55 protein-coding genes and 3 tRNA genes (2 of these 58 cut by a window edge) are annotated in these 57,671 nt (G+C 33.1%); 40 read left to right on the top strand and 18 right to left on the bottom strand.

What is annotated here, in order from left to right; translation table 11 throughout:
- Positions 1-716, bottom strand: the 5' end (the start) of a protein-coding gene (locus ACHRVZ_RS20245; RefSeq protein WP_395424791.1) for a DUF5916 domain-containing protein. The gene continues 1,714 nt to the left of window position 1, outside the view; only the first 716 of its 2,430 coding nucleotides appear in the window; it begins with the start codon at positions 714-716; its stop codon lies beyond the left edge, outside the window.
- A gap of 297 nt (positions 717-1,013) precedes the next feature.
- On the opposite strand from ACHRVZ_RS20245, the gene ACHRVZ_RS20240 reads away from it, so the two are divergent.
- Positions 1,014-1,736, top strand: coding sequence for a murein L,D-transpeptidase catalytic domain family protein (locus ACHRVZ_RS20240; protein WP_395424788.1), 723 nt, complete (start codon positions 1,014-1,016; stop codon positions 1,734-1,736).
- On the opposite strand, the gene ACHRVZ_RS20235 is transcribed toward ACHRVZ_RS20240, so the two are convergent.
- Positions 1,725-3,308: a murein L,D-transpeptidase gene (locus ACHRVZ_RS20235; protein WP_395424786.1), complete on the bottom strand. Its 1,584-nt coding sequence runs from the start codon at positions 3,306-3,308 to the stop codon at positions 1,725-1,727. The genes ACHRVZ_RS20240 and ACHRVZ_RS20235 overlap by 12 nt on opposite strands.
- A gap of 569 nt (positions 3,309-3,877) precedes the next feature.
- Between ACHRVZ_RS20235 and ACHRVZ_RS20230 the strand changes: the two genes are divergently transcribed.
- Together ACHRVZ_RS20230 and ACHRVZ_RS20225 are read left to right on the top strand one after the other, a co-directional pair.
- A tRNA-Gly gene (locus ACHRVZ_RS20230) sits at positions 3,878-3,950 on the top strand.
- A 107-nt stretch (positions 3,951-4,057) separates the two neighbouring features.
- Positions 4,058-4,130, top strand: a tRNA-Gly gene (locus ACHRVZ_RS20225).
- 345 nt (positions 4,131-4,475) lie between these two features.
- On the opposite strand, the gene pepE is transcribed toward ACHRVZ_RS20225, so the two are convergent.
- Positions 4,476-5,183, bottom strand: a complete 708-nt coding sequence (gene pepE / locus ACHRVZ_RS20220) for a dipeptidase PepE (protein ID WP_395424784.1) — start codon at positions 5,181-5,183, stop codon at positions 4,476-4,478.
- A 164-nt stretch (positions 5,184-5,347) separates the two neighbouring features.
- Between pepE and ACHRVZ_RS20215 the strand changes: the two genes are divergently transcribed.
- The 7 genes from ACHRVZ_RS20215 (at position 5,348) to ACHRVZ_RS20185 (ending at position 11,399) form a co-directional block, all read left to right on the top strand.
- Positions 5,348-6,106: a carboxypeptidase-like regulatory domain-containing protein gene (locus ACHRVZ_RS20215; RefSeq protein ID WP_395424782.1), complete on the top strand. Its 759-nt coding sequence runs from the start codon at positions 5,348-5,350 to the stop codon at positions 6,104-6,106.
- Complete coding sequence (locus tag ACHRVZ_RS20210; protein ID WP_395424781.1) at positions 6,093-6,824, top strand: carboxypeptidase-like regulatory domain-containing protein; 732 nt, start codon at positions 6,093-6,095, stop codon at positions 6,822-6,824. Before ACHRVZ_RS20215 ends, ACHRVZ_RS20210 begins: the two co-directional genes overlap by 14 nt.
- The gene (locus ACHRVZ_RS20205; RefSeq protein ID WP_395424779.1) at positions 6,814-7,575 is read left to right on the top strand and encodes a hypothetical protein; all 762 of its coding nucleotides are present in this window, start codon (positions 6,814-6,816) and stop codon (positions 7,573-7,575) included. The genes ACHRVZ_RS20210 and ACHRVZ_RS20205 overlap by 11 nt, the downstream gene beginning before the upstream one ends.
- The gene (locus ACHRVZ_RS20200; protein ID WP_395424778.1) at positions 7,572-8,078 is read left to right on the top strand and encodes a DUF6702 family protein; all 507 of its coding nucleotides are present in this window, start codon (positions 7,572-7,574) and stop codon (positions 8,076-8,078) included. The genes ACHRVZ_RS20205 and ACHRVZ_RS20200 overlap by 4 nt, the downstream gene beginning before the upstream one ends.
- A gap of 66 nt (positions 8,079-8,144) precedes the next feature.
- On the top strand, positions 8,145-10,382 hold the full coding sequence (locus ACHRVZ_RS20195) for a M1 family metallopeptidase (protein ID WP_395424776.1): 2,238 nt from the start codon (positions 8,145-8,147) through the stop codon (positions 10,380-10,382).
- Positions 10,383-10,486: 104 nt separating this feature from the next.
- Positions 10,487-10,834, top strand: a complete 348-nt coding sequence (locus tag ACHRVZ_RS20190) for a twin-arginine translocase TatA/TatE family subunit (RefSeq protein ID WP_395424775.1) — start codon at positions 10,487-10,489, stop codon at positions 10,832-10,834.
- Between the two features lies 1 nt (position 10,835).
- On the top strand, positions 10,836-11,399 hold the full coding sequence (locus ACHRVZ_RS20185) for a phosphatase PAP2 family protein (protein ID WP_395424773.1): 564 nt from the start codon (positions 10,836-10,838) through the stop codon (positions 11,397-11,399).
- Between the two features lie 109 nt (positions 11,400-11,508).
- Here ACHRVZ_RS20185 and ACHRVZ_RS20180 read toward each other — a convergent pair whose 3' ends face one another.
- From ACHRVZ_RS20180 to ACHRVZ_RS20170, 3 genes are all read right to left on the bottom strand, one after another.
- A complete protein-coding gene (locus tag ACHRVZ_RS20180) occupies positions 11,509-12,150 on the bottom strand; it encodes an O-methyltransferase (RefSeq protein ID WP_395424771.1) in 642 nt (213 codons plus the stop codon).
- A gap of 116 nt (positions 12,151-12,266) precedes the next feature.
- Complete coding sequence (locus ACHRVZ_RS20175) at positions 12,267-12,599, bottom strand: hypothetical protein (RefSeq protein ID WP_395424768.1); 333 nt, start codon at positions 12,597-12,599, stop codon at positions 12,267-12,269.
- Between the two features lie 214 nt (positions 12,600-12,813).
- On the bottom strand, positions 12,814-13,407 hold the full coding sequence (locus ACHRVZ_RS20170) for a YceI family protein (protein ID WP_395424766.1): 594 nt from the start codon (positions 13,405-13,407) through the stop codon (positions 12,814-12,816).
- 248 nt (positions 13,408-13,655) lie between these two features.
- On the opposite strand from ACHRVZ_RS20170, the gene rlmN reads away from it, so the two are divergent.
- The gene (rlmN, locus tag ACHRVZ_RS20165) at positions 13,656-14,705 is read left to right on the top strand and encodes a 23S rRNA (adenine(2503)-C(2))-methyltransferase RlmN (RefSeq protein WP_395424763.1); all 1,050 of its coding nucleotides are present in this window, start codon (positions 13,656-13,658) and stop codon (positions 14,703-14,705) included.
- A 116-nt stretch (positions 14,706-14,821) separates the two neighbouring features.
- Here the strand turns inward: rlmN and ACHRVZ_RS20160 are convergent, their stop codons facing one another.
- On the bottom strand, positions 14,822-15,682 hold the full coding sequence (locus ACHRVZ_RS20160; protein WP_395424761.1) for a hypothetical protein: 861 nt from the start codon (positions 15,680-15,682) through the stop codon (positions 14,822-14,824).
- A gap of 160 nt (positions 15,683-15,842) precedes the next feature.
- On the opposite strand from ACHRVZ_RS20160, the gene ACHRVZ_RS20155 reads away from it, so the two are divergent.
- The 7 genes from ACHRVZ_RS20155 (at position 15,843) to dnaG (ending at position 24,340) form a co-directional block, all read left to right on the top strand.
- Complete coding sequence (locus ACHRVZ_RS20155; protein ID WP_395424759.1) at positions 15,843-16,820, top strand: polyprenyl synthetase family protein; 978 nt, start codon at positions 15,843-15,845, stop codon at positions 16,818-16,820.
- Positions 16,821-16,970: 150 nt separating this feature from the next.
- On the top strand, positions 16,971-17,435 hold the full coding sequence (locus ACHRVZ_RS20150) for a LemA family protein (protein ID WP_395424757.1): 465 nt from the start codon (positions 16,971-16,973) through the stop codon (positions 17,433-17,435).
- Between the two features lie 11 nt (positions 17,436-17,446).
- Positions 17,447-19,363: a DUF2207 domain-containing protein gene (locus ACHRVZ_RS20145; RefSeq protein WP_395424755.1), complete on the top strand. Its 1,917-nt coding sequence runs from the start codon at positions 17,447-17,449 to the stop codon at positions 19,361-19,363.
- 309 nt (positions 19,364-19,672) lie between these two features.
- On the top strand, positions 19,673-20,233 hold the full coding sequence (locus ACHRVZ_RS20140; RefSeq protein WP_395424753.1) for an RNA polymerase sigma factor: 561 nt from the start codon (positions 19,673-19,675) through the stop codon (positions 20,231-20,233).
- Positions 20,220-20,954 (top strand): hypothetical protein, encoded by a 735-nt coding sequence (locus ACHRVZ_RS20135; RefSeq protein WP_395424750.1) that lies wholly within the window; start codon positions 20,220-20,222, stop codon positions 20,952-20,954. The genes ACHRVZ_RS20140 and ACHRVZ_RS20135 overlap by 14 nt, the downstream gene beginning before the upstream one ends.
- A gap of 151 nt (positions 20,955-21,105) precedes the next feature.
- Positions 21,106-22,152 (top strand): hypothetical protein, encoded by a 1,047-nt coding sequence (locus ACHRVZ_RS20130; protein ID WP_395424748.1) that lies wholly within the window; start codon positions 21,106-21,108, stop codon positions 22,150-22,152.
- Positions 22,153-22,279: 127 nt separating this feature from the next.
- Complete coding sequence (gene dnaG / locus ACHRVZ_RS20125; protein ID WP_395424745.1) at positions 22,280-24,340, top strand: DNA primase; 2,061 nt, start codon at positions 22,280-22,282, stop codon at positions 24,338-24,340.
- Here dnaG and ACHRVZ_RS20120 read toward each other — a convergent pair.
- A complete protein-coding gene (locus tag ACHRVZ_RS20120; protein WP_026730588.1) occupies positions 24,337-24,966 on the bottom strand; it encodes a response regulator transcription factor in 630 nt (209 codons plus the stop codon). The genes dnaG and ACHRVZ_RS20120 overlap by 4 nt on opposite strands.
- A gap of 93 nt (positions 24,967-25,059) precedes the next feature.
- Entirely contained in the window at positions 25,060-25,866 is an 807-nt protein-coding gene (nadE, locus tag ACHRVZ_RS20115) for an NAD(+) synthase (RefSeq protein WP_395424744.1), read from the bottom strand.
- 99 nt (positions 25,867-25,965) lie between these two features.
- Here nadE and gldB point away from each other — a divergent pair, with 99 nt between their 5' ends.
- Together gldB and gldC are read left to right on the top strand one after the other, a co-directional pair.
- On the top strand, positions 25,966-26,922 hold the full coding sequence (gene gldB, locus ACHRVZ_RS20110; protein WP_395424743.1) for a gliding motility lipoprotein GldB: 957 nt from the start codon (positions 25,966-25,968) through the stop codon (positions 26,920-26,922).
- Positions 26,922-27,257, top strand: coding sequence for a gliding motility protein GldC (gene gldC / locus ACHRVZ_RS20105; protein WP_029273283.1), 336 nt, complete (start codon positions 26,922-26,924; stop codon positions 27,255-27,257). Before gldB ends, gldC begins: the two co-directional genes overlap by 1 nt.
- 939 nt (positions 27,258-28,196) lie before the next feature.
- Here gldC and ACHRVZ_RS20100 read toward each other — a convergent pair.
- The 3 genes from ACHRVZ_RS20100 to ACHRVZ_RS20090 all read right to left on the bottom strand — a co-directional run bounded on the left by ACHRVZ_RS20100 (position 28,197) and on the right by ACHRVZ_RS20090 (position 30,412).
- Complete coding sequence (locus ACHRVZ_RS20100; RefSeq protein WP_395424742.1) at positions 28,197-28,748, bottom strand: hypothetical protein; 552 nt, start codon at positions 28,746-28,748, stop codon at positions 28,197-28,199.
- A gap of 237 nt (positions 28,749-28,985) precedes the next feature.
- On the bottom strand, positions 28,986-29,606 hold the full coding sequence (gene yihA / locus ACHRVZ_RS20095; protein WP_041517523.1) for a ribosome biogenesis GTP-binding protein YihA/YsxC: 621 nt from the start codon (positions 29,604-29,606) through the stop codon (positions 28,986-28,988).
- 41 nt (positions 29,607-29,647) lie between these two features.
- Complete coding sequence (locus ACHRVZ_RS20090; protein WP_041517522.1) at positions 29,648-30,412, bottom strand: alpha/beta fold hydrolase; 765 nt, start codon at positions 30,410-30,412, stop codon at positions 29,648-29,650.
- A gap of 378 nt (positions 30,413-30,790) precedes the next feature.
- Here ACHRVZ_RS20090 and ACHRVZ_RS20085 point away from each other — a divergent pair, with 378 nt between their 5' ends.
- From ACHRVZ_RS20085 to ACHRVZ_RS20015, 15 genes are all read left to right on the top strand, one after another.
- Positions 30,791-31,264 (top strand): division/cell wall cluster transcriptional repressor MraZ, encoded by a 474-nt coding sequence (locus tag ACHRVZ_RS20085; protein WP_029273286.1) that lies wholly within the window; start codon positions 30,791-30,793, stop codon positions 31,262-31,264.
- On the top strand, positions 31,239-32,147 hold the full coding sequence (rsmH, locus tag ACHRVZ_RS20080; protein ID WP_395424740.1) for a 16S rRNA (cytosine(1402)-N(4))-methyltransferase RsmH: 909 nt from the start codon (positions 31,239-31,241) through the stop codon (positions 32,145-32,147). The genes ACHRVZ_RS20085 and rsmH overlap by 26 nt, the downstream gene beginning before the upstream one ends.
- Before the next feature lie 16 nt (positions 32,148-32,163).
- Positions 32,164-32,511 carry an FtsL-like putative cell division protein gene (locus ACHRVZ_RS20075; protein ID WP_395424738.1) on the top strand — a complete coding sequence of 116 codons (348 nt, stop codon included), beginning with the start codon at positions 32,164-32,166 and terminating at the stop codon, positions 32,509-32,511.
- The gene (locus tag ACHRVZ_RS20070) at positions 32,502-34,511 is read left to right on the top strand and encodes a penicillin-binding protein (RefSeq protein ID WP_395424737.1); all 2,010 of its coding nucleotides are present in this window, start codon (positions 32,502-32,504) and stop codon (positions 34,509-34,511) included. Before ACHRVZ_RS20075 ends, ACHRVZ_RS20070 begins: the two co-directional genes overlap by 10 nt.
- Positions 34,508-35,971 (top strand): UDP-N-acetylmuramoyl-L-alanyl-D-glutamate--2,6-diaminopimelate ligase, encoded by a 1,464-nt coding sequence (locus ACHRVZ_RS20065; protein WP_395424736.1) that lies wholly within the window; start codon positions 34,508-34,510, stop codon positions 35,969-35,971. Before ACHRVZ_RS20070 ends, ACHRVZ_RS20065 begins: the two co-directional genes overlap by 4 nt.
- Before the next feature lie 98 nt (positions 35,972-36,069).
- Positions 36,070-37,305 carry a phospho-N-acetylmuramoyl-pentapeptide-transferase gene (gene mraY, locus ACHRVZ_RS20060; protein ID WP_395424733.1) on the top strand — a complete coding sequence of 412 codons (1,236 nt, stop codon included), beginning with the start codon at positions 36,070-36,072 and terminating at the stop codon, positions 37,303-37,305.
- Positions 37,306-38,637 carry a UDP-N-acetylmuramoyl-L-alanine--D-glutamate ligase gene (murD, locus tag ACHRVZ_RS20055; protein WP_395424731.1) on the top strand — a complete coding sequence of 444 codons (1,332 nt, stop codon included), beginning with the start codon at positions 37,306-37,308 and terminating at the stop codon, positions 38,635-38,637.
- Positions 38,638-38,710: 73 nt separating this feature from the next.
- On the top strand, positions 38,711-40,021 hold the full coding sequence (locus ACHRVZ_RS20050) for an FtsW/RodA/SpoVE family cell cycle protein (RefSeq protein WP_395424730.1): 1,311 nt from the start codon (positions 38,711-38,713) through the stop codon (positions 40,019-40,021).
- A 47-nt stretch (positions 40,022-40,068) separates the two neighbouring features.
- Complete coding sequence (gene murG / locus ACHRVZ_RS20045) at positions 40,069-41,157, top strand: undecaprenyldiphospho-muramoylpentapeptide beta-N-acetylglucosaminyltransferase (protein WP_395424728.1); 1,089 nt, start codon at positions 40,069-40,071, stop codon at positions 41,155-41,157.
- A 68-nt stretch (positions 41,158-41,225) separates the two neighbouring features.
- Positions 41,226-42,575: a UDP-N-acetylmuramate--L-alanine ligase gene (gene murC / locus ACHRVZ_RS20040; protein ID WP_395424726.1), complete on the top strand. Its 1,350-nt coding sequence runs from the start codon at positions 41,226-41,228 to the stop codon at positions 42,573-42,575.
- Entirely contained in the window at positions 42,562-43,284 is a 723-nt protein-coding gene (locus tag ACHRVZ_RS20035; protein WP_395424725.1) for a cell division protein FtsQ/DivIB, read from the top strand. Before murC ends, ACHRVZ_RS20035 begins: the two co-directional genes overlap by 14 nt.
- A gap of 6 nt (positions 43,285-43,290) precedes the next feature.
- Positions 43,291-44,712, top strand: coding sequence for a cell division protein FtsA (gene ftsA, locus ACHRVZ_RS20030; protein ID WP_395424723.1), 1,422 nt, complete (start codon positions 43,291-43,293; stop codon positions 44,710-44,712).
- Between the two features lie 84 nt (positions 44,713-44,796).
- Positions 44,797-46,827, top strand: a complete 2,031-nt coding sequence (gene ftsZ, locus ACHRVZ_RS20025) for a cell division protein FtsZ (protein ID WP_395424721.1) — start codon at positions 44,797-44,799, stop codon at positions 46,825-46,827.
- A gap of 199 nt (positions 46,828-47,026) precedes the next feature.
- Positions 47,027-47,476: a GatB/YqeY domain-containing protein gene (locus ACHRVZ_RS20020; protein WP_072975278.1), complete on the top strand. Its 450-nt coding sequence runs from the start codon at positions 47,027-47,029 to the stop codon at positions 47,474-47,476.
- A gap of 62 nt (positions 47,477-47,538) precedes the next feature.
- Positions 47,539-47,612, top strand: a tRNA-Arg gene (locus tag ACHRVZ_RS20015).
- A 111-nt stretch (positions 47,613-47,723) separates the two neighbouring features.
- On the opposite strand, the gene ACHRVZ_RS20010 is transcribed toward ACHRVZ_RS20015, so the two are convergent.
- A complete protein-coding gene (locus ACHRVZ_RS20010; protein WP_395424719.1) occupies positions 47,724-48,188 on the bottom strand; it encodes a DUF962 domain-containing protein in 465 nt (154 codons plus the stop codon).
- Positions 48,189-48,496: 308 nt separating this feature from the next.
- Between ACHRVZ_RS20010 and ACHRVZ_RS20005 the strand changes: the two genes are divergently transcribed.
- On the top strand, positions 48,497-48,733 hold the full coding sequence (locus ACHRVZ_RS20005) for a hypothetical protein (RefSeq protein ID WP_395424718.1): 237 nt from the start codon (positions 48,497-48,499) through the stop codon (positions 48,731-48,733).
- Here the strand turns inward: ACHRVZ_RS20005 and ACHRVZ_RS20000 are convergent.
- On the bottom strand, positions 48,723-49,967 hold the full coding sequence (locus tag ACHRVZ_RS20000) for a DUF3754 domain-containing protein (RefSeq protein ID WP_395424715.1): 1,245 nt from the start codon (positions 49,965-49,967) through the stop codon (positions 48,723-48,725). The two genes, ACHRVZ_RS20005 and ACHRVZ_RS20000, sit on opposite strands and share 11 nt — an antisense overlap.
- A 566-nt stretch (positions 49,968-50,533) precedes the next feature.
- Here ACHRVZ_RS20000 and ACHRVZ_RS19995 point away from each other — a divergent pair.
- Positions 50,534-51,142 carry a YkgJ family cysteine cluster protein gene (locus ACHRVZ_RS19995; RefSeq protein WP_395424713.1) on the top strand — a complete coding sequence of 203 codons (609 nt, stop codon included), beginning with the start codon at positions 50,534-50,536 and terminating at the stop codon, positions 51,140-51,142.
- Position 51,143: 1 nt separating this feature from the next.
- Here the strand turns inward: ACHRVZ_RS19995 and ACHRVZ_RS19990 are convergent, their stop codons facing one another.
- The 3 genes from ACHRVZ_RS19990 to ACHRVZ_RS19980 form a co-directional block, all read right to left on the bottom strand.
- Positions 51,144-51,611 (bottom strand): hypothetical protein, encoded by a 468-nt coding sequence (locus ACHRVZ_RS19990; protein ID WP_395424712.1) that lies wholly within the window; start codon positions 51,609-51,611, stop codon positions 51,144-51,146.
- Between the two features lie 169 nt (positions 51,612-51,780).
- A complete protein-coding gene (locus tag ACHRVZ_RS19985) occupies positions 51,781-52,494 on the bottom strand; it encodes a LytR/AlgR family response regulator transcription factor (protein WP_395424711.1) in 714 nt (237 codons plus the stop codon).
- Positions 52,467-53,084 carry a sensor histidine kinase gene (locus ACHRVZ_RS19980; RefSeq protein WP_395424708.1) on the bottom strand — a complete coding sequence of 206 codons (618 nt, stop codon included), beginning with the start codon at positions 53,082-53,084 and terminating at the stop codon, positions 52,467-52,469. The genes ACHRVZ_RS19985 and ACHRVZ_RS19980 overlap by 28 nt, the downstream gene beginning before the upstream one ends.
- A 562-nt stretch (positions 53,085-53,646) precedes the next feature.
- Here ACHRVZ_RS19980 and ACHRVZ_RS19975 point away from each other — a divergent pair.
- The 3 genes from ACHRVZ_RS19975 (at position 53,647) to ACHRVZ_RS19965 (ending at position 56,524) form a co-directional block, all read left to right on the top strand.
- The gene (locus tag ACHRVZ_RS19975; RefSeq protein WP_395424707.1) at positions 53,647-54,627 is read left to right on the top strand and encodes a hypothetical protein; all 981 of its coding nucleotides are present in this window, start codon (positions 53,647-53,649) and stop codon (positions 54,625-54,627) included.
- Between the two features lie 3 nt (positions 54,628-54,630).
- Positions 54,631-54,882, top strand: coding sequence for a hypothetical protein (locus ACHRVZ_RS19970; protein WP_395424705.1), 252 nt, complete (start codon positions 54,631-54,633; stop codon positions 54,880-54,882).
- Between the two features lie 112 nt (positions 54,883-54,994).
- The gene (locus ACHRVZ_RS19965; RefSeq protein ID WP_395424702.1) at positions 54,995-56,524 is read left to right on the top strand and encodes a SulP family inorganic anion transporter; all 1,530 of its coding nucleotides are present in this window, start codon (positions 54,995-54,997) and stop codon (positions 56,522-56,524) included.
- Positions 56,525-56,589: 65 nt separating this feature from the next.
- On the opposite strand, the gene ACHRVZ_RS19960 is transcribed toward ACHRVZ_RS19965, so the two are convergent.
- Positions 56,590-57,671: the 3' portion of an ectonucleotide pyrophosphatase/phosphodiesterase gene (locus ACHRVZ_RS19960; protein WP_395424700.1), read on the bottom strand. The gene runs 121 nt beyond the window's last position; the window shows 1,082 of its 1,203 coding nt (coding positions 122-1,203); the start codon falls outside the window, past its right edge; it ends in the stop codon at positions 56,590-56,592.

Genomic DNA, 57,671 nt, shown 5'->3' with positions numbered 1-57,671 from the left:
TAAGAAGCGTAAGGCATAAAAAATAATCGGGTAGGAGGTTTGATGTTTTCGATTCCTTCCAGATCTCCATTTTGTTGTGTGAATGTCCCTATTTTAGTATCGATTAAATTCCAGGTATATTTTTTACGCTCTCGTTTTAGATCTCTAAAAAAGTTAATACCCCAAGTTTGTTTGTTTTCTCCTGAAAAACGTAATGCTGCATACGGAATTTTAATTTCTACAACCCAGCCTTTGTCTGTCAAAACAGCTTTGCTGGTCCAGACAGCATCCCAGGAATAATCTTCTCCGTTTGCATCCGTCATAATGCAGTCGCCCTGAACATCGGCGGCCGAAACAAAGAATTCAAAATTTTGCTGACCGTCATTAAAGCCATTTATAAAAACCCCAAAAAGATCGGCGGTTCCAAAATTATCACGCTGCGAAATTTCTTTTAAAATTTTATTAGGTTCATCGTCATACATCATGGCGCCAATATAAATCGCGTCATTATTATATAAAACTTTTACTTCTGTTCTTCTGTTTTCTGGAATTGGTTTTCCGTTATCAGGCTCAAACATGATAAAATTCGAGGCAATTGCTGCGTTTTCCCAAGCTACTTCGTCTAGTTTTCCATCAATAGAAATACTTTGTGAGGTTAATTGTGCCGACAAAACTTTTTTTTGACCATAACTCCAGAAAGTGATAAAAAGAAAAATAAGAAGAACTATTTTTTTCATGCGATTTTAAAATGCGATTTCAGGTGACAATATTAGGCTAATAGACATTAATTTTTTCGAATTGTTACACTTTAATTAAGTTTTTCTTAAGAAGATCATCAGAAATATTTAAATTTTTAGTAGATATAAATATCCTACAAAAATATTTGTTTTTGTTCGAAATTGCTAATTTTTTACTGTGATTCTGTTAAATTTTAAACAAAAAGTACCTGATTTACAGAGTTGTAGTTTGACGGGTATGATTTTTTTATATTTTTGCCTCACCCAAATTATAAATTTCCAACCTAAACGAATTCAATGATTTACAAAATTTATCCATTGCTTGTATTTTTTATGTTGTCTTTTGCTAAAGATTCGAAAAGTACACCCGAAATTAAAAAAGCAACAGTAAAAACTTTTGCGAAAGTTGAGAAACTAGCTGTTGATTCAAAAATTGAGAGTATTTATAATACCTTAAACTCAAATCATTTTTCATTACCGGAACTTAAAACTTTTTCTGAGGCTTTAAAAGGTTTCTATTTATTAAAAGAAAAAGGAGTTATTCAAAAAGATATACTTACGTTAATCGATTTTAGTTTGTCATCAAACACAAAACGTTTGTGGGTTATTGATTTAACAACAAATACCATTTTGTATAATTCTTTAGTTGCTCACGGAAGAAATACCGGAGACGAATTTGCGTCTACCTTTTCAAATTCAAATTCATCATTTAAAAGTAGTTTAGGCTTTTATTCTACCGGCGAAATTTATAGAGGAAAACATGGAGCGTCATTACGTTTAGATGGTTTAGAAAGAGGTGTTAATGATAATGCACGCGAAAGAGCAGTTGTAATGCATGGTGCTGATTATGTTTCGGAATCATTTATTAGAAATAACAAGAGATTAGGTAGAAGTTTAGGATGTCCTGCAATTCCGCTTGAATTGACTGATGAAATAATTGAAACTATTAAAAATAAATCGTGTTTGTATATTTATCATCCATCAAGAAGTTTTGCGATGGAAGAAAAGCTAATTTCTTAATTTAGCATACAAATCCGAATCTAAATTATAAATATCAGCTCTAAATACGAGCTGATTTTTTTTGCTCCAAGCAGTCCAGTACCATTGATACAAAGCATATTTTTTGGTAATCTTTATACTGGTTGTTTTCTTGGTAGCAATAATGGTATCTATTTTTTCTTTAGAAAATCTTTCAGAATCGTCCAAAATGTGTTCTGCTAATTCCAAAGGATTTTCAACACGAACGCAGCCCGAACTTAGTGAGCGATTGCTTCTTCCAAAGTAATTGCGATGATTAGTGTCGTGCAGATAAACACTATGATGGTTTGGAAATAAAATTTTCATTAACCCCAATGAATTATTAGAGCCGGGACTTTGTACATAACGATAATTGCCGGGTCTGTTTTCGTTCCAGGCACTAGGGGCAACCACTTTTCCTGCAGAATCGTATATTGTAATGTTTTTGTTGGCTAAATAATTACGGTTTCGTTTCATTGCCGGAACAACATCCTCTTTTAAAATAGTTGGCGGTACTGTCCAGGTTGGGTTAAAGACAACGGTTTTTAATGTAGACGTAATTATTGGAGTTTTTCTTTTGCTTGTTCCTACCACAATATTTCGAGTCAGGATCGTGTCTTGATTTTCGACCACATGTAAGCTGAAGTCCGGAATGTTTATAATAAAATAGTTTTCGGCCAAATCAGTCGTAAACCATCTCCATCGTTCTAAGTTGGCAATGATTTGTTGTTTTCTTTTTTCTTTAGAATAGTTTAGAGCGCTAATAGTTCCGGGGCCAATAACACCGTCAGAAGCTAATCCGTGTCTTGCTTGAAATTCCTTAATAGATTCGAAAGTCTTTTGATCATAAATCCTGGTCAAACTATCTTTTCCAGTCATATCTTTCCAGTACAAAAGCCTTTTTTTAATATTAATTAAAGCTGAGTTTGTGTCGCGCAAAGTTATTTTGCTTAAAGCTTCAATGTTTTTAATATCATCGTCAGGAAAGGTGTTGATGATTTCAAGTGCTTTCAATAGTTCTTTATAAGTACGTGATTTTGATTGAATGTTTGTTACAATACTGTCCAGTTTGTTTTTATTGAAAGCTTTTATCAAGACATTGTTAACGTCAAATGTTTTTTCTTCAAGATCCCAATCAGTATATAATTTTTTAGGATCTAATTTTCCTTTATATAAGTGGTTTAAATATTTTTCGAAATTGTAAGTCAGCAAAATGTCATATGTGGCTAAGTCAGAATCGCTAAGTGTTGCGATTTTGCTTTCAAATTTTTTCAACTTAGCAACTTTGTAATCTTCTGGATTAAGTCCGAGTTTTTCGGCGTTTTCTAGTTGCGATAAAACAAAACTCCTTTTTTTAAGATCTCCCCAAACAGTTTTGTTTTCAGATGAATTATAAAATTGCTTAAGCGTTTCGCTTTTAAAAGTGCCAATAAGAGCAGTGTCAATGTCTACTTTTCTTTCGTCAGTAAGTATAATCGCTGGTGCGGTTTTTTTTACCACAGGAACAATTTTGGGAGCGTCTTTTTTGCATCCGACAAAAATACATACTACTAAAAAAAAGTAAAGTTTATTCATTCTATAATTCTTTAAACACTAAATAATGTTCGCCAATGTCTTTAATGTTAAATGTCTCGCTTTAGGGGTTGCGGGTCATTTTTTTATAAAAAACCAACTTAATGGTTGTGGCGTTAAGCTAAATCAACGTTGTTTACGTTGCATTGGGTTTTTGCAATGTTCAGCTAAAGTCGTTTCAATTTCTTTCTTTTGGTATGTCTTTAAAACAGCCATCATGAATTTGAGCTTGATTTTGCTCGGCAAATATAGGACTGATTTTATTCAATAATGAAATTATTCCTGTTAAATTTTCATTATCAATTAAACCAAAAGTATGTATTGACTTTAGAACGTCATTATCAAAGATACGATTTTCTGCAGTTTTTTTCTTTTCTTAGAATAGGTTATTGAAGGGTGGAGTTTCATTTGACCGTATTTCCTTGATAATACTCGTAGTTTTTGAAAAATAATTGATTTTATAACTTTTTAATTTTAAATAGGTTATAAGTTATTATCGTTTTTTATTGATTTTTTTTCAAAAAAAGCTTGTTTTGAACTTAACTTATTTTCTATATTTGCACCACAGTAATGCGAAAGTAGCTCAGTTGGTAGAGCTCCAGCCTTCCAAGCTGGTTGTCGCGAGTTCGAGCCTCGTCTTTCGCTCTAAAAAACCGAAATTTAATCGTTTCGGTTTTTTTACCAAAATTAAATAATTGTTGAAATTTATTTTTTTTAAACGATTTAATTATTTACATTTGCACCCTGTTAATGCGAAAGTAGCTCAGTTGGTAGAGCTCCAGCCTTCCAAGCTGGTTGTCGCGAGTTCGAGCCTCGTCTTTCGCTCTTCAAAATCCTCAAACAATTTGTTTGGGGATTTTTTGCTTTTAGGAAAAATGCCAGTATTTTGAATTTCAATGGATCAACTTTAAATGTTTCATGAGTGAGAAAAAAAATTACCGCAAAGAGCATTAAGTTTTTTTACTCTTAGTTTTTATAAAAAGGAAAAGTTCGCAAAGCTTTGTATTGACTTAGCTTAGCGAACTTTGTGCTTTTAGAGGTATTCATAGATAAAAATCTTTGTGTTCTCTGCGGCAAAAATTATTAGTGAACATTTTTTATGTTTCTCCACAGGTTTTAGGCTTGATCTAGAACATGCTTATATCGCTTATATGGTCTAGAGAAATAATTTTAGTTTAAATTGCTTAAGTCGCTTTCTGTCTCTAATTCTATGGGAGCTTCATTTTGTAGAAATAAACGAGCACTCAGGTTTCCTTTCAAAGTAATTTTGTCTCCTTTAACTTCTAGCCAGCTGCCTTCTCTTAATCCTAAAACCGGAATAGCGTTAAAAGCATGAAACTCTTTAATTCTTGTTTCACGTGTTTCTCCCATATGTTTTGATTGCATGTCAGGATCTAAATAATGCGGATTTAAGTTAAAAGGAATAAGTCCTAATGTTTGAAAACTTGGCGGATAAATAATAGGCATATCATTTGTTGTTTGCATAGATAAGCCACAAATATTACTTCCTGCGCTTGTTCCTAAATAAGGAGTCCCGTTTTTTACTGTTTCGGCAAGAACCTGCATGACATTTTGTTTGTATAATTGTGTGACCAGTAAAAAAGTATTTCCGCCGCCGGTAAAAATTCCTTCTGCATTTTTTATTGCATTTTCAGCATTATCAAATTCATGAATTCCTTTTACAGAAATATTTATAGAAGCAAATGCTTGCGATACTTTTTTTGTGTAGTCGTCATGCGAAATTCCGCTTGGGCGTGAGTAAGGTATAAATAAGATGCTTTTGCAGTTTTTAAAATGCGACTGTAAAGTTGGTAGTAGATACTCTAAATAGCTGCCTTCATGAAGTGTAGAAGTGCTGGCAATAATGATACTTTTCATAAAAATTAAACTCAAATTGTTTAGGTTAAAGATATTAAAAAGTCTCTTTCTGCAAGTGACAAGTAAAGTTTAATTAACATATTTTTACCAAGTCCTTAATACTAAATTTGGAATACATTAAGATATTTTTACACCTTTAAGAAAATCTCTAATTTTTTGTCATTTTGATTAACAAGGTTATATGTGTTTTGATCGTTGTTTTGGGGCAAACTATCTGGTCTCAGACTCAGGAAAGGACTGTTTTAAACGGACGAATAACTTCGAACACTTTTGATTTGGAAGGTGTTTATGTGATCAATGCGCAAACCGAAGCTATGACGACAACCAACGGGTCAGGCGCTTTTTCAATAACGGCTAAAGTAGGTGATGAATTGATTTTTTCATCCATACAATTCAAAGAAAATAGAGTTCCGTTAACAGCTGAAAATTTTTCCGATATCAACTTTTCTGTCAAACTAAATATGGTAATGCATCAGTTGCAGGAGGTTGTTGTTAAAAGTTATAATAGTGGTATTAATGCAGTTTCTCTTGGTATTATTCCGAGTGGGCAAAAATCATATACAGCAGCCGAGAGAAAGTTGCATGCGGCTTCAGATTTAGATGCGCATATAGGTTTGGGAGGTTCCGTTGCGTTAGATCCCTTATTGAATATGTTTTCAGGACGAACTGCAATGCTTAAAAAAGAACTTGCAGTCGAGAAAAAAGAAGCTTTTATGAAGCTTTTAGAGCGAATGTTTAGCATAGATCATTTTGTAAACAGGTTGCAAATTCCGCTAGAATACGTAAAAGGATTTGAATATTATGCAGTTGAAAATGATAAATTCACAGTAATTTTGAACTCTAAAAATAAAACTTCAACAGAATTTTTATTGGGAGAATTGGCTGTTAAGTATAAAGAAATAATTGCAAGTGAAAATAAATAGTTCCACATATATAATAGTATTGTTGTTGTTGTTTGTTCAGGTTAGTTTTGGACAAAAAGCAGTTTCAAAAGAAATTCTGGGTCAAATTTTAGAACAATCAACTTCGGTCGAAGCTGTAAATATTATCAACAATACAACTCAGATTACTGCTGTTTCAGATGCAAACGGTATGTTTTCTATTGTAGTAAAAGAAGGTGATGTTTTGGTTTTTTCGGCAGTTAACCTCGAAGGTTTCAAGCGCAGAATTACTGCTGACGATATGAATTTGAGTTTGCTCCAGATTAAAATGACAGCCAAAGAGGTCGAGTTGAAAGAGGTAGTTGTAAATGAAAATGCAAATATTACGGCAGAGAATTTAGGTATAATTCCGTACGGGCAAAAAAAATATACAGCAGCAGAGAGAAAAGTTTATACCGCAACTTCAACTTCTGTAGATAAGATACTTAATAAGATTTCCGGGCGAACTGCTATGCTTAAAAAAGAGGTGAATGTGGAGAAAAAGGAAATGCTTTTTAGAAAAATGGAATACCTTTTTGATGAGAATTATTATACAGATCGATTGAAAATTCCTGAAGCAGATATCAAAGGATTTCAATTATATTGTGTAGATGATGCTGAATTTGCTGTATCTTTGAATACGAAAAACAAAACAATGAGTATGTTTTTAATAACCGATTTAGCAAGAAAATATCTAACAATTCTCGAAAATGAAAAATAAACTAGGAATACTCGTTGCGTGCTTAATTTGTCAAGTTGTACTTGGACAAAATTATTCAAGGAAGCCGTTGCATGGACAAGTTGTAAATGATTCTATTACTTTAGAAAGTGGCTATGTGATGAACCTGAATGCTAATATCAGAACTTTTATCAGCCCAAGCGGATTGTTTGATATAATGGCAAAACCCAAAGATACATTGTTGATTACAAGTGCAGCTTTTCAATCTAAAAAAATTGTTCTGACGGAAAAAAATTGTGCAGACAGACTTTTTTTAGTTCAAATGGATTTGGTTAATAACCAGTTGAAAGAAGTAGTTGTTCAAAAAGATTTAAAAGTAAAAGCATTTAATAAAAATAGTCAAACGATCGTAGATACTCAATATTTTGATGATGAAAAGTCGTCTCCAAAAAACAGATTTGTTTATAATGGAACTATTGAAAACGGAGTTGATTTTGTTAGAATCTTTAAAGATGCAAAAAAAGCATTGAAGAAGAAAAAAGGTGAAGATGTTGTGCCGGAGCAAGAAATTAGTGATGTTGCATTTACTATTTATGCAAAAGCTAATTTTACGCCTGATTTTTATACAGATACATTAAAACTTAAAGCCGATGAGGTAGATATGTTTTTATTGTATTGTTCTGTTGATCCGGAATCTAAAAGGCACGTTAAACAAGAAGAAAAATTTGAATTGATGGATTTTTTAATCACTAAAGGTCAGGAATTCAAAAAAGCGAATGTTGCTGCAAAATGAAAAATAGAATAATTTATCCTTTACTTGGGATATTGTTTTTATCGCTTACAGCCTTTTCATTCCATAAATTTTATATGGGGGTTTTTCAGGTCAATTATGCCGCTGAGAAAAAAATGATTCAAATCACTTCGCGAATTTTTATCGACGATTTGAACAACGGAATAGAAAAGAAATATCATAAAAAATCATTCATAGGAACTAGTAAAGAAACTCAGGAAGATATTGAACTTTTAAAAAAATATCTTTCTGAGAATTTTACCATAAAAATAAACGGTCAGTCAAAACCCATTACTTTTTTGTCTAAAGAAGTTGAGGCTGATGATGTTTTGGTTTGCTACTCGAGAATAAAAGACGTCGATAAGTTTAAAACAATTGAGATCTCAAATACGATTTTAGTTGATTGGAATGGTGAACAGCAAAATATTACACATATTACTGCATTTGGTACTAAAAAGAGTGTTCTCTTTACAGAATCTTCAAGGAAAGAATTGTTAAAGTATTAATTAATAAGTCAAATTAATATTTTAATTATTATTTTCACACCCTGACAAAATTACCATTAGATTTTTATGAAAAAACTTTCATTATTATTAATTTTTCCTGCAATGTTAATAGCTCAGGAAAAAGCCAGCGCACCTAAACAGCAAGGTAAATACGATACAAATAAGTTTAGCCAGATGTACGATTTGCTGGCAACGCCAAATATGTTTCGTACAGCTTCAGGAGCACCGGGGCCTGCGTATTACCAACAACAGGCAGATTATAAAATTGATATTGAATTAGACGATAAAAATTCAAAATTAAATGGTTCTGAAATTATCACTTATTCAAACAATTCTCCGGATAGTTTAGAGTATTTGTGGATTCAGTTAGATCAAAATCAAGCAAAAGCAAATACACAGTCAACATTGGCCGAAAGCGAGAAAATTAATCAGGTTTTGCCTCTTGATGGTTTTTCAAGTAAATATTTAAAAAAAGACCTGGAGCGTGGTTTTAATATTGAGCAGGTAAAAGATGCGAAGGGAAATGCGATGTCTTATACGATCAATGAAACCATGATGCGTATTAATTTGGCTACTCCGTTAAAACCGGGAGAGAAAATTTCTTTAGCTATAAAGTGGTGGTATAACATCAACAATTATAGAAAAGAAGGAGGGCGTTCAGGTTATGAATTATTCGAAAAAGACGGAAATAAATTATATGTAATTGCACAATTCTACCCTAGAATGGCAGTTTATAATGATGTTGAAGGCTGGCAAAATATGCAATTTTGGGGAAGTGGAGAGTTTGCTCTTCCTTTCGGAAATTTTGATGTAAATATTACAGTTCCTGCAGATCACGTAATTGATGCGACAGGAGAATTAACAAACAGAGCTGAAGTTTTTACTGCAGAACAGGTTAAACGTTACGAACAAGCGCAAAAATCATTTGATAAACCGGTTGTAATTGTAACTCAGGCCGAAGCGGAAGCAGCACAAAAAGGGTTTTCTGAAAAAAAGAAAACATGGAGATTTAGCGCAAAAAATGTACGTGATTTTGGTATCGCTTCGTCAAGAAAATTTATCTATGATGCGATGGCTGTAAAAATTGGAAACAGAACTGTTATGGCAGAATCTGTTTATCCGCCAGAAGCGAACCCGCTTTGGGGAGAAACTTCGACAATGACAGTGGCTCATACTTTAAGAAGTTACTCATCTCATACATTTGATTATCCTTATCCAAAAGCAGTTTCAGTTTCAGCAGAAGATCAAGGTATGGAATATCCGATGATTTGCTGGAATTACGGTCGTCCTGACGAAAATGGAGTGACAAGCAGAGAAGTTAAAAACGGAATGATTGGCGTTATTATTCATGAAGTTGGACATACTTTCTTCCCAATGATTGTAAACTCTGATGAGCGTCAATGGACTTGGATGGATGAAGGTTTGAATTCGTTTTTAGAATATTTGGCAGAACAGGAATTAGATCCAACTTTTCCATCTAGACGTGGACCTGCAAAAAATATCGTTCCTTACATGAGTGGAGATCAAAAGTTTTTAGAGCCAATTATGTCAAACTCTGAAACGATTCACCAATTTGGAAATAATGCTTACGGAAAACCGGCTACAGGTCTTAATATTTTAAGAGAAGTAGTAATGGGAAGAGAATTGTTTGATTATGCTTTTAGAACATACGCAAACAGATGGAAATTCAAACATCCAACTCCTGAGGATTTCTTTAGAACTATGGAAGATGCTTCTGCCGTAGATTTAGACTGGTTTTTTAGAGGATGGTTTTATTCAACTGATTTTGTAGATATCGGAATTAAAGATGTAAAACAATATTACGTTTCTGAAACTCCAACAGCTGATATTAAAGATGTAAAAGTGAAAAAAGGACGTTTTGGATTTGATAAAGGTCCATTTGTTTACTTAGTTGCCGGAGACAATGCAGAGGTTGGTGCTTCTAGTAAAAAAGCGCTAAAAGTAGAAGATGTAAAATCTTTGGCTGATTATGTAAGTCAAACTTTTACAGCTGAAGAAAAAGCAAGTTTAAAATCGCCTAAATACTTCTACGAAGTTGAGTTCAATAAACCAGGCGGAATGATTATGCCAATTTTGGTTGAGATTACTTATGAAGACGGTACAAAAGACAATTATCAATATCCGGCTCAAATCTGGAGAAAAAATAATGATACTGCCAAGAAAGTTTATGCTACTGCAAAAGCGATCAAAAGCATACAAATTGATCCAAAATTAATGACTGCTGATATTGATGTAACCAACAACGCTTGGCCAAAAGTAGAGCAAAAATCAAAATTTGATTAATAATAAGACTAGAAAGACTCTGAAAAGAGTCTTTTTTTTTAAGTAAATTTTAAAACTGACAGCTACAAAATTTAATATCTTTGTGGCACACAAAAATAAAAGATATGTTTGGTATAGGAGGAGGAGAATTAGTTTTTATACTGTTTATAGTATTGATGCTTTTTGGTTCAGATAAAGTGCCGGAAATTGCTCGTACAATGGGTAAAGCTATGGCGCAATTAAAAAATGCAACCAATGATATTAAAAGTGAAATTCAAAAAGGAGCCGAGTCTAATGGTCTTGATGCAAAATCTCTTACGGATATCACAGGAAATATTAATGCCCAAATTAATGATGCAAAGTCTAATTTGTTAGGAGATACAACAAACATGTTAGGAGATACTGCAACAGAAATTGACAAAGTAAAAGAAGACATCGATTCGATCTCAGGACCAGTAAAACGCCAAATGTAAGATGCTTGAAAAAATACAAGAATTAGATACTCAATTATTAGTATATCTTAACGGTTTAGGATCTGAAACATACGATAAGCTTTGGTTAATTATTACCAACCAATTGTATTGGACGCCATTTTTTCTGTTACTTTTTTATCTTATATATAAAAAGTTAGGAGGGAAACAAACCTTGTATTTACTGCTTTTTATAGCGGTTTTAATAACTTTTACAGATCAGGTTACTAACTTATTTAAGTATACTTTTCAGCGACCACGTCCATGTAATAATCCGGAAATCAATACTATTATTCGTGTAGTACAGACTAGAACATCATATAGTTTTTTCTCAGGGCATGCTGCTAATACAATGGCGGTTGCAACATTCTTATACTTCGTTTTAAGACGCTATTTTAAATATTTAGGATTCCTGTTCTTGTGGCCGTTAATTTTTGCATACAGCCGTATTTATTTAGGATTGCATTACCCGGGAGATATACTTACGGGGTATTTCTTCGGAGCACTTTTTGGATCATTACTTTATTTGGTCTACAGAAAACTAAAACCACAATATTTTCCGGGATAATTTAGGGGAAAGGTTCTGAGTGACTAAGACGCTAAGGTTCTGAGTTTTTTTAGAAAACTTCAGAGTTCGAGTCTCAAGATCTTAGTCACTCAGAAACTTAGAGCCTTTTTTAAAATACTCTCGAAACCGTCAAACCATCACGAATTGGTAGTAAAACAGTTTCTACTCTTGGATCATTTTTCAAAAGCAAATTATATTCTAAAAGAACCTTTGTGCTCAAATCATTTGGGTGAACTGGTTCCAGAATTTTTCCGCTCCACAAAACATTATCAGAAAGAATAATTCCGCCCTTGTTCATTTTCGGAACAATCATTTCCCAATAATTAAGGTAGTTTTCTTTATCCGCATCAATAAAAACCAAATCAAATTTTACATCCAAAGTTGGAATAATATCAATCGCTTCGCCTAAATGCTGGAAAATTTGTTTTCCCCAAGGCGATGCATCAAAATATTTTCTTTGAAAATCTACCAATTCTTCTTTGATATCGATTGTATGCAATTGACCGTTTTCCTGCATTCCTTCAGACAAGCACAAAGCAGCATAACCGGTATAGGTACCAATTTCCAGAATGTTTACGGGACGAATTAGTTTAGATAACATACTTAAGACGCGACCTTGAAAATGCCCGCTCAGCATACGAGGCAAAAGTATTTTTTGATACGTTTCCTTGTTTAGTTTGGCCAATAATTCCGGTTCGTTTTCAGAGTGTTGTTCAATATAATCTTCGAGGTCTTGTGAAATAAAATGCATCTTGTAGTTTCTTCTAAATTTGAGAACAAAAATACAAAAAATATTGGCTTAGTTTTTTTGCATAAAAAAAACCATCCGCCGCGGCGGATGGTTTTAGTTTTGAATGTAAACAAAAGTTATTTTTTCAAAGCAGCATCAACTTCTTTCGCAGTTTTTACTGTTCCGTCTTTAACAGCTTTTGCTGCATTTTCTACTTTTTTAGCTCCTTTTTCAGTAGCAGCTTTTACATCTTCAGCAGCTTTTTTGGTAGCGTCTTTTACATCTTTAGCAGCATCTTCTGTTTTAGTAACAGCACTGTCTTTTACTTCTTTAATGTCTGTAGTTAATGAATCTACTTTGTTTCCAAGAGTCAATTCTTCATCTGCAGGTTTTGGTTCTTTTTTCTCGCAAGATTGCACAGTGAACGCTAATAAAGCAACAACAGCTAAGCTTAAAATTTGTTTTTTCATAATGAGTTAATTTTTTTTAGGTTGATAAAAATTTAAAGGTTATAAAGCTGAAAAATAAAGATACACATTTTAAAATGATTGAGCTCTTGTAAGATTATTTTTCTTTTGAGAGCAAAACAATACTCGTGCCAAATTTTTATTTTTTAGATCTGAAGCTTTAAAATTTTTAATAAAATTCACTTTTTAAAAACAAGACTACATTATTGCTGAGTTATTATTTGATAACTAAAGTATTTTCGTTTTTTGAAAAATCGGTTAAAGTAATATTGAAAAGTACAGTTAATTCTTTGCCAGCCTTAACAACTCCAAGTGCTGCTGATGGAGCCGTCATTTCAAAATCAGCAAAAGACATGCGATTAGAACCTTGTAAAACAAAAGTTCCGCTATCATTTGATGATACTCTTATTTGGGTTTTGTAATCTTTGCTTACGCCGGCAATAGTGTAAGTTCCCGTTAGGAGCCAGGTACTTTCGTTTACTTTATCAGCAGATTTTAGAACGTATTTGATGTTTTTGTATGTTTTGGTGTCCAAAGCTTCATAAGCAACATTATCCATGCTGGTCTTGCTGCTTTTTATGCTTTCGGCTAACAATGTAATCGTTAAATTTTTAATGTCTGTTAATTTTGAATCCGTAACTATTAAATTGGCGCCACCAGTTCCTTCTGTAGATCTCATTGTCCAATCGTGTATGTTAGAAGTTCCCGCAACTTCAAAAGTTGATTTTGATAAACTATATCTCTTTTGTGCGTTTACTTGTAATGATAATGTGATTACTACTGCTAATAAAATTGATTTGATCGTTTTCATCTGAATGTGGTATTTAGTTAAATCTTAGATCTGATTATGGGTTTGGTTATAAATCCAGATCTTTTTCCTGAGTCAAATTTATTGCGAACGATTTGTAAAAGAACTGATAAAAATCATGGTCGAAATTTTATTAAAGTCTTATAATAAACAATTGAAATTTTTAAAGATTATTTTTCGTTTTATTGATTTTTGAGCAATAATGGTTCTAAAAACCAATAAAAAATGACAAAAGTGATTAACTTTGCACCATGCAAATTGAGAAAAAAGACATAAGAGCCTTATCAAAAGAGGAGTTGCGCGATTTTTTTGTCGCAAACAATGACAAAGCTTTTCGCGGAAATCAAGTCTATGAATGGTTGTGGAACAAAGGAGCACACAGTTTTGATGATATGACGAATGTTGCCAAAACGACTCGTTCTATGCTCGAAAATAATTTTGTAATCAATCATATAAAGGTTGATACCATGCAGCGCAGCAGCGACGGAACCGTAAAAAATGCCGTTCGTTTGCACGATGGTTTAGTAGTAGAATCTGTTTTGATTCCTACTGATACAAGAACAACAGCTTGCGTTTCTAGTCAGGTTGGTTGTAGTTTAGATTGTAATTTCTGTGCAACCTCACGTTTAAAAAGAATGCGAAATCTGGAACCCGGAGAAATCTATGATCAGATTTTGGCGATAGATAAAGAAAGTCGTTTGTATCACAATCATCCGCTTTCGAATATTGTTTTTATGGGAATGGGAGAGCCTTTAATGAATTATAATAATGTCATTAAAGCGATCGATATGGTAACATCTCCTGAAGGTTTAGGAATGTCGCCAAAACGTATTATGGTTTCGACTTCCGGAATCCCAAAGATGATTAAAAAAATGGCCGATGACGATGTGAAATTCAAATTGGCAGTTTCTTTACATTCTGCAATTGATGAAATTCGTGCGCGAATTATGCCTTTTAGTAAAAATTTCCCTTTGGCAGATTTACGTGAATCATTAGAATATTGGTATAGAAAAACGAAGAACAAGATTTCGTACGAATATGTTGTTTGGAAAGGAATCAACGACGACAAAGCTTCGATTGATGCTTTGGTAAAGTTCTGTAAATATGTTCCTTGTAAAGTTAATTTGATTGAATACAACCCAATTGATGACGGAGAATTTCAGCAAGCTTCAGAAGAATCTATTTTGGCTTATATAAAAGCTTTAGAAAATATTGGAGTAGTGGTGAAAGTACGTCGAAGCCGTGGAAAAGATATTGATGCTGCCTGCGGACAATTAGCGAATAAAGAAGCAGAAATGTAGAAAAAAAATATTAACAAAGTGAATTTGTTCCATTAGGAACATTGTATCACAACAAAAAGCATTAAAAACGAGAGTTATTCTTGTTCTTAATGCTTTTTTTTCGGGTAAAAAGGATTCTATTTTTTTAAATCAATTTCTTGAGTTGCGCCATCTTTAGTTATTTTAACAAGAGAGTCGCAATTTCCGTCTCCATAATCAATAACTGCAGTAGCTCCATTTTTGGTAATAGAAACGACTCCTTTTATAGCAAAAGGTTTTCTGCAAATAGCTTCAAATTCCAAAGGTGTTGTGATCTCAGCCGAAAAAGTATCTCCGTTAGGAAAAGTTGTTGTTCCGCTTCCGGTTACTAAAAAAGCATTATCATCCCAGTTGAACCAAGTATCATAACCCGCGACCATTTCTTTTATTAAAGAACCTTTTCTGGTATAAACACCTCCATCATCAAAAGTAATAGTCATGTCAATCGTTGCGGTCGAAACTGGATGTGCTGTTGCGAATAAGTTAGTTGTTTTAATAGTTCGAACGATGCTCTTACTTCCTTGAAGTTTTTTACCATTATGATAAAAACCGTCAAAAGTATAGCTGATAGTTTGTGTAGAAGTGGTGAAGTCGTTGGCGAAAGAAATTACCATTTTTCCTTTAACAACATTTCCATTGTCCAAAGTACATCCTTCAACGCCAAAATCGACTGTTTTTGTCCAGGTGTTATTTGTTAAAACCGTTGTAATAGTAGCACAACTCGGTAAAAAGTTTTTTATAGGACCGCCAGGTTTAGCAGTAATGTTTTGTTGTGCGCTAAATTGATCTTCAGCAATATTAGTTACATCTTCAATTGAAGCATCAATTTTAGAAGCTGCAATAATTTCATCGTTAGATATCGCCAAAGTAGATCCGTCATTTGTTTTTTCATCAGAATTGCAACTAATAAAAAAAGAGAAAGCGACTAATGCTCCAATAAATAAAAATTTTGTTTTCATAATAATTTGTTTTCATGGTTTTACTTAAAAAAAAGAATTCAAATTAGGCTTTAGAAAAAAAATGTTCTTGGTAGAATTTTTCAATTAGTACTAAAATATTGTTATACTAACATAAAATACACAACGTTTTTTTATTTAAAATAGTATATTTGAAATCGAAATGAATATTACTTCCCAAATAAAACAGCCTATCTTTAACGAGATGGAACTTTTTGAAAAAAAGTTTCATGAATCGATGACTTCAAAGGTGGCTTTACTGAACCGAATCACCTATTACATTGTAAATAGAAAAGGAAAACAAATGCGTCCGATGTTTGTTTTTCTAACTGCAAAAATGGTTTCGGGAGGAATTGTAAATGAAAGAACGTATCGTGGAGCATCAGTAATTGAATTGATTCACACAGCAACCTTGGTTCATGATGACGTAGTGGACGACAGTAATCGCCGCCGCGGATTTTTCTCAATCAATGCGCTTTGGAAAAATAAGATTGCCGTTTTAGTTGGAGATTATTTACTCTCAAAAGGATTACTGCTTTCTATAGACAATGGCGATTTTGATTTATTAAGAATTATTTCTGTTGCTGTTCGCGAAATGAGCGAAGGAGAATTACTTCAAATCGAAAAAGCCCGAAGACTCGATATTACCGAAGATGTTTATTATGAAATCATCAGAAAAAAGACAGCCACACTTATTGCGGCTTGTTGTGCTCTTGGTGCAAAATCAGTTATTGAAGATGATGTTCAGGTAGAGAATATGCGCAAGTTTGGTGAGCTTATCGGAATGGCATTTCAAATTAAAGATGACTTATTCGATTATAGCGAAGAAGCCATTGGCAAACCAACAGGAATTGATATTAAGGAGCAAAAAATGACTTTGCCTTTAATTCATGTTTTAAATATTTGTACTAAACAAGAAAAAAAGTGGTTGATAAACTCCATCAAAAACCACAATAAAGACAAAAAACGCGTAAAAGAAGTTATTGCTTTTGTAAAAGATAATAATGGTTTGACTTACGCCGAAAACAAAATGGTCGAATTCCAACAAGAAGCACTTTCTCTTTTAGGAAATTACGCTGATTCTGAGTTTAAGGATGCGCTTACTTTGATGGTAAACTATGTTATTGAGAGGAAAAAATAATTTTACAATCAATTCTTAATATTTTTATTGTTAAATTCGAGTCTAATTTAATAATGAAATATGGTTGTCTTACTCATAATAATTGCGCTTCTCGTTATTTTAGGTATTTACCTGATTGTCCTGTACAACACCTTTGTGTCTAAACGCAACATGCTCGAAGAAGCGTTAAGTGGGATTGACGTAATCTTAAAAAAGAGATTTGATTTAATTCCGAATCTTGTAGAAACTGTCAAAGGATATTTGACCCACGAAAAAGAAACACTCGCTAATATTGTAAAACTACGCAATCAAGCCCTAAATGCTGGTATTGCAGACGAAAAAATGCAATTAGATAAGCAATTGGGCAATGCCGTGGGTACTATTTTTGCGCTGGCAGAAAATTATCCTGATCTAAAAGCCAATACAAATTTTCTTAGTTTACAGGAAGAACTGAGCGAAATCGAAACTGAAGTAGAAAGATCAAAACGATATTATAATGCAACTGTCAGAGATTACAATATCGCTGTGGAATCATTTCCGGGTAATATTGTGGCTAATTCTTTTGGTTTTCCTAAGAAAAACTTCCTTGAATTAGAAGACGAAAAACAGAGAGAAACGCCTAAAGTTCAGTTTTAATTGTAGTTACTATGTTGCTAAGAAAAATATTTTTTGTTTTATTCTCAGTTATATTTTATCAGGCCCAGGCTCAGGAAAGAATTTTGAGTTTTGATGTTAAAATTAAAATCGAAAAATCAGGTCATATTAATGTTGTAGAAAAAATTTCTATATATGCGGAAGGCAATGTTTTTAGGCACGGACTTTTAAGAGTTTTACCTTTGACCAGAAAAGATAAAGACGGTCATCAAATAGATGTGCAATACACTATAAATTCCGTAAAAAAAGACGGAAAGACAGAGTTGTATTTTACAAAAGAAGAATCAGGCGACTGGAAAATTTATATAGGAAACAAAGATCTTGAATTAGAAAGTGGTATCTATGATTATGAAATCAATTATAGTGCTCCATTTCAGATTGGGTATTTCGATAAATATGATGAATTGTATTGGAATGTAACTGGAAATGGCTGGGATCTACCGATAGATAAAGTAACTTGTGAAATTTCCCTTCCGTCAGAAAATAATAAATTCGAAAATTTTCATTGTTATACCGGATTAGCAGGATCTACAGAATCAAATTGCATCAGTTCCTTAAATGATAATCATACTGTTGCCAGTTTTGGAACCGTTCAGCTTAGAGCAAATGAAGGTTTGACTGTTGCTGCATCTTTTGCAAAAGGAATTGTTGATCCTCCCACTTTTCTTCAGGAATCAGCTTCTTTTTATAAACAGATAAAAACATATTTGTGGTCTGTTATTTATGGAATAGTAATGTCACTTTTTTTCTTTTTCAGTTGGAAGAAATATGGCAAAGATCCTCTTGAAAAAACAGTAATGCCGGAATTTATGCCTCCGTTTGATTGGTCTCCTGCAATTGCAGGATACGTATATCACAGAAAAATCTTTGACAAAATTTATATGGCGTCATTTATAAATGCTTCAGTAAAAGGGGCGATCAGAATTTTGTCTACAACAGAAAATGGTATTTTAAAAAAGAAACATACCTATGAGATAGAAGTTTTAAACAGGCAGTCAAAAGCTTTAAGTACAGAAGAATCAGATATAATAAGTGGTTTTACTAAAAAGGATAAAATAAAGGTAGATGATTCTAATTATAAGATTTTTGAGAAAGCATATTCTAAATGGTTAAATACACTAAGCAAACAAGTTAATTTAGAAGACTATTATCAAAATAATACCCGAAAAAAATGGGTTGGTTTTGCTATATTTTTGATTGCAGGATTGGCTTATGAATTACTCTCTAATAATAAAGGATATATTAATTATGTTTTTTATGCCGGACTCATTGTTGCAGTTGCAGGATTAACTTATTGGTTTACAAAGAAAGAAACCGGAGTTGGTTTAATCGTTTTAAGAGCAATTTTAGCTTTCTTTATTTTTCTTCCAGCAGTAGCAATATTCATAATGACACTATTTTTTCTAAGCACAATACAAATTGCGGTTATTGGTGCTGTTTTTCTAATGTACATATTTTATGCCAGGACTTTGGGGAAATTCACAGAGAAAGGTGCTGACGCATTACATAGATTAGAAGGATTCAAACTGTATCTTAAAACGGCAGAGAAAGATCGAATGAATATGTTGAATCCTCCGGAACTGACACCACAATTATTTGAAAAATTATTTCCGTACGCGATTGCATTAGGTGTTGAAATTGAATGGGGAAAACAATTCGCCACAATTTTAGAATTGGCAAAATATGATCTTGCGTGGTATCAGGGGGAGGATACGTTTTATAGACAACCGGCAATGTTCTTGTCTAGTTTTGGTAGTTCTGTCAGCAGTGCAGCAGTCAATCCAAGTCCTCCATCATCAGGTTCTTCGTCCAGTAGTTCGAGCGGAAGCAGTGGAAGCTGGAGCAGCGGAAGTTCAGGTGGCGGAAGCTCCGGCGGCGGCGGCGGTGGCGGTGGTGGTGGCGGCTGGTAAAATTTCAGCAACCGACTTATTTAAAAATATCGTACTAAGAAAACCTTGTATTATTGATAATAGTACAAGGTTTTTTTATTTTCGATTGGGCTTGATTTAGATTATCTTGCCAAAAAAAATAGATAATTAGAAAATTTTTTAATTCGATGATTGACTTCAGTTTGCTGTAAATCAGTTGTTTGTTTTTGATGTTTTGGAATTTTTAATTTTTTTATTGAATTTTTTTTCCGTCGGTGCAACCATTTCAAATCTTCACTCGTCTATGCTAATAGAAGACTGTTACTAAAACCAAAAACCGAAAGCTTATTAATGAAAATTATTCATTTACATCAAGAAGAAACCGAAATCATAAAGTTGGCTGTCGAAAATAATCGGCAAGCACAACAGCAAATTTATAGTCGGCATTCTTCAAAAATGCTAAGTGTTTGTCGACAATATATAAAAGACATTCAACTGGCAGAAGATGTAATGATAACCGCTTTTATGAAAGTGTTTACCAACTTAAACAAATTTGAACATAAAGGAAGTTTTGAAGGTTGGATTCGCCGAATTATGGTTAACGAATGTATATCGTATTTAAGGGTTCAGAAGAAAGTAAAATTTACAGAAGATGAAATATATGTAGAAGAAAGTTTCAATGCAATTGACAGTAAATTTTCGACAGATCAGATTCAGTTTTTAATAGATGCTTTGCCGGACGGTTATAAAATGATTTTCAATTTATACGCTATCGAAGGTTATAAACACAATGAGATTGCCAAGATGTTAGGAATAAATGAAGGAACATCGAAATCGCAATTATCGCACGCCAGAAAAATGCTGCAAACACAAATTACTATTTTAAAAAAACAAGATAATGGAACCGAATAATTTTGAAAAGGATTTCCGTGAAAAACTAAACGAACGTAAAATTGAACCAAGTGACAAAGCCTGGGACAGATTAGACGCCATGTTAAGTGTTGCTGAAGAAAAGAAACCAATAGTTAAAGTTCGCTCACTGTCTACATCAAACAGAAAATGGATGTATATCGCGGCAAGCGTTGTTGGATTTTTATTGGTTGGAACATTCTTTTTTAATCAGAATAAAAGTGTGATCGAGATTCCAAAAAACAATGTAGTTGTAAAAGAAAATACAAAGAAAGATTCTCTTATCGATCCAGCTTTAAATGTTATAGATTCAGCTAAAATGGAGGTTGTAACTTCAGAAAAAACAGCAACTCAAGTTGCTGCTAAAGAAGATAAAATTGTGATTCAAAGCATAAATAAACCCCTTAAAAATGAGAAAAAACAAATAACGGAGTCTTCAATCATCATCAAAAACAATCAAGAAAAACAATCAATCAATAAATCGACTTCAGTTGCCGAAAATTCTAAAAAAGAAAACGTTGATCAATTATTGGAAACGGCAGAGAAAAGTGTTGTAGCTGAAAATTCGACAAAGCAAAAAAAGGTAAAAATCAATGCTAATGAATTGCTTGATCAAGTCGATGGCGAGTTAGAACAGTCGTTTAGGGAAAAAGTAATTACCAAAGTCAATAAAAATTATCAAACGGTAAAAGTGGCTTTGGCAAACAGGAATCAGCAAGAATAGACAATAAAGAGTGAAGAATTAAGAATAAAGAGTAAAGAATAAAGAGTAAAGAATAAAGAGTAAAGAATAAAGAGTAAAGAATAAAGAATAAAGATTTCGCAACTCACAATTAAAAATCATCAATCATCAATCAATTAAAAAAAAATCAATCATGAAAAATTTTACCATTTATCTCGTATTACTAGTTTTCTTGTTTGTTAGTAAAGTCTTGGGGCAGGAAACATTTGAATCGAAAGCCAAACAAATCGCTAATAAAATAGAAAAGGTTACAAAGGAAGAAAAAGCAGCTTTGAAAGAAGAAGTTGAAGCAGTAAATGTTCAGTTGTCTGAGGGGAAAATTACGCAGGAACAAGCTGATAAGCGCAAGAAAGAATTGGCAGAAGCCAGAGCGATTATCATTGAAGAAAAAGTGACATTGGCACAAAATGAATTGAATGATTTAGTGCAGCAAAAAGTAGACGGAAAAATTAAAGAACAGGATTCAATAAAGAAAGGCAAAATCGTTATCTACTGGGATAAAAATGACAAGAATAAAAAAAGTAGGGATTCTATTCGAGGTGAAAAAAGAACCACATCGCAATTTGTGTTTGCAATGGGTTTGAATAATATGATGGTCGACGGTAAACTACAAGATTCTAATTATAGTTTTATTGGTTCACATTTTTACGAATGGGGTTTTACTTATAACTCGAGATTAATGAAAAACGATAATCTATTACATGCCAAGTACGGTCTTTCGTTAATGTATAACAATATTCGCCCGACAGATAATAGAAACTTTGTAGTTAATGGTAATCAGACATTGTTGCAGACAAACTCTATTAATTTAGATGAATCTCGTTTTAGAAACGTTTATATCGTAGCGCCAGTACATTTAGAATTTGATTTTTCGAAACCTAAAGTAAGCAACGGTAAAACCTATTTTAAAACACATCAAAGCTTCCGTTTTGGAATTGGAGGTTATGCAGGAATAAATGTAAAATCGAAACAGATTCTTAAATACGATCAGGATGATTTAGATTATAAAACCACTATAAAAGGCGATTATAATGTAAATAATTTTATTTATGGATTGAGTTCTTATATAGGTTATAAAGAATTGAGTTTGTATTGCAAATACGATTTGAATCCGCTATTTCAGGATAACTTAGTGAAAGAGAATAACATTTCATTAGGATTAAGACTTGATTTGAATTAAGAATGCAGTTGAGTTAGTTAGTAGAAAAAGCGCTTTGAAAGAGGCGCTTTTTTTATTTGAAATCATCAGATTTGAAGACGGATTTATGTACTTTTACAGACTTCAAATTTATAAAATATATTACGTTTTGATTTCACAAGCCACGATTGATACTGTTTTTGAAACTGCTCGAGTAGAGGAGGTTATTGGCGATTTTGTTAGTTTAAAACGTGCCGGAAGTAACTACAAAGGTTTGAGCCCATTCTCAGATGAGCGCTCTCCATCGTTCATGGTGTCGCCTGCAAAAGGAATTTGGAAAGATTTTAGTACTGGAAAAGGCGGAAACTCGGTTAAGTTTTTAATGGAGCACTCGCAATTTACCTATCCCGAAGCCATTCGATATCTGGCAAGAAAATACAATATCGAAATTGAAGAGACAGAACAAACTGATGCTGAAAAAGCAATGACGGATGTTCGCGAAAGTATGTATTTGGTTTCAGAATTTGCAAAAGATTATTTTAATAAAACACTTTTAAATTCAGAAGAAGGAAAAGCAATTGGACTTTCTTATTTTAAAGAGAGAGGTTTTACTAACGAAACAATAAAAAAGTTTAGTTTAGGATATTCGCCGGAAACCTGGGATGCCTTGACTAAAGAAGCTTTGGGGAAAGGATATAAACTGGAATTTTTAGAAAGTACCGGTTTAACAATTCCTAGAGAAGATCGTCCTTTTGACCGTTTTAAAGGTCGTGTTATGTTTCCTATTGAAAGCATGTCGGGACGTGTTTTAGGTTTTGGGGGACGTATTTTAACAAATGATAAAAAAGCGGCAAAATACTTAAACTCGCCCGAAAGTGATATTTACCACAAAAGTAAAGTGCTTTATGGAATTTTTCAGGCGAAACAATCGATCGCAAAACAAAATAATTGTTATTTGGTGGAAGGTTATACTGATGTAATTCAGTTTAATCAAGCCGGTATCGAAAATGTTGTAGCTTCTTCAGGAACAGCTTTAACGCCAGATCAGATTCGTTTGATTAATCGTTTGACAAGAAATATTACAGTGCTTTTTGATGGTGATGCTGCAGGTTTACGTGCTTCTATTCGAGGAATCGATTTGATTCTTGAGGAAGGAATGAATGTGAGAGTTTGTACTTTTCCTGACGGAGAAGATCCGGACAGTTTTGCCAGAAAAAATTCGCATGCTGATTTAGTTGCGTATTTAGAAGAAAATAGTAAAGATTTTATACAGTTTAAGGCTTCTACTTTAATGAATGAAGCTAAAAACGACCCTATAAAAAAAGCGGATCTGATTAGAGATATGGTAACTAGTATTTCTAAAATCCCAGACCGTATTCAGCGTGAAATTTATACTCAGGAATGTGCCCGAATAATGGATATTTCTGAGCAGGTTTTGGTGAGTACTTTAGCCCAGTTGATTCAAAAAGATATTGCAGAAGTTAATAAAAAGCAAAAGCACGAACAAAAACCTTTTGAAGTTTTTAGAAACCAAAGTCCACAAAATACTGGATATTCAGGAGGAGATCCGGAAGATCCTAGATTTGGGCCACCGGAAGATTATCCCGGAGAACCGGGCTACCCAAGTGAACCAACAGAAAAAGTTGATATTTTATACCGTTTAGAACGAAAAGTAATTGAGATTTTATTGCTTTACGGCAATAAAACTGAAGAGTTTGAAGATGTACATTTAAAAAATAATGATGAAGGTGAAGTTGTAATGGTTTCTGAAATGAGACAATACAAAGTTTATGAACGCATTTATTTGAGCTTACAGGAAGATGAGGTAGAGCTTTCAAATAATTTGTTCCGTGACATCTTTACAGACTTAATTGGGTTTTATAACCAAAATGAAAAATTCAGCCTTGAACAATATTTAATGCGTTTACAGCCAGATTTTGCTCAGGAAGTTACTGATATTTTGATGGAAGATGAAAAAGTAACGCTACACGATTGGGAAGGGCAGAACATTTTTTCTAAAATGAAACACGAAACGATTTCGCAATACGTTACAGAAACGATTATGTCTATGCGTTGGTTTTTGGTAGGTAAAATTATCGAAGAATTAAAAAGCTCTATAAAACCTGATAATTCAGATAATACAGAGCTTTTGTCTATGGTTGTCGATTACTCAAAATTAGTTAATGCGTTTTCGAAAAAACTAGGAAGAGTAATGTCGAGATACCATTAAATAATTTCTAAAGTCTTAGCTTTGTTTACTAAGTCAACTAAATTGGTAACATTTAATTTAGTTAATAATCTCAATTTGTAAGTACTGATCGTTTTTTCGTTCAGATTTAAGATTTTAGAGATTTCATTGTTTTTCTTACCATCACTTAAGTAACGTAAAACTTCAATCTCGCGATTAGAAAGTTTTCTGTATAAACGTTCGCTTTTGCTTTGTTTAGCAATAAGCGCCATGTTTTTACGTACAGTTTCGTTGATGATAATTTTTCCTTCGTGTACTTTAATAATAGAAAGACCTAAAGTTTCAAGTTTTTCTGTTTTGTGTACATACCCGGAAACTCCTGCTTTAATGGCATTTGGAGCGTACATTTGTTCAGCGAGGTCACTAAAAATTACAATTTTTGTTTTTGGGAAGTTCTTCAGGATAGATTTCACTTCAAAAATGCTTGAAAGACCTTCTAATTCTAGATCTAGAATTAGGATGTCAATCTCCTTCGTCTGAAGAATATCTCTAACCATTGAAAAATTGCCCACGTTGGCAACAATTGAAATTTGATCGTGGTCTTTAAAATAAGACTTAACGCCAAAGTGAGTCACAGGATGATTGTCTGCAAGACATACTTTAATCATAATTTTTACCTTTTTTAGAATTGTTCATGTTTTTGGAACTGTAAAATTAATAAATAAATTCTGTAATTAATTGCAGACAAATGTTAAAAAGTTTTATTTTAACGTTTTTGGTATTAAACAAACGGGTATTGCATCCATTTTATGCTTGTTGCTGGTGTTTAAACGTTTATAAATTTCAAAGACAGATTTTTCTCGCCCGCTAAAGTCAGTAGCCGTTTTTCCTGACTCTGCAGCTAACATTGCCCATTCAAGTTCATCATAACTTGCTCCTAATTGATCTTCATCGGTGCGATTGTCACCAAATAATCCATCTGTTGGAGCTGCTGTTAAAATTGACTCAGGAATTGTTAAAAATTCTCCAAGAGCATAAACATCCGATTTCATTAAGTCTGCAATTGGACTTAAATCGACTCCGCCATCTCCATATTTGGTATAAAATCCTACACCAAAATCCTCTACTTTATTTCCTGTTCCTGCAACTAATAAGCCTTGAATTCCAGCTAAATAGTACAAAGAAGTCATGCGTAAGCGGGCACGTGTGTTGGCTAATGATAAGCTTACTTTAGCTTCGTCATCTGTTTTGGGTACAGCAGATTTAAAAGCTTCAAAAGTGGCGGTTAAATCAGTCTCTACATTTGAAACGTTTGGAAAACGCTTTTTTAATTGTTCAATATGCTCTCTTCCTCTTGAAACTTGATTTGCGGCTTGGTGAATTGGCATTTCAACACATAAAACTTTTAAACCGGTTTGAGCACATAATGTAGAAGTTACCGCAGAGTCAACTCCGCCCGAAATTCCAATTACAAAACCATTTACTTTTGCATTGTTAGCATAATTTTTTAGCCACTCTACAATGTGGGTATTTACTTTTTCTGTCTGAATAGTACTTTTTTTAGCCATAATAATTCAAGTTTTAAAATGCAGGGATGTATATTTGCACAAATATTTTTTAGTAACAATTATTTATAATATAAGCAACACAAATCTAATTAAAATAAAATGAAAATATATCGCTTTGCAGTGGTTCTGTGCGTGTTTTTTTTGTCCTGTGACCAGAAAACTAAAGTCGAAAAAGCAGTAGAAGAAATTCCGGTTGATATTAAGGTAGAACGTTTTGATAAAGTGTTTTTTGAAACAAAACCGGAAGATTTGGACAAAGTAAAAAAACAATATCCGTTCTTTTTTCCTGCAGGTAATGATGATAATATTTGGTTAAAGAAAATGCAGGATCCAATTTGGAGAGAGGTATATACTGAAGTGCAAAAGAAGTACAGTAATTTTGAACCGGTTCGCAAGGAATTCAACACACTTTTTCAACACGTAAAATATTATTTTCCTAAAACTAAAACGCCTAAGGTAATTACTGTAATTGGAGAAATGGATTATAATGCAAAAGCCATTTATGCTGATAGTTTAGTGATTGTAGCATTAGAACTATATTTAGGTAAAGATCATAAATTCTATGAATTTCCAAATTACCTGAAGCAGAATTTTGAGGAAAAACAAATTATGCCCGATGTGGTTTCTAGTTTTACGTATAGAAATATTCCGGTTTCTGGCGATAAAAATTTAGTTTCTCAAATGATTTTTGAAGGGAAACAATTGTATGCAAAGGATCTTCTTTTGCCTAATTATACAGATGCTGAAAAAATAGGATATACGCCTGAACAAATAAAATGGTGCGAAGAAAATGAAGCTTATATGTGGCGTTTCTTTATTGAAAGTGAGATGCTGTATAGTGTCGATCCAAAACTAACAAGTCGATTTATTGCACCGGCACCTTTTTCTAAATTCTATTTAGAAATAGATAATGATACACCAGGAAGAGTTGGCGCATGGATTGGATGGCAAATGGTGCGATCGTACATGAAAAATAATAATGTAACTTTGCCTGAATTATTAAAAACAGATGCAAAGGAAATCTTTGAAAAATCGAAATATAAACCTAAGAAGTAATGTCAGATACAATAAACTCAGAAATTAGATTCAATATAGAATTAGATGAAAACCGCGTTCCGGAAAAATTAACATGGAGTGCGCAAGATGGTGGTGTACAAGCCGAAGAAGCAAAAGCAATAATGTTGTCTATTTGGGATAGCAAAGCTAAAGAAACAATGCGCATTGATTTGTGGACAAAAGATATGCCGGTAGATGAGATGAAAATCTTCTTTCACCAGACATTAGTAGCAATGTCAGATACTTTTAAACGCGCAACAGACGACGAAAAAATGTCAGATACAATGAAAGATTTCTGTGATTATTTTGCAGAAAAACTAGAGTTGACGAAATAAATAAATTTCAACAAATGAAATCCCAAAATCCAATTGAGAAATTAGAGTTTGGGATTTTTTGTTTCTAAATTATAATATAACAATAAGTTTAAATCTTAATTTTATAAGATGTTTAATTTTTAGGGTAACTTTTGTTGAGTAGAATTGATATATAAGAAAAAGTAATAATATGTTATTTCCGTTTTTGGTAAGTTTAGTTGGGCTGTTTTTTTTACTCGTTAACAGTATTTGTTTTTATCGTACGCGAAAAAATAAAGATGTCAGGTATCTAATTATTATGGTTTATTTAATTCTTCTGTTTGTAGAGGAATTGTGCTGTAATATTATAGGATTTATTTATCCGGGATCGAACTTTTTTCTCTCACATTATTATTTTATTTTTCAATTCATATCCTTAAGTCTGTTCTTTTACAGTTTACTTTCTAATGCTTTTTTTAAAAAGACGATTCTTGTTTTTCTAGTGTTAGTTTTAATTTTGTTATCGGTACAATATTACAATACACCAGATCTTTACTGGAGGTTTAATCTGCTAGAAATCGGAATCACTTCTGGATTACTGATATTGTATGCGTTGATTTTTTTAATACAAAATTTTAAAAGTACAAAGCCTGATTATTTGTATTTCTGTAATGGTTTGATAATTTATCTGGCAAGTAGTGTGAGTATTTTTTTAAGTGGTAATACTGATTCTGTAATTTTTGAAGAACCATTTTTGCTTGACTTTTGGTTTTTTAATTCTTTGTTTTATATCCTGTATCAGTTTTTGATCTTTAAAGAGTGGAAGGTTTTAAGATACAAATCGGTGAAAAATGTATCAGAACTTACTACAGTTCTTGGTTTTCTTAAAAAGTTGTGAGGAGAAGAACTTCTTTAAAAATAAAAAATCTCAAATTTCAATTATAATGAAATTTGAGATTTTCTAATGTGTTTCAGGTTTTGTTATTTAATAGATCTTTTCTTTAAGTCTTTAAAAACTTTCTTTAAAGCTCCTAACATTAAATTATTTGCGTTTTTGTAGAATGTTATATTGTCTATAAGTTTGTCGGATTTTTCTGTTTCCCACATTGATTCTGTATTTCCTTTTGCGGTAATACCTACAACATTCTGAGAATAAATAATTTGTTTTAAGTTTAGATCGTATATTTCTAAAATTACTGATGCTTCATTTTTTCCTGTCTCGTTATCATCCTGATAAAGTTCTATAGTAGAAAAGTCACTTTTGTTTTTTTTAGTAGAAATATTAATGAAAAAATCAAATCCAGTTCCGTCTTTCAGTTCTTTTAGTTTTACGCTGTTTGGATTTAAATTAATCTTTCTCGTTACTAATAATCCGTTAACGTCATGAATATAGGACAATCTGTCTCCTAATTGTTCTCTGAAAAATTTTAAAGACTCTGAAGTCATTTTGTCTTTAGAATTTTTTGGACAATCTAATTCATTTAAAAGCCATTTTCCGGATGTAAAATCTACACCAGTTCTTTGTCCGGTCATAAACATGTATCGAGGGGTGTGACACGATGATAAAATTAAGAGAAAAAGGAATGAGATTATTTTAAATTTCTTCATAAACTAAATTTGATTCGTTTCAAATGTAGTTTAAAAAAGTTTGGTTTAGCAAGTCGTAAAAATATTTTTTTAAAGATTTTAACTACAAAAGAAAAATCCCAAATTCCAAAAGTAAAATTGGAATTTGGGACTTGATATCTTGAAGTTTGCTTCTTCTAAAGTTTAAAACTGAGAGTTGTTTTTAAAAACCTCCTGATTAACTTCGTCTATATAACTTAGAACTTCGTCTTTTCCGGTTTGTTCTGTTGCTGATGTTACGAAATAATGAGGCATTTCTTCCCAGTTATTGGCAAACATTTGTTTTTTGTAAGCGGCAATATGCGAATCAATCTTTGTCTTGCTTATTTTGTCAGCTTTAGTAAAGATAATGCAAAACGGAATTTCACTTTCTCCCATATACGACATGAATTCAATGTCTATATTTTGTGCTTCATGACGAATGTCAATCAAAACAAAAGCACAAACTAATTGTTCTCTCGTTTCGAAATAATCTGTAATGAATTGCTGAAAAACTGATTTTGTTTTTTTTGATACTTTAGCGTAACCATAACCAGGTAAATCGACCAAAAACCAATTGTTGTTAATCTTAAAGTGATTAATCAATTGTGTTTTTCCTGGTCTGCCAGAAGTTTTAGCTAAATTTTTATGATTGGTAAGCATATTGATCAACGAAGATTTTCCTACGTTTGATCGTCCGATAAAAGCATATTCCGGCAAAAAATCTTGTGGACATTTTGCAACTTCAGAATTACTGATAATAAATTCGGCGGTTGTAATTTTCATGTGTTTTGTTTTTTAAACCTCCTGAAATTGAAAGTTAAGTGCTATAAATTCTTCTTAGTAAGCCATTCTTCAAGAATAGTGTTGAATTCCTGAGGATGTTCCATCATAGCAGCGTGTCCGCATTTGTCTATCCAGTACAAGGTTGAATTAGGCAATAATTTATCAAATTCTTCGGCAACATTTGGGGGAGTTACAGCGTCGTTTTTACCCCAAATAATACAGGTTTCAACTGTCATTTTTGGTAAATCTTTGGCCATATTATGACGAATTGCACTTTTGGCAATCGTTAATGTTTTGATCAGTTTTATACGATCGTTAACCGTTGCGTAAACTTCATCGATCAATTCCGGAGTTGCTATTTTTGGGTCGTAAAATACATCTTCAGCTTTCTTTCTGATGTATTCATAGTCACCTCTTTTTGGGTAACTGTCTCCCATTGCGCTTTCGTAAAGTCCAGAGCTTCCTGTGATTACGAGTCCTGCAACTTTTTCTGGATATAGTTTAGTATGGTAAAGTGCGATATGTCCTCCTAAAGAGTTTCCTAACAAAATAACTTTGTCAAAACCTTTAAAAGTGATGAAATCCTTAACGTATTTTGCAAAGCTTTTTACGTTCGTTTTTAAAATACTTTGGGTATATATTGGCAAATCCGGGATAACAACTTTGTATCCTTTCGTTGGAAAATATTCCGCTACAGCATCAAAGTTACTAAGGCCTCCCATTAAGCCATGTAAAATAACGATAGGAGTTCCTTCTCCAGCTTCATAATAGCTGTATTTGCCTTCTTTTTTGTAGTGTTTGTCCATTTAATTTAATGCCAATTTCAATTTGGACAAATATAGGGTTTAATAAATAAAAATGAATTTTTGCTACCGTTTTTTAACGACATAATTAACGGATATTTTCTAAGTGCTTAAAAATCAGTTTTTAGGGGTGTTTTTGGCGTGTTTTCTAAATGTTAAGAAATTAGCAGAATAGTTATTTTTTTAAGAAAAATAGTGTGTTATTTTTTTGATTGATCAGTGATGTTGGGAAATGACTAATAATTAGTTAAAGTATTGATTGAGTGTAGATTATGAGAGGTGGTAGAAAAGTGGTTAAACTTATTAACAAAGTGGTACATAGTGGTAAAATGTGGTAATATTTTTTATATTTTTGTCCTATAACATATTAATGAATTTTTCTTGAACACAATTGTCGGAACATATGAGTGTAAAGTCGATGCTAAAGGAAGGCTAATGATGCCTGCGCCCTTAAAAAAGCAATTGGCTTCTTCTCTTCAAAACGGATTCGTTTTGAAGCGCTCTGTTTTTCAACCGTGTTTAGAATTGTATCCAATGGAAGAGTGGGACTTGATGATGCAAAAGATCAACAAGCTTAATCGTTTTGTAAAAAAGAACAATGATTTCATCCGAAGATTTACTGCTGGTGTTAAAGTGGTGGAAATTGATGCATTAGGAAGATTGTTGGTGCCAAAAGATTTGGTAGCATTTTCAAGTATTTCTAAAGATGTTGTTTTTTCATCTGCGGTTAATATTGTGGAGATTTGGGATAAGGATTTATATGAAAAATCAATAAGCGGCGAAGATATGGATTTTGCCGATCTAGCCGAAGAAGTAATGGGAAATATTAATGACGACGACAATGGAATATCATAATCCGGTTTTGCTTCATCCTACAGTTGATGGTTTAAATATTAAACCTGATGGCGTTTATGTAGATGTTACGTTTGGTGGCGGTGGTCATTCAAAAGAAATTTTAAAAAGATTAGGTCCAAACGGAAAATTATTTGCTTTTGATCAGGACGAAGATGCACTGGCAAATGCATTACCAGATGAACGCTTTACCTTAATTAATGAAAACTTTAGGTTTATAAAAAGGTTTTTGCGTTTTCATGGTGTTAAAAGTGTTGACGGAATTTTGGCTGATTTAGGTGTTTCATCGCATCAGTTCGATGTTCCTGAAAGAGGTTTCTCGACAAGATTTGATGCTGAGCTTGATATGCGGATGAGTCAGAAAAATGATTTGAATGCTTATCGAGTGGTTAATGAATATGAAGAACAGGATTTACGTCGTGTTTTTTTTGATTATGGAGAGTTGAAGAATGCTCCGGTTTTGGCGAGAACAATTGTAGAAGCGAGACAGGATTATCCGATCAAAACTACAGATGAATTGAAAGATGTTTTGGCGAAATTTTTACCGGAAAGAGTTCGAAATAAAATATTGGCTCAAATCTATCAGGCGATTCGAATTGAAGTAAATCAGGAAATGGATGTTTTAAAAGAATTTATTGAGCAATCATTAGAGATTTTAAATCCAGGCGGAAGATTTTCGGTAATCTCATATCATTCACTAGAAGATAGATTGGTAAAAAGATTTATAAAAAACGGAATGTTTGAAGGAGAGCCAGAACGTGATTTTTTTGGAAATTTCTCTGTTCCGTTTAAAACCATCGGAAAATTGATTGTTCCTGATGATGCTGAAATCAAAATCAACAATAGAGCAAGAAGTGCAAAATTGAGAATTGCTGAGAAGATATAATATATATAGGTAGAAAATGAAAAGTGGAGTATTTGATATATTAAAAGCAAGATTTCTTATCAACGATGATGCAGTAAAAAACTGGAGATTCATTGTTTTTATAATTCTGCTTGCGATTCTGATGATTGCAAATACACAACGATACGAACAAAAGGTTTTTGAAATAGCAAAACTGAGTAATGAAGTAAAAGAATTTCGATCAGAATTTGTGGACCGACGTTCAGAGTTAATGAAATTGAAAATGGAATCTACAATATCGGATAAAATGCTTGAAAAGCAAATTTTTCCGTCGACGGTTCCTCCAGTAAAAATAGAAGTACAAAAAGAAAAAGAAAAAAGTTTCTTTAAAAGAATATGGCAGTAGAAGATAAACATATATCCTACAGAATTTACCTCGTAGCAGTTTTCATCTTTGTGATGGCAATTGCTATTGTTGTTAAGTTGACTAATATTCAATGGGTTGAAGGAGACTATTATAGAAAACTGGCGAAACAGCGTACGGTTAGAAATTTTGTGATTCCGGCTAACAAAGGAAATATCTATTCTGCTGACGGGAGTTTATTGGCAACATCAATTCCTAATTATGAAATTCGGTTTGATGCAAAAGCGCCAAAAACAGAAACTTTTGAGAAGTATGTAAAAGCATTGTCAGATTCATTAGCAACTGTTTTAGATAAATCAGGAAGTTATTTCGAGAAAGATTTAAGAAAAGCCAGAGCAAATAAAAACAGATATTATCTGATCGCACGTAATTTAAGTTACACAGAATACGTAAAAATAAAAGGTTTTCCGTTATTCAATTTAGGTGCTTTTAAAGGTGGTATCATCATTGAGCAAGAGACTGTTAGGAAGCATCCGATAGGGAAAATTGCCGAAAGAACAATTGGTTACGATCGTATCGATCCTGCAACGGGAGTAGAAGTAGGTAAAGGAATAGAATGGGCTTTTAAAACATATTTGAACGGAAAAGATGGTAAGATTTTAAAGCAAAAAATTGCCAAAGGACAATGGAAACCTATTCGTGATTTAAATGAGGTAGACCCAATAGATGGTTATGACGTAATTTCTACAATAGATGTTTTTATTCAGGATATTGCACATCATGCTTTGTTGAAACAGTTAGAAGAGTACGAGGCAGATCATGGTTGTGTAGTGGTTATGGAGACAGAAACAGGACATGTAAAAGCAATTTCAAATCTTGGAAGAGCAGTAGATGGGACTTATTATGAAACCACAAATTATGCAGTAGCAGAATCTCACGAGCCGGGATCGACTTTTAAATTAGTCGATTTAATGGCGATTTTAGATGATAAAGTAGCAGATACAAGTACGGTTTACGATAGTCACAACGGACAAGTGAAATATTATGGACGTTCTGTTACTGATTCGCACAGAGGAGGTTATGGTAAGGTTACTTTAGCGCGTGGATTCGAACTTTCATCGAATACGGTAATGGTTCAGGCGGTTTATGATAATTACAAAAGTAATCCATCAAAATTTGTGAATCACATTAATAACTATGGATTAAGTAAAAGATTAGGATTGCATTTTCAAGGAGAAGGAAGACCATATATTCCGCAACCTGGAGATAAACATTGGTCAGGAGTTTCACTTCCGTGGATGGCTTTTGGTTATGGAGTTTCGGTAACACCAATGCAAACACTGGCGTTTTATAATTCCGTTGCTAATAATGGAGTAATGGTAAAACCTCAGTTTGTTTCTGAAATTAAAGAATGGAACAAAACCATCAAGAAATTTGATGTTGAAGTAATGAACCCAAGAGTTTGTTCGCCGGAAACTATTAAAAAATTGAAAGCAGTATTAGAAAATGTCGTTAAAAAAGGAACTGGATCAAAGTTGTATTCAAAAGATTTTTCGATGGCAGGGAAAACAGGAACGGCTCAGGTAAATTACGGAGGAAAAGAAGGGAAGTCGGCATTGTATTATGCGTCATCTTTTGTTGGATATTTTCCTGCAGATCATCCTAAATATTCTTGTATTGTGGTAGTTCATAAACCAAATACATCAAAAAATAATTATTATGGAGCAGATGTTGCGGGGCCGGTTTTTAAACGAATTGCCCAAAAAATATTTACAGACGCGCCATCAACAAATAAAATTAAACAGCTTGATTCTAAAATTGCAAAGCAAGAAAGCAGTTATGATAAGTACGACGTAGAATCAAGAAAAAAACCAAATCAAATTCCAGATTTAAAAGGAATGCCAGGGATGGATGCCATTGCCTTACTAGAAAACTTAGGTTTGAAAGTAAGAGTAAACGGAGTAGGAAAAGTAAAAAAACAGTCTTTACAAGCTGGACAAAATATTAGTAAAAACGCAACTATAGTATTAGAATTATCGTGAAAATACTGAAAGACATATTATACAAAGTAGCAATTGAATCTGTAACAGGTTCAACTGAAATTGATATACACAAAATTGATTTTGATTCAAGAAAAATTGAGACGAATGATGTTTTTGTAGCAATTCGCGGATCACTGTCTGATGGTCACGATTATATCAATAAAGCAATTGAATTAGGAGCTATCGCGGTTATTTGCGATACGTTGCCGGAAAACATTGAAAAAGGAATTACTTATATTAAAGTAAAAGATACCAATACGGCTTTGGCTTTTATGGCGGCTAATTATTTTGGAGATCCTTCTGAAAAATTAAAATTAGTTGGTGTAACAGGTACAAACGGAAAAACTACAATTGCTTCATTATTGTTTCAATTGTTTGAAAAAGCAGGTTTTAAAGTTGGTTTATTGTCAACCGTAAAAATTATGGTTGATCAAACAGAATATAAAGCAACACATACAACTCCTGATTCTATTACAATCAATCATTATCTAAATGAAATGGTTGAAGCTGGAGTAACGCATTGTTTTATGGAAGTGAGTTCGCATGGAATTCATCAAAAAAGAACTGAAGCATTACATTTTGTGGGTGGAATTTTTACCAATTTGTCGCATGATCATTTAGATTATCATCCAACATTTGCAGAATACAGAGACGTTAAAAAATCTTTTTTTGATTCGCTGCCTAAAACAGCTTTTGCATTATCAAACATTGATGATAAAAATGGAGCAGTGATGTTGCAAAATACTGTAGCAAGAAAATTTACATATGCTTTAAAATCTTATGCTGATTTTAAAGCAACAATATTAGAAAGTCAATTGTCTGGTTTGCTGTTGAAAGTAAACGATAATGAAGTTTGGGTAAAACTAATCGGGACTTTTAATGCGTACAATGTTTTGGCGATCTACGGGACAGCGGTAGAACTTGGAATGGATAGTCTTGAAGCGTTACGATTACTGTCTGATTTAGAGAGTGTTTCGGGTCGTTTTCAATATATTGTTTCAGAAGGAAATATTACTGCAATTGTAGATTATGCCCACACGCCGGATGCCCTTGATAATGTTTTAAAAACTATTAATGATATCCGTACCAAAAACGAGCAATTAATTTCGGTTGTTGGTTGTGGCGGAAACAGAGATAAAACCAAAAGGCCTATTATGGCTAAAATTGCTACAGATCTTAGTGATAAAGCAATTTTAACTTCTGATAATCCAAGAAACGAAGATCCTGAAGTGATTTTAGATGAAATGGAAAAAGGGGTTGAAGCTCACAATTATAAAAAATTGTTGAGGATTACCGACAGAAAACAAGCGATTAAAACAGCTTGCCAATTGGCTCAGCCCAATGATATTATCCTAATCGCAGGTAAAGGTCATGAAACTTATCAAGAGATAAATGGTGTTCGTCATCATTTTGATGATATGGAAACAGTAAAGGAAATTTTAGATCAATTAAAAAAATAAAAGTTTAACCGGTTAATTGATTATTCGTTTAATCGAGTAATTATTAAATCAAACTAACGAATAAACAAATCAACGATTAACCAAATAAACCAAGATATATGCTATACTATTTATTTGAATATTTAGACAAAACATTAGATGTACCGGGAACGGGAGTTTTTCAGTACATCACTTTTAGATCGGCGTTGGCATTTATGCTTTCGTTGCTTTTATCAACAATTTACGGAAAAAGAATTATTAACTTTTTGCGTAATCAACAAGTTGGTGAAACCGTTCGTGAGTTAGGACTTGCAGGTCAAAATGAAAAAGCAGGAACACCAACAATGGGTGGACTTATTATCATTTTTGCAACACTTGTTCCTGTTTTGTTATTTGCGCGTTTGCATAATATTTACATCGTGTTGCTTATTGTTACTACACTTTGGATGGGAACAATTGGTTTTGTAGATGATTATATCAAAATATTCAAAAAAGATAAACAAGGACTTAAAGGAATTTTTAAAGTTATCGGACAAGTTGGTTTAGGAATTATTGTTGGTTCAGTTCTTTATTTTAATCCTGCTGTCACTGTTAGAACAGATACTGTCAGAACAGATATTTATAAAGTTTCGAATACAGGTACAGCTGTAGTTTTACCGGCGCCAGTTGAAGAAAAATCAACGGCAACAACAATTCCTTTTGTGAAAAACAATGAATTTGATTATGCTGAAGTATTGTCATTTTTAGGAGATGGGTATGAGAAATGGGCATGGTTAGTTTTTATTCCGGTTGTTATTTTTATTATCACAGCAGTTTCAAACGGAGCAAACTTAACTGACGGAATAGACGGGCTCGCTGCCGGAACATCGGCAATATCAGTTCTCGCGCTCGGGATATTTACATTTCTTTCGGGGAATATCATATTCTCTAATTATTTAAATATTATGTATATCCCAAATTCGGGAGAGATGACCGTTTTTATATCCGCCTTTGTGGGAGCTTTGATAGGATTTCTTTGGTATAATTCATTTCCTGCCTCTGTTTTTATGGGAGATACAGGAAGTTTAACCATCGGAGGAATTATTGCAGTTTTGGCTATTGCGGTTCGAAAAGAAATATTGATCGTTTTGTTTTGTGGTATTTTCTTGGCAGAAAGTGCTTCAGTAATTATTCAGGTCGCTTATTTTAAATATACAAAAAGACGTTTTGGTGAAGGTCGACGAATTTTTCTGATGTCGCCATTACATCATCATTATCAAAAGAAAGGATATCATGAGAGTAAAATCGTAACAAGATTTTGGATTGTTGCCATCATGTTAGCCATATTATCAATCGTTACTTTAAAACTTAGATAAATGAGATTGGTAGTATTAGGAGGAGGAGAAAGTGGTGTAGGTACCGCTATTCTAGGGAAGAAAAAAGGATATGATGTTTTTGTATCGGATTTTGGAAAGATAAAAGAGAGTTATAAAGAAGTTCTTATCATTAATAAAATAGCTTGGGAAGAAGAGCGTCATACAGAAGACCTGATTTTAAATGCCGATGTCGTCATGAAAAGTCCCGGAATTCCAGAAAAATCTCCAATCGTACAGAAGTTATTGGCTGCTGGAATTAAAGTGATTTCGGAAATTGAATTTGCCAAACCTTTCACAGAAGCATTAACAATTGGAATTACTGGTAGTAATGGCAAAACAACAACAACAATGTTGACGCATCACTTGCTGAAATCAGCAGGTTTAAATGTTGGATTGGGAGGAAACATTGGAAAAAGTTTTGCATGGCAGGTAGCTGAGAATAAATTTGATGCTTACGTACTCGAACTTAGTAGTTTTCAGCTTGACGGAATTATAGATTACAGGCCAGATATTGCCATAATAACGAATATTAGTCCGGATCATTTAGATCGATACGAATATAAATATCACAAGTATATCGATTCAAAGTTTCGAATAACAATGAATCAAACCGAAAGCGATTATCTAATTTACGATGCAGATGATGAAGCAATTACGGAATGGTTAAAAAACAACAAAACAAAAGCAAAATTAATTCCTTTTTCATTGACTGAAAAATTTGATGAAGGGGCTTCTATAAATAACAACAAAATGGAAATAAAGATCAACCAAGAAGAGTTTACAATGGAAACAGAACACATTGCGTTAGAAGGAAAACATAACATGAAAAACGCAATGGCAGCAAGCTCAGTAGCAAAGTTGATGCAAATTAGAAATGCAACAATACGCGAAAGTTTATCTAATTTTCAAGGTGTTGAACACCGTTTAGAAAAAGTTCTTAAAATTCAGAATGTTCAATATATCAATGATTCAAAAGCAACAAATGTAAACGCTACGTTCTTTGCATTAGACAGTATGAATGTTCCAACAGTTTGGATTGTTGGTGGAGTTGATAAAGGAAACGATTACAACGAATTAATGTCATTAGTTCGTGAAAAAGTAAAAGCAATTATTTGCCTAGGAGTTGATAATCATAAAATCATCAATGCTTTTGGAAATGTTGTTGATATCATGGTTGAAGTGAATAATATGAACGATGCTGTGAAAACTGCTCAACGTTTAACTGAAAAAGGTGATGCTGTTTTGTTATCTCCAGCCTGCGCGAGTTTCGATTTATTCGAAAATTACGAAGACAGAGGAAAACAGTTTAAGCAAGCTGTACACAACTTGTAGAAAAAATATGTTTCAAGTTTCATGTTGTGAGAACTTGAAACCTGAAACAAGAAAAACTTGAAACTAAAGAGGAATGAAGGAGTTAGTAAACAAATTAAAAGGAGATAGAGTAATATGGTCATTCGTGGCTTTATTAGCGCTGTTTTCGTTTATGCCTGTTTTTAGTGCGAGTAGTAACCTGGCTTACATAGGTCACGGAACTGGGAATACTTTAGGTTATTTAGTAAAACATTTAGCTCACGTTTGTATTGGTTTTTTAATAATTTATTGGGTGCACAGAGTACCGTATCATTATTTTAGAGCCATTTCAAAAATAGCTTTACCAGTGGTTTGGTTTCTGTTACTTTATACATTGCTAAAAGGAACTGTGATTGCCGGAGCGAATGCAAGTCGTTGGATTCAGGTGCCATTTATTGGTATTACGTTTCAGACTTCAACTTTGGCAGCTAGTATTTTATTCATATTTGTTGCGCGCTATTTGTCAAAAACAAAAGAAGAAAATGAGCCTTTTCAAGTATCATTAATACAATTATGGTTACCAGTATTTGTAACATTGGCACTTATTTTACCAGCCAACTTTTCGACTACAGCGTTGATATTTGCAATGGTAATTATGTTGACTTTTATTGGTAGATATCCGCTTAAGTATATTGGTTTTATTATAGGATCAGGAGTTGGTATGCTGCTGTTTTTTCTTTTAGTAGCCAAAGCTTTTCCGGAGTCTCGATTCTTCAGTAGGGTGTCAACTTGGGAAAGTCGTATTACGAACTTTACCACAGACAAACCAGATGAAGATGATTATCAAATTGAAAAAGCAAAAATTGCAATTGCATCTGGTAGATTAGGCGGAGTTGGACCAGGAAAAAGTGTTCAGAAAAACTTTTTGCCACAATCGTCTTCCGATTTTATTTATGCAATTATTGTTGAAGAATATGGCTTAGTTGGTGGAGTGGCTATTTTGGTTTTGTACTTGTTGTTATTATTCAGATTTGTAATTGCCTCTCATAAAGCAACTACATTATTTGGAAAATTAGTCGTCGTCGGGCTCGGGTTTCCGATGATATTTCAGGCGATGATCAATATGGCGGTTGCCGTTGAATTATTACCGGTAACAGGACAAACGCTTCCGCTGATTAGTAGTGGAGGAAGCTCAATCTGGATGACATGTTTTTCACTCGGGATTATCATTAGTGTGACAAAGAAAGATGAAGAAATTGCAGAAGAACTAGAAGAGAAAGAAAGACGCAAAGAAGCACTTCAGAGATTAATCGATAAAGAATTATCAGAAGAAGATTTGCCGGCTGATGAAGTTTATGAAGAAGAAGGAATGTATTCGATTGAGGATAATTCCAGAAATCCGATGAATGCAGTATTAAATAAATAAAGTTTAAAAATAGGATAGTTTTTAAAACGTTGTAACTTTTAAAAAATATGACAAAGTATAAATTCATACTAAGCGGTGGTGGGACAGGAGGACATATTTATCCTGCAATTGCGATTGCGAATGAGTTAAAATTACAATTTCCTGATGCGGAATTTCTTTTTGTAGGTGCCAAAGATAAAATGGAAATGCAAAAAGTACCTCAGGCAGGTTACAATATAAAAGGGCTTTGGATTGCAGGTTTACAAAGAAAATTAACATTACAAAATTTGATGTTTCCTTTAAAACTGGCAACAAGTTTGCTAGAGTCAAGAAAGATCATCAAGCAGTTTAAGCCAAATGTAGTAATTGGTACAGGAGGTTTTGCCAGCGGTCCATTATTGCAGGCAGCAGGTTCGGCAGGAATTCCGACAGTAGTTCAGGAACAAAATTCATATCCGGGAATTACAAATAAATTATTGAGTAAAAAGGCAAATGCAATTTGTGTCGCCTACGGAAATTTGGAAAGATTTTTTCCTGCAGAAAAGATTGTTTTGACTGGAAATCCGGTTCGTCAGGATTTAATTGATATTGATAGCAAGCGCGATGAAGCAATTGCTTTTTATGGTTTAGACCCGAATAAAAAAACATTATTGGTTTTAGGAGGAAGTTTAGGAGCCAGAAGAATTAATCAGTTAATTGAAAAAGAATTAGAAAAATTCCTTTCTGAAAATGTTCAGATAATCTGGCAATGCGGAAAGTTATATTTTGAAGATTATAAAAAATACAATCAGCCAAATGTAAAAGTGGTTGATTTTATTGAAAGAATGGATTTCGTTTATGCTGCGGCAGATGTGATTATTTCAAGAGCGGGAGCGTCATCGGTTTCAGAATTATGTATTGTTGGGAAACCGGTAATTTTTATTCCGTCACCAAATGTAGCCGAAGATCATCAAACCAAAAATGCGCAGGCAATTGTTGATGCAAAAGGTGCTATTTTATTAAAAGAATCAGAATTAGATAATGAATTTAGTATTGTTTTTGAAGCGCTATTAAAGGATGAAGGAAAACAAAAACAGCTAAGTACAAACATAAAACGATTGGCAATGCCAAAAGCAACACAAGCCATCGTAGCGGAGATTGTAAAGTTAATTAAGTAAAAGAATAGTCATAAAGTGGAAGGAGGAGAGCTTATAGCTTATGACCTAAAGCCTAAAGCAGAAAAAGAATGAATTTAAATCAAATACAAAACGTTTATTTTATAGGTATTGGAGGCATCGGAATGAGTGCTCTGGCTCGCTATTTTAAAAACATAGGGAAACAGGTTTCTGGTTACGATAAAACACCATCAATGCTAACAAGTGAATTAATTGAAAGCGGTATTGATATTCATTTTGAAGACAATATTAATTTAATTCCGAGTGATTACTTTGTAGAGAATACATTGGTGATTTTTACACCGGCTGTACCAAAAACACATTCGGAGTGGAATTTTTTTATTGAAAGACAGTACGAGGTTAAAAAACGTGCTGAAGTATTGGGAATTATTACCAAAGATACTTTTAGTTTTGCTGTTGCAGGAACGCATGGAAAAACTACCACATCAAGTATTTTAGGACATATTTTATATGAAAGCGGTGCTGATGTTACAGCATTTGTGGGTGGAATTGTTGAGAATTATAATTCTAATTTAATTGGAAACGGAAAAACTGTAACAGTTGTAGAAGCTGATGAATTTGATCGTTCGTTTTTGCATCTGCATCCAAATATCGCCTGCATAACCTCAATGGATGCAGATCATTTGGATATTTACGGAACAAGTGAGGCTATTGAAGCTTCGTTTGTAGAATTCGCTTCAAAAGTAGAAGATAAAAAAAATCTATTTATAACAAAAGAATTGCCACTTGAAGGAGTGCAATGCGCTATAAATGAAGATGCAGTATATAAAGCTTTCAATGTTCGAATCGAAGATGGAAGTTATGTTTTTGATGTGCAAACGCCATCAGAAATTATGAAAGATTTACATTTCGGATTACCTGGGAAACACAATTTAATGAATGGATTAATGGCTATTGCGATGGCGAAGACTTTCGGCACCCCGACCGATTCTATTGCAAAAGCCATTGCTTCATTCAACGGAATCAGAAGACGTTTTTCATATCAAATTAAGTCAGATGATTTAGTTTATATTGATGATTATGCGCATCATCCAACAGAAATAAATGCAGTGCATCAGGCGGTTAGAGAATTGTATCCGGAACGTAAAGTTTTAGCTATTTTTCAGCCGCATTTATTCAGCAGAACAAGAGATTTTGCTGATGGATTTGCTGAAAGTTTGTCTCAGTTTGATGAAGTATTATTGATGGACATTTATCCTGCACGCGAATTACCGATGAAAGGAATTACATCAGAATGGCTGTTAGGGAAGATGACAAATTCGAATAAAAAAATTGTTGCAAAAGAAAATTTATTAGCGGAGATCAAAGCCAGTGATGCGCCAATAATTGTAACAATTGGAGCTGGTGATCTTGGAGAAATGGTTCCGTCAATCAAAAAAATGCTAAATGAAAATATTTAATTGGACAAATATTCGATTAATTCTCATTTTTGGGCTCGTACTTTTCTTGTATTCGTTTGCGCAACATCGAAACGGAGATAGAAAATTGAAAAAATCTATGGTTGTTTTTGTAGGAGAAAATACGCTTTTTGTGAAGCCGGAAATGGTTAATAAATTGTTGATAGAAAATAAAAGAGACGCTTCCAGTATTAGAAAAGATGAGTTAGATTTGAATAAGATAGAAAAAAACCTTGATGCGCAAGACATGATTGAAAAGTCGAATGTTTTTGTAAGTATCGATGGAGTTCTAAAAGCGGTAGTAAAACAGAAGACACCAATAGCGAGAGTTTATGATGGTGAACAGTCTTTTTATATTGACTATGAGGGTGATAAAATGCCTTTGTCTGATAATTTTACAGCGCGAGTTCCTCTTGTTTCGGGAGCAATAAATGGAAAAAATAACGAAGATTTAGCGGCTTTATTTCGCACAATTTATGACGATGCGTTTTTGAAAAAAAACATCATTGCAATACAAATTATGCCGAATGGAAGCCTAAAAATGTACAATCGAAATTATAATTACTTCATCGATTTTGGCAGAACGATGAATGTTGATAAGAAATTTAGAAACTATAAAGCTTTTTTTCAGAAAGCAGTTTTAGATAGTTCGTTATACAAATACAATAAAATTGACCTTAGGTTTACGGAACAAGTAGTTTGCACAAAATAATAGAAAATGGAAAAAGATAACATTGCAGTAGGTCTAGATATTGGAACAACCAAAATAGTTGCCATGATAGGCAAGAAAAATGAGTATGGTAAATTGGAAATCTTAGGTATTGGTAAATCCAAAAGCCTTGGAGTTGCAAGAGGTGTTGTAAACAACATTACGCAAACAATTCAATCCATTCAACAAGCAATACTTGAAGCAGAAAATAATTCAGGTTATAAAATTAAAGATGTTGTTGTTGGTATAGCAGGACAACACATAAGAAGTATACAGCATACAGATTACATCAGCCGTAATAATCCGGAAGAAGTAATTGGCGAAAAAGATATTCAGCTTTTGATTGACCAGGTTAATAAACTGGCCATGTTACCGGGAGAAGAAATTATTCACGTTTTGCCACAAGAATTTAAAATCGACGGACAATCTGAGATTAAAGAACCAATTGGAATGTACGGTGGAAGATTAGAATCTAGTTTTCACGTAGTAGTTGGGCAAGCATCATCAATCAGAAATGTTGGAAGATGTATTCAGAGTTCAGGAATCGAATTGTCTGGATTGACATTAGAACCATTAGCTTCTGCAGATGCAGTTTTAAGTCAGGAAGAAAAAGAAGCAGGTGTAGCCCTAATTGATATTGGTGGTGGAACAACAGATTTAGCCATTTTTAAAGATGGAATCATTCGTCATACAGCAGTAATCCCTTTTGGAGGAAATGTAATTACAGATGATATTAAGGAAGGTTGTTCGATTATTGAGAAACAAGCAGAGCTTTTAAAAATAAAATTCGGATCAGCTTGGCCGGGAGAAAATAAAGACAACGAGATTGTTTCTATTCCAGGATTAAGAGGAAGAGAGCCAAAAGAAATTTCGCTTAAAAACTTATCTAAAATTATTCATGCTCGTGTAGTAGAAATTGTAGAACAGGTTTTTGCTGAAATTAAAGCTTACGGACACGAAGATCCTCGTAAAAAATTAATTGCCGGAATCGTTCTTACAGGTGGTGGAGCTCAACTAAAACATATTAAACAATTAGTAGAGTACATTACAGGAATGGATACCAGAATTGGATATCCAAACGAGCATTTAGCCGGAAATTCTAGTGAAGAAATCTCTAGTCCGTTATTTGCAACTGCAGTTGGTTTAGTAATGAACAGTATCGAGAATAGTACGCAAAGTGCTGTAAGAATGGAGATTGTAAATGAGCAGCCAAAAGTGGTGTACAGAAATGTTCCGCCTCAGCAACAACAGCCTGTACAACAACGATACGAAGTTGAAGAAAACTACGTTGAAAGAGTAGAAACTATTGAAGATACAAGAGAAGTTAGAACTAATGTAACTAAGGAAGAATCTACGGAAACTAAAATTAGAAGATCATTTTTTGATCGTTATGTCGATAAAATCAAAGATTTTTTAGACAACGCAGAATAAAATAATAAAAGAAAAGGATTACTTTTTTGGCCCCAAGTCAAGAAGTAAAAAATGTATTAAATAAGAATTTCAAAAACCAAAAAGATGATGAGCAACTCAGAATTTGGAAGTATTTCATTTGATTTACCAAAAAACCAATCAAATGTTATCAAAGTAATAGGTGTAGGTGGAGGTGGTAGTAACGCTATCAACCACATGTTTAAACAAGGTATTAAAGGCGTTGATTTCATCGTTTGTAATACCGATTCACAAGCATTACAGAATAGTTCGGTACCGAACAAGATTCAGTTAGGTATGAACTTAACAGAAGGTCTTGGAGCAGGAGCAAATCCTGATGTAGGACAGCAATCTGCTATTGAGAGTATCGCCGATATCGAAAAAATGTTAGACCGTGGTACTAAGATGGTATTTATTACCGCTGGTATGGGTGGTGGAACAGGTACTGGTGCAGCTCCGGTAATTGCACAATTAGCAAAAGAAAGAGAAATCCTTACAGTGGGTATCGTGACCATTCCTTTTCAGTTCGAAGGAAAAGTGCGTCAGGAACAAGCACTTTTAGGGATCGAAAAATTGCGTAAGCAAGTTGATTCATTAATTGTAATCAATAATAATAAGTTAAGAGAAGTATACGGAAATCTTGGTTTTAAAGCTGGATTCTCTAAAGCGGATGAAGTTTTGGCAACAGCCTCTAGAGGTATTGCTGAAGTAATTACGCATCACTATACTCAAAATATCGATTTACGTGATGCTAAAACTGTTTTGTCAAACAGTGGAACAGCTATCATGGGATCTTCTGTTGCTGCAGGTGAGAACAGAGCGAAAGATGCTATCGTTTCAGCATTGGATTCTCCGTTGTTAAATGATAACAAAATTACAGGAGCCAAAAACGTATTGTTGCTTATCGTTTCTGGATCAAACGAAATCACATTGGATGAGATTGGAGAAATCAATGATCACATTCAGGTAGAAGCAGGTCACAATGCCAATATCATCATGGGAGTTGGTGAAGACGAAACTCTTGGTGATGCTATTGCTGTAACTATTATTGCAACAGGTTTTGATGTTGAACAACAAAATGAAATTGTAAATACTGAGCCTAAAAAAATCATTCATACGTTAGAAGATGAGCAAAGAAGTGTTCATAATTTAACGAATAAATCAGTTACTTCTTTTGATGTAAATGCTGAAACACCTACTGCGAAATCAGAAGAAAAAATTGTTTTTGATTTAATGGAAGATGAAGATATCGTAACTCCGTTTACACCTACACAAGTTGCTCCAGTTGAAGTTGCTCCAATTGAAGTTGCTCCAGTAGCCGTTGCTCCATCAATGAATCAGGAAGAATTAGTGGTTATGTCTGAGTTTATCAAAAATCTTGACGTAACTTTTGAAATCGTTTCGCCAATTTCAGATATCGATTTTACGATTTCGGCTCCTGAAGCGCAAACTTTTCAAGAAGCAAAACCAGTTCAGCAAGTTCAACAAAGAACTTTTGAGAGAGAAGAACAAACGACTTTTTCATTTGATTTACCTCTTTTCAGATCAGAGCCAGAAGTTAAAAAAGAACCAGTTGCTCAACAAGAAAGTAAAATCTTATTTGAACTATCAAATGAGACTCGTAATATTAAAGTGAATGATCCGGTACAATTTGTACCAGTAACTGAACTTTCTGATAACGGAATCATCAAATATTCTTTAGAAGAATATATGGAAGTTGAGAATGATTTAATGGCATCTAAAGTGGTTGAAAAAGTAGCTGAAGAAGTAATTCCTGAGGAATTAAACATCACTATGAAACCTAAAGTTGATTTTGCCAGCGAAGCTAGTTTTGCAACTACTTCTGAGGTTTCTCCGATGGAATTAACAATCGAAGAAACTTTACGCCTAAGAGCTGAAGAAAGAAGAAAAAAGTTGAAAGAATTTAATTATAAATTCCATAATAATGTTTCTAGAATTGACGAACTTGAAAAAGAACCTGCTTACAAAAGATTAGGTATCGATTTATCAAATTCACAATCAAACAATACCAATTCTAGAATATCAGTTGGTACAGATAGTAATAACGATTTGCAATTGCGCTCAAACAATTCATTTTTGCACGACAACGTAGATTAATTTTACAATCATAATAATTAGGATAGCCCGAAAATTGGATTTAATTTTCGGGTTATTTTTTTTATCTTCGCACAGAATTTAAAATTTGACTTCTATACTTAATTTTTAAAGTTAATCTTGTTGGAAGATCGGAGTTGGGAAAGCACTTCAAATAGTCATATCAATTATAGGTTTTACCTATTTAAATAAAAAAATAAAGATGAGTTTACAAACATTAATCATGGACGAGATCAAAACCGCCATGAGAGCAAAAGATACTGTAGCATTAGAAGCATTAAGAGCAATTAAATCTGAAATGTTATTAGCTGCAACAGCTTCAGGTTCTAAAGAGGAATTAACGGAAGATGATGAAGTTAAATTACTTCAGAGATTGGTTAAAACTCGTAAAGAAAGTGCAAGAATTTTTACAGAACAAAATCGTCCTGACTTAGCTGAGCCAGAATTAGCTCAGGTTGCTGTAATTGAGAAATTTTTACCAGCACAATTAAGCGAAGAAGAAGTAGAAGCAGTAATAGCAAAAATCATTGCTGAAACCGGAGCTTCAGGAATTGCTTCAATGGGTAAAGTTATGGGATTAGCATCTGCTCAATTAGGTGGAACTGCTGAAGGAAAAACCATTTCTGCAATTGTAAAGAAATTATTAGTATAAGAATATTTATGATTTTAGTCCCGATCGCTATTGGGACTAAAATCATAATCTAAAATAAAAAAGACCTCGTAGTTCAACTGGATAGAATATCAGATTTCGGCTCTGAGGGTTGGGGGTTCGAACCCCTCCGGGGTCACAGTAAAAAACCTATTTCGTAATGAAATAGGTTTTTTTATGTCTTTTTATGACTAGATTATTGGTTTTCGTTTTGTTAAAAAACAGTTTGTTTAAAAGTTGCTATTTAAGCTTACTTTCTAGAAAATAAATTCTCCACAACCCAAGCCGGACCAATCATCAAAAACTGAAGGTCTTTTAGGAAAGAAGGTTTTTTACCTTCAATATTATGTCCGTAGAATTGACCAATCCAGGCAATTACAAAAACACCAATAGAGAATATCCACAGCGGGAAAATTTTTCCGATATAATAATTTGCTACTAAACAAATCGCTGATAAGATTGCAATTTTGGCCGCCATTGCAACCGATAATCGGATATAGAAAACAAGAACAAAAAGTAATACAATAAAAGCCCAATTTTCAATAATTGGCGCATTTAGTTTTAGAGTATTGGCAATAAAACTGCTCGGAATACTCATTAATAAACCTACAATCGAAAAGTAAATTGCTGGAACACATACATAGTGTATCGCTTTATTTTTAGGGTTCTGATGACTTACAGCATATTCTTCAAACCATTGTTCTAATGTTCTCATTGTTTTGGATTTAGGTATGCGTAAATCTAATAAAATTTCCTTTAGTTTGATCGATTTCGATATTTCTTGAAAAGGAAAAATCATAGTATGAGTAGATACCCGAGATGCAAACAATAAAAACAATAAACTTAATGGTTTCTAATGGTACACTATTATTTGTTTTTTGCTTCTAATTCATATGTAGATTAACAACTCAAGATAACGAGAGTATATCCTATTTTGTTGTTTTTAAAACTTTTTCGGGGTCTTTACTCTTTATTTCATTCCTAATTTTATTTCGACATACGATTGCCGTTAAATTTTAAATTATGGAGCCAAAAGATTTAAAGAATTCTCTTCCAATATTGCTTTATATTATTTTGGAAAATGAAAATAGTGTTGATGAGATCGCTGTTAACAAAAGCAATTTTTATGATTACTCTGGATCAAAAGACAATTATGCAGCAAATAAAAGCGAAGCATTAAAACTTTTTTTTGGCGCATTTATTATTTTGACTACATTGATTTCATTCATAGTATTACTTGTGATGATCACTATATTTTGAAAGCTGATTTTTGATTGTATTCAAAAACATTATCCCACAATTCATCAATTTTGATAAGCGCTTCATTTAGAGCAATCACTTCCCATTTTCCGTTTGTTTCGATACCAAGTCCAATATTTTTCAATTTCGATAAAGCATCTTTTACATCAAAATCAAGGTTGGTGTTGAGTTTTGTTTCGAACCAGGATTCAATTTGAGAATCAAGTTCTTCGGCAGTTAAGGGTTGGTCACTTTTGTATAAAAAAGTATATGCGAGAATAGTTTCTTTTAGTATTTCTTCTTCAGAAGAATTTAAGAGAGAATAAAAAGCACCACTATTATTCCCAAGATTTTTGAAATACAAACTGTCGGAAAGTATTTTGGAATATTTGATTTTCTTGTTTATAAAATTATTGTATTGGCGAAAACAGTAAGCAGAAAGAATTCCCAAAGCAATTAATCCCTGATTTAAGGAAGTTTTGCTGTTTAATAAATCAATAGTTTCTCCAGTTTGGTAAGCATCGTACATAGTAATTAAGGCCGGAATTACTTTGGCGCTTAATAATGAAATACCACCAAAAATTCCGGGAACCCACAGCAATAATTTGTCTGTTGTTGACATTCTCGGAATTGCATTTGGAAAAATAGTTTCGATGTCATTTTTAGGAACGCGTTTAAAGATTTTTAAAACTACAGACCCCGGTTCAATTGGCATTTTACCCAGTTTGACTTTCTTTTTCTTTAGGAAATGGGTGTCATTATAATGCAAATAAATCAAGACACGATCGTAGTATTCAATCTCAATTTCTTTCTTCCAAAAGAAATATTTTTTGACTTTCTCTTTCGATTTGTGATGCCCGCGAACATACAATTCGTAATCTTGAAAAGCATTAAAATCGATCGAAAGTTTTAAACCAATTAAATCTGAATCCTGAAATGCTTTGTCTAACGTTTCCTGATCAATACGGGTATAATTTCCCTGATCTAAAACGGTCAGTAAAGTCTCTTTAAAAACTGAAAAATCACTTTTGTTAATGAAGGTTTTGCGTTCTTTTAAACTTAAATCAGGATCAAATAAGGCGTAGTTTTGTTTTAGATTTCGGTTTAAATTAAAAGCTTCATAATGATAATAATGTTCAATAATATCGAAAAGCCTTTTAAAATCAGTACTATTTTTAGGATCTTTTGCAAAAGGAATTATTTGTTGTTCGAGTAAGAATTCCTTGTTGAAAGGAATATAATGTTCTCGTGTCATATAGATTTGGGCTAAATTTTTTGTGGCATTTAATAACGCAAAAATACGATCACATATTTGATATTCGAAGCTTTTTTATGGATAAAAGAAGGAATGTCAACTTTAGTACTGTTGCCAGAATGCTTAATCTCTACAAGTACGAGATAGAAAGTAAAAAGTGGGATTTCAAATTGTTAACAACGATTTGAAATCCCACTTTTTGTTCAAAAAAAACGACAAAAATTAAAAAAAAAAGGTCTCTTGATGAAACAGTATTCTAAACTAAAAATTATTCATAGCAATATTACCTATTAATAAAGTTTTGACTATGCGTATTTATACGGGTTTTTTTAAGGTTCAAAAAGTTTTCTTGAAAGGTTCAAAAGTTTTCTTGAAAGGTTCAAAGGTTTTCTTAAAAGGTTCAAAGGTTCAAAGACTCAAAGGTTGAGAGTTTTTATGTTTCTCTTGTGACAACTTGAAACTTGAAACCTGAAACCTGAAGCTCGAAACAAAAAACCAAACTATTCACAAAAAAAGAGGTAACATAGCATGAGCCACTTCTATTAGTCTACCTTACTAAAAAACTGATGACAATAGAACAAAAGGTTCAACTGGTTGAGACGTTGTTTGATCGTCTTGAAATTGAGATTTCAGTTTTTAAATCCAAAACTAATTTGTCTTGTAATGCAGGTTGCGGTAAGTGCTGTTCTACGCCAAACATAGATGCTTCACCTTTAGAATTTTTGCCTTGGGCGTTTCATTTATTTTTGAATGGTAAAGCCGAAGAAACTTTAGAATTGCTAAAAAATATTTCGACTAAAAATTGTTTTTTGTACCGTCCGCTTTCGGTCATAGAACACCAAAAAGGAAGCTGCAGCAATTATCGTTATCGTGGATTAATATGTCGGCTTTTTGGGTATGGAGCAACCACTGATAAATTTGGAAAACTACGATTAGCAACTTGTAAAATCATAAAAGAAGAGCAAAACGAAAACTTCTCAATGGCTGAAAAAGCAATTAATAATGGTGTAAATGTGCCTATTTTTACTGATTATTATATGCAACTGGCGCAAATTGATCTAAGAATGGGGATGATATTTTTACCTATTAACGAAGCATTGAAAATTGCAATTGAAGAAGTTTTACATTATTATGCCTACAGACCTTTTCCTGGAGGATTGGAGCATATTGCTTGATTTAATTCACTTCGGACCTTTTTAACTCAATTACTTTTTCAATAAACCGAATTAGATTTTCTTTTTCTAATGAAAATGTTGCAGTTTCTTCTTCAGTACTTAGATATAAATCAGCTATGCTAATCGCGTCCATTTTGTCGTATAAATAATGATTTTCGGCATATTTTATAAGATCGTCTAAAAAAACTTCACGCAGTCTTCCTTTTTCAAGTGTTTCTGCATTACCCGCTTTTATTTTTTCCATTTCTGATTCGGGTAGATCTATAGTTAGGTAAGTGTAATCGACAGGAACTTTTGAAATCATTTCTTTTGTAACTCTTCCGGAGCCGAAGCAGTAAGCGCAGGGTGCGGGTACCCATTTTAGAAGTTTATTTAAGCGGCGTATATCCTCCCAGTCAACAAATGTTTTTCCGAGGCATCTGGGGCATTCTAAATCTGATTTTCTAAATAGGAACTTAAAAATGGTCATTTTCTACAATTATTTTTGGTAATTAGTGGTGTTGCTAATATAATTATTTATGTAAGAAAAATTAGTTTAGTTATGCTTTTTTTTTGAAAGTAAAAATTTACGGTTTATGAGAATTAGAAGTTTATAAAAGTAGAGCCAAAAAAAGTGACTGATCCGGAAAATTATGTAATTATCTAATAGGCAAATTTCCCAACAAAATCTGATATTTTCTTCCCACAGGAATAGTTTCTCCATTAGACATCGCAAGAGATTTAAAAGTAATTGTAATAATTTCGCGTGTATTTACAATGTAGGAACGATGTACTTGAATAAAGTCTATACTGTTAATTTCGTCAGTAATACTCGAGAGTGAACCGTAGATAATAATAGGTGATTTTAGTTTTTTGCTGTACAATTTCATATAGTTGCCCAGACTTTCAATGTAAAGAATATCACTTAAAAGAATATCCATCATTTGACCATTAACACGCTGCGAAAGAACTTTTGCATTTGTATTATCTTCTTTTTTTAAAGTATTTCCAGAAATATAAACCTTTGCTTTTTCGATAGCTTTAGAGAATTTTTCAAACGAAATTGGTTTTAGTAAATAATCAATAGCATCATTTTGGTATGCCGAAAGAGCAAAGTCTGAGTAGGCCGTAGTTACAATTGTAAGCGGGCGATTGGGTTGTAATTCCATTAATTCTACACCCGAAATAACTGGCATATTAATGTCTAGAAAAATAATATCGTAACTATTGGCATTGAGCATTTTTACAGCTTCCATAGCACTAAAAGCACTTCCGGAATGTTCCAGATCTTCAAATTTCGAAATATGCGATGCTAATGCCTTATGCGCCGGCGACTCATCGTCTATTATAAGACAGCGGTAGGTAAATGCCATATTTTTAATTTTACGATAAAGGTATTTTTTTCTTTTTTGCAGTTCAATTCATGGCCTAATCCATAAACTTCAAGGCGTCTTTTTAGATTTTCAATTCCAATTCCGGTACTCGAAAGGCGCGATCCGGATTCTAAAAAGTTATTCTTTAAAGTAAACGACAGATTGCCGCATTTTACTTTTAGATCAATTATAATATACGGTTCTGGAGTTTCTGCAGAAAATTTAACTGCATTTTCTACCAAAGGCAAAAAGAATAATGGCGGAATTTCGATATGGTCAAAATCGCCTTCGAAAGTTCGGGTAACAAGAAGACGTTCATTCTGAAAAGTACTATACTCAATGTATTTTTTTATGAAGGCAATTTCTTCCTCCAATAAAACATAATCTTTTTTGGTAGCTTCAATTTGATAGCGAAGCATGTCTGAAAGATTCAAGATTCTATCCGGTAATTTATCAGGATCAGACAAAGATTCACCGTAGAGATTGTTCATTGCATTTAGTAGAAAATGCGGATTAAGCTGTTGTTTTAAAAAAGAAAGTTCTGATCTGAATTTGATGATGTCTTTATCAGTTTGTGAGACCTTTTTCATTATTACAATGTGTAAAAAATAAAAAGCAGTTCCGTTGAGCACAAGTGATAAGATCGATAAAGTTCTAAATTTTCCTAGCCCGGCTAATGGGAAAAACCAATTCATAAAGAAGTAAAAACCAGTCCAGTAAATAATAAAAAGAATGAAGAAAATTTTGATTTTCTTTCTGAACAAAAAAGGCTTTATTATGAAAAGATTAAAAACTGTAACCCAAATAATACAAGGAAAATATCCTAAACTTATTTTCTGAAGCATATAATACATGCTATGTCCGTCGAATTTTATTTCGTCATAAACACAGACAAAAATAATCCCAAATATAATGAGATTTATTATGATGTTTCGGAGGAAAAAATTCTGATAAATTTTAAGGATTGTCATAACGGCAAAATTAACGCAATATTATAGTTTTTAATGGTTTGTACGGCAAAATTATACAAACGCCATTGGTATAAATGATACGCCACTAGTATAATTAAGCTATTAAAATTAAGGCTTCGAGATTACTTTTGTTTCGAGTTTTAAACCTATTTCAAAAGTAATTTTAATTTCATCTTGATTTATGAGAGCAAAGATCATTTGTGTTTTATTTGTATGCGCATCTTTAAAGACAGTAGCTCAGGAAAAAGATTCTCCTGCAAAAACAGTAGTAAAAGTGGTAACTGATAAGTTCCCGACAACCCGAATTTTAGATGTGCAATACGAACAGTTAGGGCCAACTAATTTTGATTCAAAACTTTTTGGTAATCGTTTTGAAAAAGGGCGAATAGAAAGTCACGATCGATTGAAAGTAGCGGTTAATGTGCCTTTTTTTTCATCAAAATCAAAGCGGTTTGTTTTAACAAGTTCATTGCGTTACAAATATGAAACGTATGAGTTTGGAGATATTTATAAAGTCAATTCGACGATACCTTTTACCAGAGAAAAAGAAGAAATTCACTTTTTTGCAGCAGCTTTAAGTGCAACCTATATAGCAACACTTTTTAATAAACCAATTATATACAATGCGACGGCAACTGTCGATGGAAATCAGGATAATGTACAGCGCGTTAAAGGGTTTGTAACTGCAAATGTTGTACTGAAAAGAACAGCCAATACTACAATTACAGTTGGTGCTTTGGCAATGCTTGATCCATCATCGATTATTCCGCTCACGCCGCTTTTTACTTATAACCATAAGTTTGAAAACTCAAAATGGGATGTCGATTTCATACTTCCACAACGAATTTTGCTTAGAAGAGGGCTTCTTGAAAATGGAAGAATTTCCTTAGGAACTGAATTGAATTCTGAAAGTTTTTACTTAAATTTAAACACTGAGAGTTTAAAAGGGATTTATGAGCTAAATCAGTTAGAACTAAAATCCGGTATTACATATGAGTATAGATTTAGCTCTAAGATAATCGGAATGGTTAAAGCTGGTATGAATAACGTTGTTAGTACACGTATCACAGAAAAAGGCGAACGAACAAATCGCTATGTTTATGATCAAAAAGAAGATCCGCAGGGATATTTTAGATTTGGAATCTCATATAATCCGTTTTAGAGTATGGTACGGATTTTAAATAAAATTGTATTAAATTTTGAGATTATGGTTGAAGTTTTTAAAACAAATGTTCAGAAAGAAACTGATACAAATTATATCATTGCTATTATAAACAGGGAATTCCCAAATTATAAAGTTAATTTTGACTTAGAGGATTGTGATAAAATTTTACGGGTAGAAGGTGTCGATTTAGAGGTCGATAATATAATAGATTACGTGAATTGTCTGGGATATATTTGTGTGAAATTAGAATAAAATTAATGTGCAAATTAGAGAATGAGATAATTATTATGCGTTATCTGTATTTTTTTTTAATTATCAAATAACCGTATTTTCTAATTGCCAAATTTTCTAAATTTGTGCTCTTATGAAAAAAGCCTTTCAACTCTTTGACTTTACTCAAAAGGTCAATTACAAAAACGAAATTTTAGCCGGTTTAACTGTTGCCATGACGATGATTCCTGAATCATTGTCGTTTGCTATTTTAGCCGGATTTCCACCGTTGGTAGGTTTATATGCCGCTTTTATTGCTGGTTTAGTTACAGCAATTTTTGGAGGAAGACCAGGAATGATTTCTGGTGGAGCCGGAGCTACAGTTATTGTTTTGATTGCTTTAATGAAATCGCACGGAATTGAATATGTTTTTGCTGCGGTCGCTCTTGGAGGTGTAGTACAAATTTGTATAGGACTTTTTAAACTCGGAAAATTTATTCGATTAGTTCCACAACCCGTAATGTTTGGTTTTGTAAACGGTTTGGCGGTTGTGATTTTTATGTCACAGTTAGAACAATTCAAAACAGTTGTAAATGGACAAGTTTCCTGGCTACAAGGAACTCCTTTGTATATTATGTTGGGTTTGGTAGCACTTACAATTAGTATCGTGTTGCTTTTTCCTAAAATCACAAAAGCAGTTCCTGCGTCTTTGGTTGCTATTTTAGTCGTGTTTGGCATCGTACTTTTGTTTAATATTGATACCAAAACAGTTGAGGATATTGCGTCAGTTCAAGGCGGATTTCCGCCATTTCATATTCCGAATATTCCACTATCATTCGAAACTTTTAAAGTTATATTTCCGTACTCAGTAATTGTCGCGGCAGTTGGTTTGACCGAAGGTTTGTTAACGCTGAATTTAGTAGATGAAATAACCGGAACACGAGGCAATAGTAATAGAGAGTGTATCGCGCAGGGAAGCTCGAATATTTTAAATGGTTTCTTTTTCGGAATGGGAGGATGCCCAATGATCGCTCAAACTTTGGTGAATCTTTCTGCCGGATCTAGAGCCCGACTTTCTGGAATAATTGCTTCTATGACTATTTTATTGATTATACTTTTTGGTGCGCCTGTAATTGGAAAATTGCCAATGGCTGCTTTAGTTGGTGTGATGATGATGGTGGCAATTACAACTTTTGAATGGGCTAGTTTCAGAATCATTAATAAGATGCCTAAGCATGATATTTTTGTTGGAATTTTGGTAGCTGTTATCACAATTTTGCTTCATAATCTGGCTTTAGCGGTTTTGATAGGTGTAATTATCTCAGCTTTGGTTTTTGCTTGGGAAAGTGCCAAAAGAATCCGTGCAAGAAATTTTATTGATGAAGCAGGAGTGAAGCATTACGAAATTTTTGGTCCATTGTTTTTTGGTTCAATAGCCGCTTTTATGGAGAAATTTGATATTCAAAACGATCCTAATCATGTTATTATCGATTTTAAAGAAAGCCGAATAGCCGATATGTCCGCCATTGAAGCGTTGAATAATTTAACGAAGAAATACAGTCAAGCCAATAAAATAATTGAACTTGAACATCTAAGTCCGGATTGCAGAATACTTCTAAAAAATGCCGATGCTGTTATTAAAGTAAATATTATCGAAGATCCGACTTATAAAGTGGTTTCTTAATTAGATAATTCAAAAAAATAAAAAATTTGAAGACAATCTATATGATTATCATATTATCACATTCTCTAATTAACAAGCATCGATTTTACTTCACTAAATTTTCCGTCGACTTGCTCAATTTGTAATCCTAAAATATGTGCAATTAATGGATAAACGGAAACATTTTGAAAGGTTTTGACTGTTTTATCCACTTTAAAAGCAGGACCTTTTGCATAAAAAATCGCATGCATATCTTTTTCTTTATTATCGTAACCGTGAGTTCCTCCTTTTATATTTTGAGATGTTTTGGTCACTAAACTCCATCCTTTATCTGCTTCAATAACAAAATCATGTACACGCGGATTTGTGCCGTAATGCAGTCTTTTTGGAACTTTACTTGATTTCCAGAATTTAATATGTGTTACTTTTTTTAAGGCTTTTGCGATAGAATCCTGAAAGCCGGCTTTTGCCTGTAAACTCATAATAGGATTTATAACAGCTTTATAATCTAACCATTCCGGTTTTAGATAATCAAGAACAGCTATTTTTTTATCATTGCTGATATTTGCCATGCCGTGATCTGAAACAATGATTAAGTTGATTTGTTTTCCAATTGCTAACTGATCTAATCTACGGGACAATTCACCCATTATTGAATCCATTTTGATGACCATTTTTTTGTTTTCAGGAGAAAGCGGGCCAAAATTATGTCCCGTATGATCAGGTTCATCAAAATATAAAGTAATCAAATGCGGACGTTGTTTTTCTGGAAGCTGCAGCCATTTTAAAACCGTATCAATTCTGGTTTCATATGGAATCTTATTATCATAATTCTTGTAAATGCTCGGTCTCTTTTTATCTGTATCAGATCCTGGCCAGAAAAAAGAAGCCGATTTTACTCCCTGCTGTTCAGCGACATTCCAAATTGGATTTCCGCCATAAAATCGGGAATCATTTTTTGCATTAGACGACAATGAAAACGATTCGTTTAGAGCAGCATCATAAAAAACATTATTAATGATTCCGTGATGATCCGGATAAAGTCCTGTTATGATCGAATAATGGTTAGGGAAAGTTTTACTGGGATAAGAAGGTTTCATCGACTTTGCATGAACGCCTTCTTTTGCAATTTGTTTTAAATTTTGAAGATTAAATTGCTTCGCATAAT

The organism is Flavobacterium sp. FlaQc-57 (assembly GCF_044007395.1).
In the GTDB taxonomy this organism is placed as follows: domain Bacteria; phylum Bacteroidota; class Bacteroidia; order Flavobacteriales; family Flavobacteriaceae; genus Flavobacterium.
This window is presented reverse-complemented; position numbering and strand designations above follow the sequence as displayed.

Bases quoted from the DNA above. Each gene is read 5' to 3' on its own strand.
- ACHRVZ_RS20145 (WP_395424755.1), top strand. From the start codon at position 17,447: ATGTTGCTAAGAAAAATATTTTTTGTTTTATTCTCAGTTATATTTTAT.
- ACHRVZ_RS20180 (WP_395424771.1), bottom strand. From the start codon at position 12,150: ATGCATTTTATTTCACAAGACCTCGAAGATTATATTGAACAACACTCT.
- rlmN (WP_395424763.1), top strand. From the start codon at position 13,656: ATGCAAATTGAGAAAAAAGACATAAGAGCCTTATCAAAAGAGGAGTTG.
- ACHRVZ_RS19980 (WP_395424708.1), bottom strand. From the start codon at position 53,084: ATGAAAAAGGTCTCACAAACTGATAAAGACATCATCAAATTCAGATCA.
- ACHRVZ_RS19995 (WP_395424713.1), top strand. From the start codon at position 50,534: ATGACAATAGAACAAAAGGTTCAACTGGTTGAGACGTTGTTTGATCGT.
- murG (WP_395424728.1), top strand. From the start codon at position 40,069: ATGACAAAGTATAAATTCATACTAAGCGGTGGTGGGACAGGAGGACAT.
- ACHRVZ_RS19990 (WP_395424712.1), bottom strand. From the start codon at position 51,611: ATGACCATTTTTAAGTTCCTATTTAGAAAATCAGATTTAGAATGCCCC.
- ACHRVZ_RS19985 (WP_395424711.1), bottom strand. From the start codon at position 52,494: ATGGCATTTACCTACCGCTGTCTTATAATAGACGATGAGTCGCCGGCG.
- ACHRVZ_RS20140 (WP_395424753.1), top strand. From the start codon at position 19,673: ATGAAAATTATTCATTTACATCAAGAAGAAACCGAAATCATAAAGTTG.
- ACHRVZ_RS20185 (WP_395424773.1), top strand. From the start codon at position 10,836: ATGCTTGAAAAAATACAAGAATTAGATACTCAATTATTAGTATATCTT.
- ACHRVZ_RS20240 (WP_395424788.1), top strand. From the start codon at position 1,014: ATGATTTACAAAATTTATCCATTGCTTGTATTTTTTATGTTGTCTTTT.
- ACHRVZ_RS20155 (WP_395424759.1), top strand. From the start codon at position 15,843: ATGAATATTACTTCCCAAATAAAACAGCCTATCTTTAACGAGATGGAA.
- ACHRVZ_RS20205 (WP_395424779.1), top strand. From the start codon at position 6,814: ATGAAAAATAAACTAGGAATACTCGTTGCGTGCTTAATTTGTCAAGTT.
- ACHRVZ_RS20200 (WP_395424778.1), top strand. From the start codon at position 7,572: ATGAAAAATAGAATAATTTATCCTTTACTTGGGATATTGTTTTTATCG.
- ACHRVZ_RS20000 (WP_395424715.1), bottom strand. From the start codon at position 49,967: ATGACACGAGAACATTATATTCCTTTCAACAAGGAATTCTTACTCGAA.
- rsmH (WP_395424740.1), top strand. From the start codon at position 31,239: ATGACGACGACAATGGAATATCATAATCCGGTTTTGCTTCATCCTACA.
- nadE (WP_395424744.1), bottom strand. From the start codon at position 25,866: ATGGCTAAAAAAAGTACTATTCAGACAGAAAAAGTAAATACCCACATT.
- ACHRVZ_RS19975 (WP_395424707.1), top strand. From the start codon at position 53,647: ATGAGAGCAAAGATCATTTGTGTTTTATTTGTATGCGCATCTTTAAAG.
- ACHRVZ_RS20235 (WP_395424786.1), bottom strand. From the start codon at position 3,308: ATGAATAAACTTTACTTTTTTTTAGTAGTATGTATTTTTGTCGGATGC.
- ACHRVZ_RS20100 (WP_395424742.1), bottom strand. From the start codon at position 28,748: ATGACCGGACAAAGAACTGGTGTAGATTTTACATCCGGAAAATGGCTT.
- gldB (WP_395424743.1), top strand. From the start codon at position 25,966: ATGAAAATATATCGCTTTGCAGTGGTTCTGTGCGTGTTTTTTTTGTCC.
- ACHRVZ_RS20135 (WP_395424750.1), top strand. From the start codon at position 20,220: ATGGAACCGAATAATTTTGAAAAGGATTTCCGTGAAAAACTAAACGAA.
- mraY (WP_395424733.1), top strand. From the start codon at position 36,070: ATGCTATACTATTTATTTGAATATTTAGACAAAACATTAGATGTACCG.
- ACHRVZ_RS20010 (WP_395424719.1), bottom strand. From the start codon at position 48,188: ATGAGAACATTAGAACAATGGTTTGAAGAATATGCTGTAAGTCATCAG.
- ACHRVZ_RS20195 (WP_395424776.1), top strand. From the start codon at position 8,145: ATGAAAAAACTTTCATTATTATTAATTTTTCCTGCAATGTTAATAGCT.
- ACHRVZ_RS20160 (WP_395424761.1), bottom strand. From the start codon at position 15,682: ATGAAAACAAAATTTTTATTTATTGGAGCATTAGTCGCTTTCTCTTTT.
- ACHRVZ_RS20130 (WP_395424748.1), top strand. From the start codon at position 21,106: ATGAAAAATTTTACCATTTATCTCGTATTACTAGTTTTCTTGTTTGTT.
- ACHRVZ_RS20050 (WP_395424730.1), top strand. From the start codon at position 38,711: ATGAAGGAGTTAGTAAACAAATTAAAAGGAGATAGAGTAATATGGTCA.
- ACHRVZ_RS20190 (WP_395424775.1), top strand. From the start codon at position 10,487: ATGTTTGGTATAGGAGGAGGAGAATTAGTTTTTATACTGTTTATAGTA.
- ftsZ (WP_395424721.1), top strand. From the start codon at position 44,797: ATGATGAGCAACTCAGAATTTGGAAGTATTTCATTTGATTTACCAAAA.
- ACHRVZ_RS19965 (WP_395424702.1), top strand. From the start codon at position 54,995: ATGAAAAAAGCCTTTCAACTCTTTGACTTTACTCAAAAGGTCAATTAC.
- ACHRVZ_RS20075 (WP_395424738.1), top strand. From the start codon at position 32,164: ATGAAAAGTGGAGTATTTGATATATTAAAAGCAAGATTTCTTATCAAC.
- pepE (WP_395424784.1), bottom strand. From the start codon at position 5,183: ATGAAAAGTATCATTATTGCCAGCACTTCTACACTTCATGAAGGCAGC.
- ACHRVZ_RS20035 (WP_395424725.1), top strand. From the start codon at position 42,562: ATGAAAATATTTAATTGGACAAATATTCGATTAATTCTCATTTTTGGG.
- yihA (WP_041517523.1), bottom strand. From the start codon at position 29,606: ATGAAAATTACAACCGCCGAATTTATTATCAGTAATTCTGAAGTTGCA.
- gldC (WP_029273283.1), top strand. From the start codon at position 26,922: ATGTCAGATACAATAAACTCAGAAATTAGATTCAATATAGAATTAGAT.
- ACHRVZ_RS20120 (WP_026730588.1), bottom strand. From the start codon at position 24,966: ATGATTAAAGTATGTCTTGCAGACAATCATCCTGTGACTCACTTTGGC.
- ACHRVZ_RS20175 (WP_395424768.1), bottom strand. From the start codon at position 12,599: ATGAAAAAACAAATTTTAAGCTTAGCTGTTGTTGCTTTATTAGCGTTC.
- ACHRVZ_RS20150 (WP_395424757.1), top strand. From the start codon at position 16,971: ATGCTCGAAGAAGCGTTAAGTGGGATTGACGTAATCTTAAAAAAGAGA.
- ACHRVZ_RS20090 (WP_041517522.1), bottom strand. From the start codon at position 30,412: ATGGACAAACACTACAAAAAAGAAGGCAAATACAGCTATTATGAAGCT.
- ACHRVZ_RS20170 (WP_395424766.1), bottom strand. From the start codon at position 13,407: ATGAAAACGATCAAATCAATTTTATTAGCAGTAGTAATCACATTATCA.
- murD (WP_395424731.1), top strand. From the start codon at position 37,306: ATGAGATTGGTAGTATTAGGAGGAGGAGAAAGTGGTGTAGGTACCGCT.
- ACHRVZ_RS20020 (WP_072975278.1), top strand. From the start codon at position 47,027: ATGAGTTTACAAACATTAATCATGGACGAGATCAAAACCGCCATGAGA.
- murC (WP_395424726.1), top strand. From the start codon at position 41,226: ATGAATTTAAATCAAATACAAAACGTTTATTTTATAGGTATTGGAGGC.
- ACHRVZ_RS20005 (WP_395424718.1), top strand. From the start codon at position 48,497: ATGGAGCCAAAAGATTTAAAGAATTCTCTTCCAATATTGCTTTATATT.
- ftsA (WP_395424723.1), top strand. From the start codon at position 43,291: ATGGAAAAAGATAACATTGCAGTAGGTCTAGATATTGGAACAACCAAA.
- ACHRVZ_RS20070 (WP_395424737.1), top strand. From the start codon at position 32,502: ATGGCAGTAGAAGATAAACATATATCCTACAGAATTTACCTCGTAGCA.
- ACHRVZ_RS19970 (WP_395424705.1), top strand. From the start codon at position 54,631: ATGGTACGGATTTTAAATAAAATTGTATTAAATTTTGAGATTATGGTT.